This window comes from Arcticibacter eurypsychrophilus (genome assembly GCF_001730525.1).
GTDB lineage: Bacteria > Bacteroidota > Bacteroidia > Sphingobacteriales > Sphingobacteriaceae > Arcticibacter > Arcticibacter eurypsychrophilus.
This window is the reverse complement of the sequence record NZ_MDFN01000036.1, coordinates 1-50,739: the sequence shown is the minus strand read 5'-3', so window position 1 is coordinate 50,739 and position 50,739 is coordinate 1. Positions and strand designations below refer to the sequence as shown.

The following is a 50,739-nucleotide window of genomic DNA, read 5'->3' as shown; positions in this document are numbered from 1 at the left end:
GGACAGTATCTGATGAAATTGATTTAGAATCTCGAGCTAATATTAATAATTATATAAGTTTAAAAAGCTATAACTGTAGTGGAATTCATAATAAAATATGAAATCTGTTGATGATTTTGAATTATCAACTTATATTTACTACCAAAATAGAAATGGTTATTTAGTGTTAGGTAATATATCGTTTAGGAAATAGCGCTAAGTGTATAAATTGTCTAATCTGTTCTATCATAATATTTCAAAATAGTTAAGAATTAAAAAATTGCAAATGAGAAAAAAGGCTTTAGTAACAGGTATCACAGGTCAGGACGGTGCATATCTTGCCGAATTACTATTATCCAAAGGATATGAAGTACATGGTATAAAACGCAGAAGTTCCATGTTTAATACCGATCGTATTGATCATTTATACCAGGATCCGCATGACGAAGATGTTCGTTTCTTTTTACATTATGGCGATCTTTCCGATTCCACTAACCTGATCCGTATCATTCAGCAGGTACAACCTGATGAAATATATAACCTTGGGGCCATGAGCCATGTGAAGGTAAGTTTTGACACACCGGAATATACTGCAAATGCAGATGGTATTGGTACGCTTCGTTTGCTTGAGGCTATTCGTATTTTAGGCTTAACTAAAAAGACTAAAATCTATCAGGCATCCACATCCGAATTATATGGATTGGTACAAGCAGTTCCTCAATCAGAAACGACACCTTTTTATCCGCGCTCTCCTTATGCTGTGGCTAAAATGTATGCGTATTGGATCACGGTCAACTACCGTGAGGCCTACGGTATATTTGCATGTAACGGAATTCTGTTTAACCATGAAAGCCCGTTGCGCGGAGAAACATTCGTAACCCGTAAAATCACAAGAGGGGTATCTAAGATCGCCCTGGGAATGCAGAGTAGCTTATTCCTTGGAAACCTGGATGCCAAAAGAGATTGGGGCCATGCCAAGGATTACGTAGAAGCCATGTGGTTGATTCTGCAACAGGAAGTTCCTGAAGACTTTGTCATTGCTACAGGTGTTACTACTACCGTTCGTGATTTCATCCGGATGGCTTTTGGAGAAGTAGGTATCCATATTGAGTTCAAAGGAGAAGGAATTGAGGAAAAAGGGTTCGTTGTTTCCTGCGCTAATTCCGAATACCAGGTTGAAGCCGGCACTCAGGTTGTTGCCGTCGATCCCCGTTATTTCCGTCCAACAGAAGTTGAACTATTGATCGGTGATCCAACTAAATCCAACACCAAGCTGGGATGGATTCCTAAATATGATCTGCCAGCACTGGTAAAAGACATGATGACTTCAGATGTAGAGCTGTTCCGCAAAGAACGCACGCTTAAAGAACTGGGTTATGCTGTTAAAAATCAATTTGAATAATTTAATTCATTCGTTTAAACTAATGCGGCTTAGAGTTGTATACTCGTACTTCGCATTAGTTTTTATATAAAATAAACCTTTTGGAAAAGACGAGTAAAATTTATGTTGCCGGCCATAATGGAATGGTTGGCTCAGCAATAACACGAAAACTAAAGGCCGAAGGATTCACAAACCTTTTAACACGAGGTTCTAAAGAACTTGATCTTCGTGATCAGGCCGCTGTTACAGGGTTTTTTAAAACAGAAAAACCAGATTATGTTTTTCTTGCCGCAGCAAAAGTAGGAGGGATTGTCGCTAATAGTACTTACAGGGCCGATTTTTTGTACGAAAACCTATGTATACAGAATAATATTATCCATAATTCCTACCTTAATGGGGTTACGAAATTAATGTTTCTGGGCTCCTCCTGTATTTATCCTAAAATGGCACCTCAGCCCTTAAAAGAAGAGTACTTGTTAACAGGCCCCCTGGAATATACCAATGAGCCTTATGCTCTTGCGAAGATAGCAGGAATAAAGATGTGCGATGCCTACCGTGATCAATATGGATGTAATTACATATCTGTCATGCCTACCAATCTTTATGGTTTAAATGATAACTATCATCCACAAAATTCACATGTTTTACCTGCCATGATCAGGCGCTTTCATGAAGCAAAACAAAGCGGAGCTGAAGAAGTGGTGATATGGGGAACAGGAACGCCGATGAGGGAGTTCTTATATGCAGATGACCTTGCAGAAGCCTGTTATTATCTGATGCAGCACTACAATGAACCCGGTTTGGTCAACATAGGAACCGGTACAGATGTGACGATTAAAGAGTTGGCTGAATTGGTAAAAGATGTGATAGGCTTTGAAGGTCGTATTGAGTTTGATACCAGCAAGCCCGATGGCACTCCCCGGAAATTAATGGATGTTTCCAAACTCCATGGTTACGGTTGGGAACATACAATTGAGCTACCAGAAGGAATTCAATTAGCTTATCAAGATTTCTTAAGCAAACATCAGAACGTTCTCTTATAGAGGAGATAACTGAATTGTGATTGACCTCTAAAACTAATACGTATTACTACAAAGGGCAATCTTCCATAAGAAGATTGCCCTTTGTAGTAATACGTATTATGCCTTTTCAAAGATAGACTGGCAGCTTTGAGGAGTCTAAACAGATTTTAAATAAATCTTCTGTCCTATAATAAGGGAGGTTATACTATTACTCTAAAACCAGTTGAGCAAGTGCTTCTTTCGTAAATCCCTTTAAATCACTGGTATCCTTCTCTCTTATTTTTCTAACCCAATTTGGATCTGATAATAAAGGTCTGCCTACTGCTACAAGGTCAAAGTCGCCTCTATCCATACGGCGGATGAGTTCATCCAATGAACTTGGCTGAGAGCTCTCTCCTGCAAAAGCAGCCAGAAATTCACCTGTTAAACCTACAGAACCAACGGTAATAGTTGCTTTTCCTGTTAGTTTTTTAGCCCATCCAGCAAAGTTTAGGTCTGAACCATCAAACTCAGGTTCCCAAAACCGACGTTGTGAACAATGAAAGATATCCACCCCAGCATCAGCCATTGGATTAAGCCATGCTTCCATTTCCTGAGGTGTTTTGGCTAATTTGTATGAATAATCTGCAGGTTTCCATTGAGATAGCCGAATGATTATCGCAAAATCCTCTCCCACCTGTCTTCTTACTTCCTTAATCACTTCAATCGCAAACTTGCTTCGTTCCGGCAATGTTTTGCCGCCATAAACGTCTGTGCGTTTATTGGTTTCTTCCCAAAAAAACTGATCGATCAGGTAATCATGCGCACCATGAAGTTCAAGACAATCAAAGCCCAATCTTTTTGCATCAGCTGCAGCCTTACCAAAAGCAATAATGGTATCCGCAATATCGCTTTCAGTCATCGTTCTGCCATTACTAAAACCGGGTCTGTTTAAACCAGAAGGACCTTCAAATGGCTCAGAAGGCAACCATCCTGAATGATGATTATCCATTATTCCCATGTGCCATAATTGGGGACCCATCTCACCACCTGCCTGATGTACGCCATCAATCACATTCTTCCATCCTGCTAATGCCTGCTCGCCATGAAAATGAGGAACACTAGCGTCATTAGAAGAAGAAATACGGTCAATTACTGTTCCTTCTGAAAGGATTAATCCTACTTCACCTTCTGCCCTTTTACGGTAATATGCCGCAACATTTGCAGTAGGAACACCATCGGGTGAAAATGAACGCGTCATAGGCGCCATCACAATCCTGTTTTTAATATTTAATGATTTCAGCTGAAAAGGTCTGAACAAACTTTCATTATTCATATCGAATTTTTTTAATTATAGTTCTGATTGTATGATCTGGCTTAAAATAGAAAATGCTTCTTCGTTCCTTTTGTAATAGGTCCACTGACCTACACGGGTAGATTTAACCAAACCAGCACGCTGAAGAGTTGATAAATACTCAGATACGGTAGATTGGGTAAGTCCTGCTTTTTTTTGGATCTGACCTACGCAGACTCCTTCTTCAAAGCCATTATCCAGCTGTTCCGGAAAGTTAACTTCCGGTTCTTTAAGCCAATTTAAAATCTGTAATCTGGTTTTATTTGAAAGCGCTTTAAATATCTCTACCTGATTCATGATATAAAGATATATCGGATTTTCCCGATATCCCTATAAGCTGAAAAGAGATGACCCCATAATGATATTTCAGTCCTACACTTTGTAGCCAATTTTAACCATTGAACTCACTTCAACAGCATATACGCCAAAATCTTCCATGACTTTACCTGTCATCTTATAGAATCCATTCCCTAAAAAAGGAAACTTTACAATAGAGTTGGGCCAATGAACCGTATCCAGCCAGTTACCTTGCTCATCAAGAAAGGTCCCGAACATCATATGTTCATTTTTTTTTGTCCAGGAATCTTTAGTCGTAACCAGCCTTCCGGTCACTGTCACATCTTTCCCTACATGAGCCGAGAGTTCTGTAGCCAAAGTAATTCCTGCCCGATCGGTATCAGCCAAACTAAATAAATCACCCAGTGAGAACCCCAGGATCTCAATTTCATCAATAGCTTCTTCCAAGGGATTACTATACAGTTCCGGAAGTTGAAATTCTACTTCCTCCTCCTGAAATAAGACCGCTACTACAGCTTGATCCTTTGCTCTTTTTTGCATGAAATTAGCCCGCCATAACAAGTCTTTTTTGTTTATACCGGTAAAGCGTAAGGCATTAATCCGGATTAAAATATTAAGTAGCTCTAATCCAGGTTGCACCCGTTCAATAAAATCTTTCAAGCTTTGAAACAAACCATTGTGATGCCTTTCATAAAGAATCTTCTCTTTCAGACTATCATTTAACTTTTCAATATGAATCAAACCTACATAGACCTCATCGCCAATAATCGAAGTAAACAGCTCACTGTTATTCACACAGGGAGCATGTACTTTAGCCCCCGCACGCTTAAGCTCATGGAAATAAAATTCAGTTCTATAAAACCCTCCAAAGTTATTAATCACACCGACCATAAATTCCATCGGATAATACGTTTTCAGGTAGAGGCTCTGGTAACTTTCAATCGCAAAACTGGCAGAATGTGCTTTACTAAAGGAATATCCTGCAAAACTTGCAACCTGCCGCCATACTTCCAGACTGATCTTTTCCGGATACCCCCGTTCCTCACAATTGGCAAAGAACTTTTGTTGCAGCCGATCCATCTCTTTTGTGCCACGATACTTTCCCGACATAGCTCTCCGCAAAATATCTGATTCCGCCATGTTCAGACCCCCAAAATGATGGGCCACTTTAATCACATCCTCCTGATAAACCATTACCCCATAGGTCTCCTGAAGCAAATCTTCCATCTTCGGATGCAGATATTTAACCTGATTCGGATGATGGTAATTATGAATATAAGTCTTCATCATACCGGATTGCGACACACCGGGACGAATGATAGAACTGGCAGCAACCAGTGTCAGGTAATCATCGCATTTCAACTTTAATAGCAATTGACGCATAGCCGGACTTTCAATATAAAAGCAACCAATTGTATCTGCCTTTCTAATCTGTGCGGCGACTTTTTCATCCTGCATGAAATCGTCAACACGATTAATATCGATCGTAATGCCCTTGTTTTTTTTAACCAGACTGATCGTATCTTTTATATGCCCCAATCCACGCTGACTTAAAATATCAAGCTTAAACAAGCCGATTGTTTCTACCAGGATCATATCCATTTGCGAAGTAGCAAATCCCTTAGGCGGCATTTCCTGAGCCGAATAAGCATAGATAGGGTTTTCGGAGATCAGCATTCCCCCAGCATGAATACTATGATGATTAGGGAACTTCAGCAATAAACTGCCAAATTGCTCTATCTTGTGTTGCCAGCTATCTTCAGGCAACCGAACTTGCTGGTTTCTCACCAGTCTATCTATTTCCGCTTTTGGCAAACCCATTACTTTTCCTAATTCTCGGATAATTGCCCGCCGCTTAAACGTGCTGTACATACCCAGTAAAGCAACATGATTTTCACCATAGCGATTAAAAATATAGCCGATCACTGCATCCCGATCCTTATGGCTAAAGTCAATGTCAAAGTCTGGTGGCGACGTTCTAAACTCATTTAAGAAACGCTCAAAATAAAGGTCAAGCTTAATAGGATCAACATTCGTAATCTCCAACAAGTAGGCAACAATGGAATTAGCCCCACTACCACGACCCACATAGAAAAAATTTGATGCCTGAGCGAACTTAATCACATCCCATACCATGAGGTAATAGGCATTAAAGTTTAACTTGTCAATTACCTTCAGCTCTTTATTAATGCGATCTTCAATCTCCTGAGTAGCATTTTTATATCTCTTTTTAATCCCTTCTAAGGCAAGCTTTTTTAAAAGTTTGCGGTCTTCCTGCAAGGAACCGGTATAGCACTTTTTGTTTTTATCCGTCTTAAGTTCCGTTTCAATTCCACATTCTTCAACGAGTAAATTGGTTCTGTTAAGGATAGTAGGGTGTTCTTCAAAAGTGGAAATGATCTCCGATTCCAGTTTGAACGTTTCATCTTTTCCAGCTAAATCTTCCGGATTAAGTTTTGTATACAAGGTATTCAGATCTATCGCCCGCAAGAGACGATGTAAACTAAAGTAACGTGTATTCTGGAACGTAACAGGCTGTCTCACCACAAACTTGTCCGGATGCAGCGCTGCTGGTACCCTGTAAAGTTTATTCACCTCAGCAGGTTTAACACCTATTAATTCGTTGGTTCTAAGCGCTGCCGGATCAAACTTATTTAACGCATAAATTACATAAACGTCATCACCTAAGTCCGGACGATCGGGATATGCGGTTTTATCTCTTTTATGTTCAGATAAAAACCGATTAATATCCGTTAGGCCAATTTCATTTTTAGCCAGCAGGATATAACAAAACCGGTGGTCATTCCTTATTTCGCAGCCCACCAGAGGCTTGATATTCCCTTCTCTGCAGAGCTTCACAAACTCCCAAACATCAGGAGTGCCATTAATATTCGTCAGGGCCAAAGAACGGACCTGCTGACTCAAGGCCTGCTTAACCAGTTCTGCCGTACTATAAGTACCGTAGTGATAACTAAAATAAGTCTTGCAGTTTAAGTACATTTCGGATTTCTTAAATGCTTTGCAGTCCCCCTGAATATAGCATCTTCCCCAAACCGTGTACGGATATGATCCAGTGCCTGGTAAAGCCGGACACTTTCTTCTGTTTCCGTAAATAAATCAATCTGATGCTGCCCATAAACAAGGTCACTTAGTCGCACGCCAATTAGCCTCACCAGCATTCTTTTGTCATACAACCGCTTAAACAATTCCTTAGCCGTCTGCAGAATCACATCATCCGAAGCCGTATAAGAAATACTCGCCTGCCGGGTATACGTATCAAAATTTGAATAGCGAAGCTTAACCGTAACACATCCACAGAGCTTATGCTGTTGCCGAAGCTGGAAAGCAATGTTCTCAGTCATCCGAACCAGTTCACTGTGAAGAAACTGCATATCGATCGTATCATTCTCAAAAGTATCCTCTTTTCCAATGCTCTTTTGTTCCGAGAAAGGCACCACAGGCGAAAAATCAATGCCATTTGCTTTCCTGGACAGGTCAATCCCATTCTTTCCAAATCGGCTCTCCATCAATCTAAGTGGAATTTCACTAAGCGTCCGGATGGTATCAATCCCCATCTGCCGAAGTAATTTGGATGTTTTATCTCCAATTCCAGGCATTTTCTCAATCTTCAATGGTGCCAGGAAAGGTTTCTCCTGACCATAATCAATCTCAATCTGCCCATTAGGTTTCGCTTCATTGGTGGCTACTTTAGAAATTAGTTTATTAGAAGCAAGCGCATATGAAATGGGGAGGCCAGTCTCCTTCATGATCTTATGTTTCAGCTCCCCGGTAAACTTGCTGCAACCAAAAAACTTGTCCATCCCTGTTAAATCCAGATAAAACTCATCAATACTGGCTTTCTCCAAAACAGGAACTTCTTGTCTGATAATATCTGTTACAATACGGGAATAGTGACTGTAATTATCATGATCTCCCCGAACCACATTGGCGTCAGGACATAAGCGAAGTGCAAGTTTCATTGGCATGGCACTGTGCACGCCAAAAGCACGCGTTTCATAGCTACATGCCGCAACAACCCCTCTATCACTCAATCCACCTACAATGACAGGCTTGTTGACCAGTTTGCTGTTTTTGAGCCGTTCCACGCTGACAAAAAAAGTATCAAGATCAAAATGCGCTATGTTCCGATGATTAGAGATGATGGCCATATTTCCTGATAATAGAAATGCTAAAATACTAATAAATTTAGCAATCTAATTATAAATAGTAATAATTCGTAATCGGTTTAATTCCTCTCTTCATTCAGCATCAACATAAAATATTCGGTGCTGAAGTTAAAGCGATTTTAAACGAGTTGGTTAAAGAAACGCTTTTTTTTGCTGGGCAAATCTATATAGATGGCCCACACAGTGGTATCGTTTAACGCAATTTATTGTAAGTTTAAATCCGAAAGTAAATCCGTTCTTCCCCTTTTATAACCGCTAAACTTCCTGTTTACTTTACTACTTTTGCAGCAGAAAGCAAATGCAGTTTTCAAAACGATAATCCTTTTATGTCAGTTTTAAAATATAGAGATGCAGTCCAGGAAGACCTGAAAAAAGTAGTTGAGATCTACAATTCAACCGTAGCCTCCAGAATGGTCACTGCAGATACAGAACCTGTTTCCCTTGAAAGCAAACAAAAATGGTTCGAAGAACATACTCCCGATAATAGGCCTCTTTGGGTAGTAGAAGATTCCGATCACAATACCATTGGTTGGGTAAGCTTTCAATCCTTTTACGGCCGTCCCGCCTACCATGCCACTGTGGAAATTAGTATTTATCTGGATGCCACACATAGAGGTAAAGGGTTAGGCAAAGAAATTTTAAAGTACTGCATTGATACCACCCCTCAGTTTGGCATAAAAACCCTTCTTGGCTATATTTTTGCACATAACGAACCCAGTTTAAAGTTATTCAGGAACTTTGGATTCGAAGATTGGGCAACATTACCCAATATAGCAGTCCTTGATGGGCAGGAGAGGGGACTAAAAATTCTCGGAAAGCGTATCGCTTAAGGACAATATAGACAGGGTCAGAAACAAGAAATGAGATGTAGGAAAACCTGGAAAGGTTATACCCGATTATCTTCCATCCTATAATGAATCTATGAAAAGTCCATGTTGAGTCCGTGTTTCTGCACAAAAATACGGACTCAACATGGACTTTTCATAGACTATTTATAGATACATTAAGTAAAAGATAGGGTTTAGGTTAATCAAAACCCTTTATCCGATAGCCGGTTTCTTACTGTATTCGTCCCAAAGCTGATCCACTGTTTTTCCCGTATTCTTAACCCAAAAGTCCTCCGTATACTTTTTTGAGCGCATAGCATGATCTAACTTTTTAACGAGTCCTTTATCCTTGTTTTTTTCTAACCAGTATAAAAAGCGGGCAGTAACACGATAAGCATCGGTATAAGACTGTTTATCGGTATATTCAGGTACTTTCCAGTTTGCGCCTTTATTATCTACACCCATTGTCAAGCGTACATAATCCGCAATACCTTCTGTAATCCAACCAGGTCCGGCTCCACCTGGATAACTTTGCACAATGTGCATCACTTCATGGGTAACTACATCAACGTCTCCTGGGTTTTTCCTAAACCATTCCGGATTAAAGCGAACGATATCACCAGAAGTTGCAGCAACGCCATCATATCCTGGATCAATAATGAAGATCACTTTCCTGATTGAACTTTTGTTATAAGTTTTTACTTCTTTAGGGTAGACCTTGAAAAATACATCAATAAGGCGGTCTTTCACTTCAACGCTAAAGCTCTTTGACTGATTAATGAATACAAGGATGTTTTTACCCTTCTTTATGGTATCTGAAGATACAGTAGCAGCAGAGTCGATAGTTTCCCAGCTTTTCTGTGCAAAAGAGGTGTTACCTAAGGATACCAAGGCAATAAGAACACAGTTCTTTATTAAGTTAACTTTAAACATATGATTAAGATTGATTTTTATACAATAGCTCTTTATCTTCTTTCCTGGTAAACGCCAAATTCAGCAATAGCAGGGGGAGCTGTGAAATTTTTCATCTTCGGGCCAGTCATCCTCTATGTAGGTCGGGATATTGTAATGGATAAACATACCGAAAGCCAGATCAATAAATTGTTGTTGAAGTTTGGGCAGGAGTTTTTCAGGCTTTTCCTGCGCCATTAATTGCTTAACATCAGAGCTAATTAAAATTAAGCCAATCACCATGAAGGCTGTTCGGAGAAATTTAAATTTAATCATCGTTTTTATTATAGCAATGAAATTAATTGTTGGGCTATTGAGAGCACAAGTTAGTCAACCATTTTAATAAATGGCAATAAATAATTTTAATAATTTATTACGCTATACCTAATTAAAGCTTTATAAATCGTTGTAGCAGCAATTTATTTGAATAGTGATGATAGTTGTTTGAAAGCTTATTGCTGGTCTGATAATATTGTTTATTGCTTTGGGCAATTTCTTTTGATTGAATATTCTACAACCTCATATTTCAAAATTATAAATATTTTAATTCAACAGATAATTTACGTTTACCTGTTGAAAGTGGTATAAAAATTATCACGTTTGTGCAGTTTAATTTGATTTAAAAATGCATGGTCTGAACGGTTTAGTTATTTAATAAAAAACTTGTTTTAGGGTCTTTTTTACCCTGATTTATACCAAATGGGCATAATGTTCCGCTTTTTAACCTTTCTGTTTGCTCATATAGCCTTTATAATTTGTAAGATTTAACCTGTTTTTTCTAAATTTTAGTTCAATAATAGTCAATTCACCACAATAAATTTCCCACTATTGCACGCTACAATATCCACAAGTTAAAATGAGCATTTAGTGTTGGTTTTAGTCTTTACCTTTAAAAAACATTATTACAAGTGTTTACATAATAATCACTCTATTTAATAGTATCTAATAATTTTTATTCTCTAAGCTGAAAAATAGTTGCTGTAAGCGAAGTGGCGAAGCTTTTGGCAAGTATTTATGTGTATCAACTGATTAGCGAATAAATTTTAATAAAAACAGGATTAAATGGAGTTGAAATATATGAGGTAATGATAGAAATATTAATTAATTCAATCACATACATCCCGTAGTCCTATGAGTAAATTTTTCATTTTTCAAGCGTTTCTTTTAATAGTACTTTTGTCTTCTTGTAATTCATATAAAAAGATTCCCTACTTCCAGAATTTAAACCGATCGGGGACTTTACAGGAGAACGTTGAGAACTTTTCTCCGCTTACTATTCAGCCGGAGGATATTTTAGGTATAAATGTAACCAGCTTAAACCCTGGAGCATGGCAGGATTCCACTAATAAAGCGGAGTATCTGGTTAATCAGGATGGGGAAATTCAACTCCCGCTCATTGGTACGATAAAAGTATCCGGATTGACCGCTACGGTTGCTCAAAAGCAGATACAGGCTAAATTGTTAGCGTATTTAAAGATGCCAACAGTCAATGTCAGGATCATCAATTTTAAAGTATCTGTTCTAGGAGATGTGGCGCATCCAGACGTCTTTAAAGTATCAAACACCAGGATCACACTTTTAGAAGCATTAAGTTTAGCTGGCGACCTAAATATAACGGCCAAACGTACTGATGTTTTGCTTATTCGGGAAGTGAATGGCAAGCGTGCATATCTGAATATCGATCTAACTTCAGCAAGTACATTTAAGTCTTCCTCTTATTATCTTAAAAATAATGATGTAATCTATGTGCAACCTGATAAAACCAAGTATGCTTCGGTTGATAATAGCTACAGGACAGTTAGTATTTTACTGTCAGCACTTTCGGTAGTTGCAATTGTAATTACAAGCATTTTAAACTAATTATCTATGAAATACAAACAGCTTCCTTATACATCTTTTGGCGACAATAAAGAAGAGAACCCGAATAAAGTGGTCAGAGAGTTATTAAATAAATACTTGTACCATTGGCCGCTTTTCTTGTTGAGTATTTTGATTTGCGTGTCAGCAGCAGTTTTTTATATAAAAAATGATATCCCTGTATATAATATTCAGGCTAAGTTATCTATTAAAGACGACCAAAAATCATCGTCAACAGCCAAAGCTGCTCTTCAGGAACTTGATATCTTAAAGTCACCAAAAATCATAGAAAATGAGGTGGCTATTATTAAGTCACGACCACTAATGGAGCAAGTAGTGAATCAATTGCACCTTTGGGTCAATTACAAAACACGTATTAACTACTCGTACAAAGATTTATATGCGGAATCACCAGTTCAATTTGAATTATTAACAGATGAAAAAAGGATTAAGAGCAGAACCTTTGAAATCACAGTTAAAAATGCCAGCAATTTTATTTTAAAAAATGAAGATGGCAGTAGCCAAAGCTTTGCTTTTAATACACCTCTAAAGAATAAATTGGGAACCTGGGTGTTGAAATCAACGGAGAAAATTAATGAGTATGTTGGAAAAAATATACAGATTAATGTAGAAAGGCCTGAAAAAGTTGTTACAGACTATCAGCAGCTTATTACCGTTACCTTGGATAAATCAGCTCCTATAGTAGGATTGCAAGTAAGCGACGAAGTCCCTGAACGTGGTTTAGCCATACTGAATGCATTGATAGGGGCCTATCAGGTTTCGAATGTTAAGGACAAAAACAAGGAAACGCAAAGTACTTTAAAATTCATCGACAATCGTCTTGCATCTCTTACCGGAGAGTTAACCAATGTAGAGAAAGATGTTGAAAATTATAAAAGCAGTATCGGGTTAACTGATATATCATCTCAATCGCAGCTCTATTTAGATAATGTACAATCGAATGAGAGTAAATTAAACGAGGTTAATATTCAGCTAAATGTAATCAACGGCATTGAAAGGTATGTGAATTCTTCTAATTCCAGTACTGCACCTGCAACGCTGGGAATTGCAGATCCGGGATTAGTGAGTCTGGTTGAACAATTGACTCGTCTTCAGTTACAGCGAAATAGATTATTGGCAACCACTCCGGAGGAGAACCCCATATTTGCGCCTATCAATAGCCAGATACATAGCATAAAAGACGCGATTAAGAGTAAAGTTGATGGAATTAAATCGTCATACATAACGACCAGAAAACAATTGCAATCTTTTAATTCGGGTATTGAATCGTCAATTAAACATATACCGGGACAGGAAAGACAGTACGTGAGTATTAAAAGACAACAAGGTATCAAGGAAAACCTTTATGTGTATCTATTGCAAAAGAGAGAAGAAGTAGCACTTAGTTATGCTTCCACACTAACGGATGCCCGTACGGTAGAAGAGCCTTATTTTGATGAACCGAAATCGAATAAAAAGTATCCGATTGCATTGGCTTTATTGGGTGGATTGCTGCTTCCAATGGGATTGATTGCGGGAAGAAATACGATAAAGAATGTGGTACTTACTAAGAATGAGTTAGAAATGGCAACAGGTGTTCCTGTGATCTGTGAGTTAAGTCATTCAGAAAGCAAAGCTCCAATTGTAGTTTTAAACCGTGCTTCTTATGCAATTGGGGAACAAATGAGAGCATTGCGGACTAACCTATTACAAGTAAACAACAGAAAAGGGAAAGCTAAAGTAACCTTATTTACTTCGAGTATAGCAGGTGAAGGCAAAAGCTTTGTTACCAGCAACATTGGAGCTTCATTAGCCGCTTCAGGTAAGAAAACAATTATTTTGGAACTGGATTTACGTAAACCTAAAATTACCAAAATATTTAATCTGGATAATGAACAGCCAGGTTTAAGTGACTTGCTGAATGGTGAGGCAACAAAAGAAGAGGTTATTCAGCCATCGGGTGTTCATCCTAATCTTTTTGTGATGAAGTCGGGACCTATTCCATTCAATCCTTCGGAATTATTGGAAAGTACAGAGATGGAAGTATTGATTAACGAGCTGCGTTTTGAGTTTGATAATATTTTGATTGACAGCCCACCATTACGTCTGGTAACAGATGCCTTGGTATTGGCACCGTTATGCGATATCTGCTTGTATATGGTGCGTCATAATTATACTTCCAAGTCGGAATTAGGTTTTATTCAAGAGGTATACCAGGCAAAGAAATTGCCAAATATGCATTTAGTATTTAATGGGGTACACATGGACCAGCGTTATGGCTATGCTGTTGATTATGGATATTTAGCTGATAGCGCTAAACCGTCAATTATTTCTAGTTTATTTAAGAATTTTGGTACGCGGTTTTAACCTGATTTTATAGTTTTTATGATTGAAAAAGCTAAAATTATTGTCCTTACTCCTGTTAAAAATGAAGATTGGATTTTGGAGCAGTTTCTTGAAGTTACGAGTCTGTTTGCTGATTGTATCATTATTGCTGATCAGCAATCAACGGATAACAGTAGGGTTATTTGCTCAAAATTTCCTAAAGTTCATTTAATAAATAACAATAATGATGGTTTTTGCGAAGACGCGAGGCAGGTCTTATTAATTGAAACGGCCAGAAAGATATTTCCACAAGAAAAGAGAATTCTACTTGGTTTAGATTCCGACGAATTGATTTCTGCCGATAGTCTGCTTTTTAAACAAACCTGGGATACGATAAGGGAATTGGAACCAGGGACTTCTTTGTATTTTGAAAGGTCAGATCTATTAAATGATAAAAAAAAATGCATAAGAGGCAATAGTCACGAATCGTATTATCCTATTGGTTACGTAGATGATGGCAATAGTCATAAGCCTACAATGATACATTCCAGACGTGTGCCTCATAACCCTGCTGGCAAGGATATGTATATTGATGATATTAAAATTGTCCATTTTATATTTTCCCGAATGAAGGTGAGTTATTCGAAAATGAGATATTACGCGGTGCTGGAAAACGTAAAAAAGACTAGTGGCTTTTATATCAGGAGATATGCCTATAACCCAACTAAGTTGAATTTTAATATGAATCGTATTGAAAATACTCCACAAGAATGGTTAGCAGGCTGGGAAAACAGAAATATTAATTTGAAAGTATTTAAGGAGCCTAAATTTTCATATCAGGATTTTGAAGTACTTAAGTATTTTAAGGAGTATGGGTATAGTAAATTTCATGTAGACAATATATGGGATTTTGATTGGGAGGCTTGTTGGTATGCAGCTCATAAAAGTGGAAGAGAAGTGCCTGAATGGCCTATTAAGAAACCAAATAAAGTAGTTTCCACTATGCTAAGGGTAATTGATAACCTGTATGTATTAAGCAGAAGACTTCGGTTTATCCAAAGCAATTAATAATAATTTATGTCTGTATCATCAAGATTAATATCGGGGACTGTTGCTGCATGGGTGCAAATAGGTATAAACTTGTTGACACAATTAGCTCTTGTACCCATATATCTTACATATTGGAGGGTTGAAACGTATGGCTTATGGCTCGCTATTTTATCTTTTGCTGCTATCCTTAACTCACTCGATCTTGGCTTTCAAGAATATTTAGGGTATGAGTTTTTGAAAATTGGAAGGGAAGATCTTTCAAAAATAAGTGAATATTTATGTTCAAGTATCTTTATTGGTGTGGTGTTAGGCATCATTCAGATTGTTATAATGATAGGGGCAGTTTTTTGGGGAATATTGCCTCACCTTTTAGGAGAAAGGTTAACCAGAATAAATAATACTAATACCATATACGACGCAGGCATTGTTTTGCTATTGCAAGGTGCGGCATGGCTTATCTGTGGCAGTATTGGTGGTTTATTAAATCGTGTATTATCTGTCTTTGGCTACTATCCGAGAATGGCTTGGTGGGGTATTTTTGCATCGGTACTGATGAATCTTACACCTGCTATCGCAGTGATGAATGGAGCAGGATTGTTATATACCGGTATAATCTTGGCCATTGTCAGGGTGTTATCCGATGTCCCAATATATGTGGATATGATCCGCTTACTTCGCAAAGAGGGGGTTAAAATTGTGTTCCCTTCTTTAATGCTGGGATGGCAGATTTTTGTTCGTTCATCAGTTATATCGGTAACCAATCTGTTCGAAAACTTTCGTCAGCAGGGTGCAAGATTATTTTTAACTCCATTTGTAGGAGCTATTGGTCTGGCGGCTTTTGCTACTATGCGAACTGGTGCAAACGTCGCCATGCAGGGATTGCATACGATTACTAACCCACTTATGCCTGATCTGATGCGTTTTTTACACCAGAGGGATCAAGTTCGTAGTAATATAGCTTTCAGTACAGTATGGGTAGTTGCTATAGCTCTTATGGCTCCTGCGTTAATAGTTTTACAAGCTGTTTTTGAACCTCTTTATAGGGCATGGACGCGTGGTCAAATTCCTTTTAATCACTGGCTTTTCGCTCTTCTCTCTCTTGGTGTGTTGGTATATGCGATATCGCAACCTGCAATATCAGTTGTAAGAGGTAATAATTTACTCAAACAGCAAATTACTATTTCGTCATTAACAGCAGGGGTAGTCATTTTAGGTATAGTTATTTTAGTGCCTTTGTTCGGAATCATGGGAGCAGGAATGGCCATATTGCTCGCCGAAATTATTGCTTGTGTTGCATACAGTATGGTTGCAAAACAATGGCTATCACAACATGAACTTATATGGCCTCAACGATCTTTTAACAGAGCACTTATTTCAGTATGGATTGCGGCAATTTCCATGAGTGGTATGATCTGGCTGCCACAGTACAAATGGATTATTATATGCATTTCTATGCTGGCTTTGTTTTGGAATTTCTGGAGGTACTGGCATACCTTGCCTGTGTTAGCTACCCAACATGCAATGCGTTTAGTGATTAATTTGCCAGGAGTTAAGTTTCTTTTTTCTAATAGTTAAGGCGTCATGTCCTTAAATTTTACCTGATAAATAGTTAAAAATATGAATAATGTGATAGATCGCTTTGGCGCACGTACATTAAAGTTAAGAAAGAGAAGGGCTAAAATAGAGGTTGAGGATAATGGAATATTCGTCACAAAGCTGGTGAAATGGTCGTGGGTAATCCTTCTGATTGCCGCTTTTTTACAAGCGCTTATTTTTTCAACTAATGAGAATTTTATAGCTATTGGGTGTATATTAATTGCCTGGACGATTACTTCTAAAGTTTTTTTACAGCGTGATGTGTTAAATAGTTATCCTTTGTCTGCTTTCTTAGTAATCGGTTTTGCATCCACACAGTTATATTTTCCAATACTTTTTACTCTTTTAGAAGGCAAGCCTGTTGTATATAATCTGGAACTCCCTTTACAAGTATTTTTTCATTCCACAGCAGCGCTTTTTGTATTAGTAATTGCTCATTATGTTTATCGTTTACTACCAATAAACACCTATAGAGGAAGTAATTCGCTATTAAGCAGGGCGGGCTTTTTCGAGCCACCAAGCGAATTGCAGTTATGGAGTATGGGCGCGATAGGATTAGCGGCAAATATTTACGTATTTTTCTTTTCACCAACGATAGCTACTGAGGTAGCGGGCAATGTATCTGAAAAAGCAATCTTTGCCCTACTACCGTTTGGCTACGCACCTTATTTTATACCATTCACCTCTTTATATGGTAGTGAGAAAAGTATCACAAGAAGAACCATTTCTTTTTTAATTGCTTTTACAATCCTGCTTTTCATTATCAGTATGGCCCGTAATAGCAGGGGGGCATTTATGATAGGATTTACATCAGTTGGATTTTCTTATTTACTGGGTTTGCTTGTTGGGGTATTCAAGTCACCTTCAATTTCATTTAAAACGTTAATTTTTTCGGTAGTTGGGTTTTGGTTAATTACTGGCCCTATGGCTGATTTGGGTACGGCAATGGTTATAGTTAGATCGCAGCGGGAGGACATCTCCAAGTCGGAATTAATTGACTTGACACTAGATGCTTTTAGCAATAAGAAAGCAATTTCGTTGCGTCGGTTGAATGATAATGAGGCGCAGGGTGATTGGGATGAAAGGTATCTGGACAATATTTTTACAGCCCGATTTGCTAATTTAAAGTTCAATGATGCCAGTCTGGTACAGGCTGCTAAAATTGGTGATAACAATCCTTCCTTGCAAAAATTTTCTATAGATTATGTATGGGGAGCTCTTCCTACACCAATTTTAAAGGTACTTCATCCCTCTGTTGACAAGGAAATGGTTTATTCAGTTTCATTTGGTGATTACATTTACAGTTTGGCTGGTGCCGGAAAGTCGGCATATGGAGGATTCAGGACAGGTCATTTTGCGGGTACTGGCATGGGTGCTTTTGGGCTTTGGTACTTATTAATACTCGGTATAGGTATTATACCGATATATCTGTTATTTGATAAATTGGTTTTTATAAAAAAACAATATGGTCTTTCCATATCAGGTATTCGGCCTCAATTATGTTTCAGCGTTTGCGGGTTATTAGCACTTACTTCTATATTCCAGTTTCTGCCTACTGAAAGTGTGGCTGGACTAGGTACCTTTCTCTTAAGAGGCTGGTTTCAAATGATTTTACTTTATTTTTTTATGTATCAGTTTACACGTGTGGCCTGTAAATATATTCCGGCACTGTTCTCTAACTCTAACCTAAATAAAAACGTTTATGGCTAATATCATTTATATTGGAGATAGTAATTTAAATTCAACAGCGGCACACAGGGCTAAGTCACTTGAACGGCTAGGGCATGTGATCATACAAAAAGATCCATATGAGATATTCACCAGCCGGAGGTTTGAATTTATACATTTTCGCACTGGTTATTTTTTTATGCAGAACCGAATTAATCAATGGGCAAAGGATATTATTCATACCGTACAAAAACCTGATCTTATTTGGGTTGATGGTGGGGAATTATTAGGACCTCAGTGTTTGAAAATTTTAAAAACTTTCAACATCCCAATTGTGCTGTACAATATTGACGACCCTACAGGTAAGCGAGATGGTCGTAAATTTGATTCGCTTATTAAGGCATTACCTTATTATGATCAGGTAGTAGTAGTTAGAGAAGAAACTGAAAGGGAATGTATCAAGCTGGGTGCAAAACGCGTGCTGCGTGTTCTGAGAAGTTATGATGAAGTTTCCCATCAACCCTATATTCAAGTAGCCGATATCCCTGCAAGATTTAAGTCGGAAGTTGTTTTTATTGGTACATGGATGCGTCATGAAAAGAGGGATGAGTTCTTTTTGGAATTGATGAAGTACAATATTCCCATTCGTATTTGGGGAGACCGATGGCAAAAGTCGCCTTATTGGAATAGCTTAAAATTCGTGTATGGTGGTGGTAGTTTGAGTGGTAGGGACTATGTGGCAGCAATGCAGGGTGCGAAAATATGTTTAGGCCTCCTTTCTAAAGGTAATAGGGATTTACATACCACCAGATCCTTAGAAATTCCGTATGCTGGAGGACTGTTATGTGCTGAACGCACTACAGAGCATTTGGAGATGTACACAGAAGGTGTGGAAGCTGTTTTTTGGGCTGATGCGAAAGAATGTGCAGCAGTTTGCAGTGAACTTTTGTCTAATGATGCAAGGCGCGAAAGTATTCGTCAGGCTGGTATGCAAAGGGTAAGATCGAATTCTGTTGGCAATGAGGATATCTGCCAAAGCATTCTGGATGAAATGAATAAGTTAACCGAGTTAATTACTAGCTGATCTCACATGAATATTGTTGTATTTTCAAATCCTGATTTTTTTGGTGATCAGATTAGGCCAAAGTTCTCGAGTATGCCTCGATTTACAAAGATGATGGCCGATGGAATGGAGGAGCGTGGTCATCATGTTGAAATATGGGCTCCTAAGTCCAGTTTTTTTAATCTTCCATTGAAAGGAAGTATGAAAAAATGGATGGGCTATATCGATCAATATATTGTGTTTCCTGCCCGCGTTCATGAATTGCTAAAAGAATGTTCTGCGGATACTCTTTTTGTTTTTACAGATCAGGCACAAGGGCCTTGGGTTCCTTTGGTGGCAAACCGACATCATGTTGTCCATTGTCATGATTTTTTGGCTCAAGCTTCAGCATCTGGTAAAATAACTGATATTAAGATAAGTTGGACCGGAAGACAATATCAAAACTTAATCCGGAAAGGGCTTACTAAAGGAAAACACTTTATCTCTGGTTCTAAAAAGACACAAGATGAATTGCTTAAATTTTTTCCTGAATACCCTTTATCTACTGATGTGGTTTATAATGGTATAGTTAAAACATTTGCTCCTTTTGATTTATTTGAAGCAAGAGTTATACTGGGGAAGAAAGTTGGTCTGGATTTAAGACCAGGTTACATTTTGCACGTTGGTAATAACCAATGGTATAAAAATCGTTCGGGAGTTATAGAAATTTACAATGCATGGCGAACTAAAAGCAAGGTTAAATTGCCGCTGTTACTTGTAGGCGAGGGTCTTTCTCCTCAATTAGCCAAGACACTTGAGCAATCTCCTTTCAAAAATGATATTCATATCATCTGCAAGTTAGTGGATCAGGATGTACGTTTAGCATATGCGGGTGCTTCTGTGTTTGTATTTCCATCGCTGGCAGAAGGATTTGGATGGCCTATTGCTGAAGCAATGGTTTGCGGCTGTTTGGTTATTACCACCGATGAAGCTCCAATGTCTGAAGTGGCTGGTGATGCAGGATTTCTTATTCCTCTCCGTCCGGATCATGGGCCCGCAATTCAGGAATGGGCTGTTGAAGCAGCAAAAGTAGTAAGCAAGGTTATTGATCTATCAGATGAAGAACGCCATATTGTCGTAGAAGCCGCTATTAATAATGCAAAAAGATTTGATCATGATCTTGCTATGAACAGCATTGAGGTTATTTATCAAAAAATTGTTAACCGTCATACCATCCGTGTTTAATTGAATTTATTTTTTGGTCATACATATATACTCTATTCATGATAACATTAATCACATCCAGAATTCGAAATAATAGTCCTGATTTGGTTTTGTTAGGAGATTTTGAACAATACTGTGCTCAAAACAGTCATTGGAACATCAAAAAAGGGATTGTGCTTTTTGCACCTAGCAAAATTTCTACCCGTCTATATACATGGATGAACAGGTTTTTAAGCCCTGTATTAAAGGAGTTTAAAATACCTGGTGCTGTAATAAGTTTAGGTCTTCCTTATGCTTATTATTTACACTCAAAGTCATTTCCTTATTATAGCTACGATTGCGATTTGCGGGTATTATGGACATATGATGTTTGGGAGCCTCGATTTAAAGAAGTTGAGCAGCTGGTACGCAAAAGTAAGATCCAATTGCTTTTATTATCCAGTTACCAGGCAACTGAACATTTTAGAAAACTTCATATACCTAATTGTGCAGTGCAGTGGGTACCGGAAACTATCAATCCTGATAATTTTAAATTTAAACCCTGGGACCAGCGCAGTATTCATATTCTTTCTTTTGGCCGCTCTTATATGAAATATCATAATGTTATAGAAGAAGGCTGTAAGCAAAACCAAATTCGTTATGTGTATCAGGAAAGAAATGATAAAACGGATGTTGCAGTGCAAGGGCTGAAGCAGAATTTACAATTCCCTACTCAGGAAAGCTTTATTGATGGTTTAGCAGATGCGCAAATATGTATTTGTTTTCCCCGCTCGCTTACTCATCCTGATCTTGCCGGTAATGTATCTACTTTAACTATTCGGTATTTGCAAGCTATGGCTTCAAAGAGTTTGATAATTGGTTCTGCCCCTCTAGAAGTGCAATACCTTTTGGATTATAATCCTGTGATTGAGGTTGATTGGAACAACCCGGTTGATCAAATTAAAAATATACTTAGAAATCCTTCTGATTACAAGGGACTGATTGAAAAAAACTATGCTGCTGTATGTACTCTGTTTCATAATAAAAAGGCGATAAAAACAATAGACAAATTGGTTACCAAGCAATTGAAGGAATTAAAGGGATCAAATAGAGTTACTGCTTTTAGTGAATTAAGATAATAAGAAATTAATTTTTAATATAAGTCGTTTAAACGATTCAGTTCATTTTTATATACTACACCATTATGACAAAAGTTGGTATTTATTGCCCTTCCTGGATTTTAGGGTTCTATAACACGGATCAGCGAGTCGTGCAATCATTTGCACGAATACAAGATTTTACTGATTTGGAAACTAATTTCATTGCGAATTCTGGTTATACATTAAGTTTTAATATTAATCGGGTTGTTGAGCGCATAACGGGGAAGTCTATTTCAATGTATCACGGGTTAAAAAACAGCAAACAGGATAATGATGTAATTTACCTTTATGGCGCACCTTTAAGCAAAGACATTTTTTTTAAATCAGTAGGTGCGACCCCAGTTTTTGTAACCGCTGGATTTATGACTGATCATTACGTAAAGGATCTATTTGGGGTACTCACAGATCGTCAGAAAGAAGCAGATGATTTAGCGAGAAGAGTAGATAAAGCTTCTTTGATTCATTTTCATACGGAAGGCGGTCGACAACGATTTCTGAGCTATCGCCCAGAGTTTGAAAAGAAAACGGTTGCTATACCATTTTTCCTGCCTGGGATATCACTTCCGAATAGTAGAGTAGAGAATAATGAATCGAATAAGAAGGGCATTCATGTGCTATTTATTGGACGTGAAGGAAAACGTAAAGGTTTGCATGAACTGGTAGAAGCTCTTGATTCACTAGGGTCTGATTTCCTGAAATTGCACCAAGTATGTGTTACAATTGTGTCGAAAGATAAGCCACAACCAAAGTCTGATATTCACATCACTTGGCACGCTGAACTTCCACACCGTGAGGTTATTCAACTAATGCAGGAAGCCTCTATCTTTGTTTTAGTCCCAAGACAGGAATCTTATGGCTTGGTATTGATAGAGGCGATGATGTGTAAATGTGCCATTATAACGGATGATGACGAAACACGCAAAGAAATATTGGACAATACAGCTATTTATGTGCCATTTGGATCTTCAAAACATATTGCAAATGCGTTACTTCGATTGATTGAAGATAATATATATATGATGCATTTAGGTGAAATGGCGAAGAAACGCGCTGAGCGTTTATTTCATCCGAATATAGTAGCCACGCAGTATGAAAAATGTTTTCAAAGTATCGCGGTTTATGCGAATAGTATTTAATTAATATAGAATGTATATGATAGAAAAACCAATAATTTCTATTCTTACTCCTGTATGGAATGGACTCCCTTATATAAAGGAATGTATTGAATCTGTATTGATACAAGATTTTAAGGATTGGGAGCTCTTGGTCAGCGATAATGGATCAACTGATGGAACAAGAGAATATCTGGATAGCCTGAATGATTCACGAATAAAGATCTTTAAACAGGAGAAAAATCTGGGTATTATGGGGAATATTAATTTCCTATTTACACAAGCGAACGCTACAATAAGTCAGATTTTATGTGCAGATGATTATTTTACAGGGTCATCATCTCTTTATACTATTGTTAAGTATTGGGAAAAAGCTTCGCCTGATATAGGCTTTGTAAGATTTAATCATAATGAAACAGACGCATCAATTAGACGTATTGTTGATCTTCAAAATAGGATTATGCCTGAAATTCTTAGTCGGAATGAAGCGACTCTTTGGCTTTTTATTTTTGGAAATATTCCGGGTAATCTCTCTAATGTAAGTTTGCGTACTCAGCTTGTTGCTGATATTGGCTACTTCAATCAAAATTTACCTGCTGCAGGTGATTTTGAATTCTGGAGTCGTGCGGTAAGTAAAGTTTCTATGGGAATACAAAATGAATCAACTGTTTATATTAGGCGGCATGATAACGTAGCTTCTAATTATCTTAGTCAAAAAGGAGAATTCTATCTTCAGCATATTATGATTTACGAATATCTCATAAAGGAGTTAGATTCGCATTATGACCGAAAAAAACTTATCGCATACTTTAATTATGAGATTTGTTCTTATCATTATAGGAATGCATTTAAATCAGCTTTAAATGGTCGTTTCGGGTACTTCAAAACGCTGTTGAAAACGAACTCCTCTATTACTTGGTCAAAGGGGTTGCAAGTTGCTGCTTGTTTACCATTTGCACTTTTTAACAGTCATCAAAAGTTTACTATTCATATGGCTAAAATGTTAATCAATCTTAAACAGAAGCAATCTTGAGTGTTGGAGCATTAGCGTTGTAATCTATACTGCAAAAAGAATTATTTTAATACATAACACCACTTTAATTAAGTAAGCAGAATTCTATATATGTATTGCTACCATTAGGAACACCTGCAGTTATTGTATTGTCATGCCTGCTTTTTCTGTTGTGTGAACGTCCTTTTCTGATGCTTAAAAAAAAGCAAGAAGGTGTTAAATAATGAAATTGTTTCTAATCCATCAATTATTGCAACTTAGCAACAAACTAATTTACCAATCAGCTGTACTCCAATTAAAATCTACTAATGAATTTCTCAAAAAAAAATATTTTAGTCGTTGGTGGTAGTTCAGGAATAGGATTGGCTCTGGTCAAATTACTATCAACAAGTGGAGCTACTGTTTATAATGTGTCCCGATCAACATCAGATGATTGGCCTGAGGGTGTGCAGCATCTGTCTTTAGATGTTTTGGAGGACGTCAGCTCGCTAGTAACGTATCTTCCAGAACAGGTACATGGCTTAGTCTACTCTGTTGGAAGTATTAATCTGAAACCGTTCAGCCGTTTAACTGAAGAGGACTTTATAAATGATTACCGGTTGAATGTTGTGGGTGCTGTAAAAGTTATTCAGCAGGGATTAAAATCATTGAAGAATGCCAAGGGTGCTTCCATTGTTTTAATAAGTACAGTTGCTTCAAAAATAGGCATGGGTTTTCATACCAGTATAGCGGCCGCAAAAAGTGGAGTGGAAGGCTTGGCTATATCACTAGCGGCCGAACTGGCTAATCAAAATATACGTGTAAATGTAATTGCTCCTTCGCTTACGGATACTCCTTTAGCTCAACATTTGTTGAATACACCAGAAAAAAGGAATGCCTCTGCTGTAAGACATCCACTAGGTAAAATCGGAGAACCTGATGATATAGCAAAAGCAATTGGCTTTCTGTTATCAACAGATAGTGCATGGATGACAGGTCAGGTTATAGGTGTTAATGGGGGATTAGGAAGTATTATTTAGAATTTAAAATGTCTTTGGGGTATTACGGAGGGAACAAAGATTTAGATAGTTATTTGTCTGATTGCAGATTTTGTAAACTATTTTACCTGATCTTTAATTAATAGTAGAGCTTAGATAAAATAATAAACAGAAAATGAATTGGTACGAGGATGAAGTGAAAGAATTGGAAAAAGTTCATTTGACTATTGAATATGAGCCTGAAACGCTTTTTTATGGCAGCTCGTCTATACGTCTTTGGACTAGCCTATATGATGATTTTAAATATATTAAACCAGTTAACTTAGGATTCGGGGGCTCTACTCTAGCAGCCTGCGTTTGGTTTTTTGATCGAATAATGCTTTCTTATCAACCTAAAAGACTAGTGCTGTATGCTGGCGATAATGATCTTGGGGATGGTAGGAATCCCGAAGAGGTGCTTATTTTTTTTCAGCAACTGGTAGCAAAAACGGCCCTGCATTTTGGCAACATTCCTTGTTATTTTGTGTCCTTAAAGCCTAGCCCTAGTCGATGGCATATAGTTAATCAATTTAAGAGTGCTAATACTTTAATTAAAAATGAAATTGTAAATAGTGCCCATACCTGGAAGTTTGTAGATGTTTTTAACGAAATGCTGGATGTTTCAGGCCATCCTCAAAAAAAATATTATTCCAGTGATGGACTTCACTTAAGTGATAAGGGATATGAATTATGGAAGGAAGTAATTAGCAATCATATTACACACAATTATTAATCATTTTTTTTTATTTAGGTAACATGCAGTAGATATATTTCCATCTCTTGATCAGGAAAGAATGAACCGAGAATATCATAAGTGGTACAGCCCCAGTCTGCAACGGAATATGGAGCTTTTAGTTTTTGGCCACAGAGGCAGGGCTGTATTATTCTTTCCTACCCGAATGGCCCGGTTTTACGATTATGAAAATTGGCGAATTATAGATGCCTTGAAAGATCGCATTGAAAATGGAGAACTTCAGCTGTTTTGTGTGGATAGTGTTGATGTTGAAAGTTTTTATAATCAATATGTACATCCATCGGAACGTATCAACCGCCATTTGCAGTACGAGCAATATATTTTACATGAGGTTATTCCATTAATGCACAGTAAAAATAATGGAAATCATCTTGAAGTGGCCGGATGTAGCATGGGGGCTTACCATGCAATTAATTTGGCTTTGAAATATCCTTATCTGTTTTATAAAGTAATAGGCATGAGTGGCAGATATGATCTTAGTCAAAATATCCAATATTTTAAAGACCTTTTTGATGGTTACCATAATGAAAACATTTATTTTAATACACCTGTGCAGTTCATTGCTAATATGCACGATGAGCATATTTTAAATAACATTCGAAAGATGGAGATTATTATGGCCATCGGGCAAACAGATTCTTTTTTATCCGGTAATCAGGAATTCAGTCGCGTGCTGTGGACAAAAGGCATACCGCATCATCTGTACGTTTGGGATAAAGATGCTCACCGACCTCGTTACTGGAGACGTATGGTACAGCTTTATTTATAAAAATGATCAACTCGAACCTTAAGTTTGAACCCATTTAGTGCTTAAATTTCTTATTTGCCGCCGTAATATCGTTTAACGTAATACGGCGGCTTTTTTATTTACTTTAATGGTTGATATATTTCAATGATTTATTTCTGTTTCGTATTATTCTTATTACATTTATATAAGTAGCTATAAATCTGCTATGTAGCTCTCATAATTAATCACAACATATTTTTATCACTATGAATGCTCAAGCCCTCGTTCAAACTGAGTTCCAGGAAACATTCGAAGCACAGCTTCTCTCCCTCGGTAAAAATGTTGCAAAGAACTTATTCCGGATTGAGGATATTGGCGATTATATTCCTGGCAGTGTGATGGTGCAGGATTTGGGCGCAATGAAAAATACATATATGAACAAATATGGATGTGATTATTTAAGACATAGTAGTGAAGAATTGCAAAAGATGGGTGTGGAATATTTTGATCGTTTCTTTCCAATAGAAGAAATATCGATACTTAAACCTGAGTTAATAAAATTTGTAATGCAAGGGGATGAAAACAAGGTGTATTCCTTTTTTCAGCGCGTTAGGGCGGATGCAAATAGTGACTATAAATGGTATTTTACTACCTCAAAGTTGTACCCTGCTGATGTTCCTGGTAATCCATTGAAATTAGTTCATATAGCCGTTCCTGCTGATATGTGTAATTTAGTGGGTAAGAAATTTACAGATCTGATTGAAGATGATGCTTTTATGCGTAAAAACTACCATCATTTTAATCTTTTAAGTGTTCGCGAAAAGGAGATTATTCACCTGATTGTGGAAGGTAAAAGTAGTTTTGAGATAGCAAATCAACTTTTCTTATCTATTCATACGATAAACAATCATAGAAAAAATATTTTACGTAAGCTGGAGATTAACTGTCTCTCGCAGCTGATCAAGTTTGCTTATGCTTTTAATATTGTTTAGTTCTGTGTAATTCTACCTTTCACCGGTAAATCCTGTTGCTCTATTTTTTAGGGAGGCACCGTCGATAAATTTGCTGGTATAATTTGCTTCTCCCAGTGGTAAAATTAAATTTGCTGTTTCTGTCACTGAGCCACTGATTAAAACATTTGAAAAAAATAAACCGTCAATACTAGTGTCGTCATCTCTGCAAGCTGCTAATATTTGCTTCATGTCAAGTCTATAAATTTATATGAATGGGACTGAATACCAATAGCTAGCACTAGCTATTGGTATTCAGAAATTGGTTCCTTCTCAAGGTACATTTGGTTCAAGAAAACAATAGTATAAGGCCTGATAAATTCTTTAATTTCCTGAAACAAATGCATTAGGCAGAGGTTATTATGAGATTAAATTTATCTATTAATTATCTTCTTATGGGAACTATTGAAAATACCGTTGAGGTTTTAAATGACCTATTACAAATCAACAATGATCGTATTACAGGTTACGAACATGCCATTGATGAATCTAAAGTCGAAGACCTGGATTTAAAGGCAATTTTTGAAACGTTAATTGCACAAAGTAAACTTTATAAAAGCAGTCTGGAGCAACAAGTGATTGCTTTAGGTGGCAGTCCTGATAAAGGCACAACAAACAGTGGCAAGATTTACAGAGTTTGGATGGATGTGAAAGCAACATTCACAGGACATGACCGTAAGTCAGTATTAGAAAACTGTGAGTTTGGAGAAGATGCTGCTCAGAAAGCATATAAAGAAGCATTATCTACAGATAATGATCTTCCACAGGATATCAGGTCTATGATTGTAGATCAGCAGATTGAGCTTAAGGTAGCACATGATAAGATCAAAGGTCTTCGTGATGCACAAAGTTAATTAGTTTTTCACGTGAATTAAAAAGGGCTTGCAATTTATTTTGCAGGCCCTTTTTAATATTACCTTTTTATCCTTCTGTTCTACCATCAAAGCCAACCCCACAATTAGAAACGCTAATAAGGCGATATAAATAGTCCTGCTAACCTAAAAATTATATCTGCAAACCAAACTTCAAAAAGCAATTCCTTCCGTTATTATCACTATATTGTATGAGCTAATCGCGAAAATTATATTCTTACAAATGAGAAATTTGTCTGGGTTTTATATACTAACTCTTTTAACATGTCTTTTCAAAACTACCTCCGCTTTTGAAATAAAAGTGCCTGAATATTTCTATTATCAACGGTTTGATAATCGGAATGGATTGTCCAACAGCGCCGTGAACATCGTTTTTCAAGACAAGGATCAACTGGTTTGGATAGGAACATGGGATGGATTAAATATGTATGATGGTACTGATTTCAGGGTTTTTAATTACACCAGTGAAAATCAGTCAGGCAGTATAGGCAATAATGTTATTCAAGATATTAAGGAAGATAAGAATGGCAATATCTGGATCAGCACAATTGGTGGAATTACCCGGTTTGAGAAATCAAGCGGTAAGTTTTATACTTATTTTTATAATCTGGCTACCAAAAAAAGCATAGCAGAAAAAGAGTATGAGTTAGCAATTGTTGCTGATGAAACCGTCTTCTGCAATAGTAAAACATTTGGATTAAGTCGCTTTGACCCGAATACCAATACTTTTAAAAGGATCCTTCCGCTTTCCGGTAAAGGGGAAACAGTAAAAATGGAAAGCAGCAGGAAAGGACTGCTATGGTTTTTACAAAGTGATAGAACTTTGATAGCATGTAAGGTCACATCAACAGGACTCAACCGTATTAGAACCCTCGAACTTAAAGGCCAGATCAGTAACTTTTTCTTAGCAAATAATCAAATCTTCCTCACGGACAATACGAATAATTTGTTCGCTTTAGACCCTGAATTTAAAGTGAAAAAGATAGCTCATTTCTCCAGTGGAATCAAGTTGATTAGTTTTTATCAATCCAATTATGTGATAGCTTGGGATTCACAGGGAATATCCACCTTTAACACGAATTTTGAGCCAAGTGCTTTTATGAAGGAGGAGGTGAAACAACTCGTAAATAGCAAGGTGACTTCCATAACCTCAGCAAAAGACCATGTGTTATGGGTTGGAACAGATGGCAATGGATTGATCAAAATTTACCCTAAAATAAACCACTTTGGCTTGGTAAACAGAAATACGGCCAATGACTTAAATAAACCAGTTCGCGCCTTTGAGGAGGTTGATGGTAACCTGTGGGTTGGGACAAAAGGCAAAGGCATTGTAATCTTAAACGATTTCTGGACAAAATCAAAGCTGCTCCATTCCGGAAAAGATTTAACTACTGCTAATGGTCTGGAGAATAACTCGGTTTACGCTATAAAAAAGGGCGTCTACCCTTACGTTTATATTGGTACAGATGGCAATGGAATTGGCGTTTATGATTTAAAACGAAAACGAAGTATTCGATGGTCTGAAATTTTAGGCAGAGCAAAATTGCCGGCTTTTGGTTCTGTTTATGCGATCCTGCAGGATCGGGACCAATCATTATGGTTGGGAACCAGTGGCAGTGGGCTGATCCATTTGGATTTTATAGTGAACCCCAACGGGTCATTGAGTTTAAAGTACATGAAGCAGTATCTTTCCAATAGCGGCAATGGACCTGCTAACGACATTATTTATGCATTAAGTGATGGAGGTGATGGCCGTTTATGGATAGCATGTCGGTATGGAGGGTTAAGCGTTTTAAATAAAAAAACCGAACGATTCAAAACTTTTAAAGCCTTTAGCTACCCAAACAGTTTATCAAATAACGATGTGCTCTCCTTATATCAGGATCAGCAGAAAAGGTTATGGATTGGTACCAGCTATGGGTTGAACATGCTGAACCATAAAGAGTCTCTAAAAGACAAACCGATATTTAAGAAATTTACGATGAATGAAGGCCTTCCAAATAATACGATTCATGCCATTGAAGGGGCGCGTTCGGGAAGTATTTGGGTAAGCACGAATAAAGGATTAGCCAGCGTCAATCCCATAAATGGTGCTATTGCTAATTTTAGAGAGAGTGATGGACTGCAAAGTAATGAATTCAGTGATGGTGCAGTGTGGAAATCTCCAGTTGGTTCCCTATATTTTGGTGGAATTTATGGGTTCAACTATTTCCTTCCTGAAAATATTATTAGCAATAAAGTTCAGCCTAATTTACTGGTTTCCGCTCTTCAAATGGGCGGAAAGAATCGGGAAGAAAATATAGTGCAGGTTTTGAAAAAAGCACAGGGAAATATTCCTGAATATACCCTGGAACGCAAAAATAACTTCTTTCAAATCAAGTTGAAGTCAATGAGCTTTTTAAACGAGGCCAAGAATGAATTCGCTTATAAATTGGAAGGTCTGGATAAAAACTGGATCTACTCAGGCTCCGTTGGGAATATTGCCTATAATAACATTCCGCCCGGTAAGTATTCACTTAGTGTCAGATGGAGCAACGGGGAAGGGGTCTGGACGAATGGAGTGCAAGTGTTTACGTTTCGTGTCGAACAATATATATGGTTAACCTATCCTGCTCTGTTTTTATATCTTCTATTAATCATAGCTGCCGGATATTCCTTTCATCTCTATCGAAAAAATAAACTAGATATGAAATATCGCTTGCAGATGGAACATCTTTTAAGAGAAAAAGATGAAGAGGAACATCAGCAACGTTTAAAGTTTTTTACCAACATCGCACATGAAATTCAAACCCCATTAACGATGATCATGGGTTCGGTAGAACATTTTTTACAAACCAAGGGTACCGATTATTTTATATCCATGGTGCATCAGCATACGGCCCGACTCACCTATCTGGTGCAGCAACTGATGGAATTCAGAAAAGCAGAAGCAGGGTACCTGACTAAAAATAATGACTATTTGGATATCAGTAAAATGCTCGATAGTCTTTCCCTTTTATTTATTCCTGTCGGCGAACGAAATAACCAGACCTTTATCAGAACGGTACAAGGAGATGTAGCTGGTTTTATAGACAAAGATAAACTTGAAAAAATTCTCTTTAATTTGCTGTCCAATGCCTTTAAGCACTCCGGAAAAGGCGAAACGATTCTATTTAAATCGGTATTCTATCTGGAAGAAAATATATTAAAGGTGAGCGTATCCAATTCAGGTTGCAAGTTAAGTCCAGAAAACCTGCAACAGATTTTCAATAAGTTTTATGTCAGTAGCGAACATCAGGAATTCAGCACAGGGATAGGATTAGCATTTGCCAAAGAACTGGTATCACTGATGGGAGGTGATATAAAAGTCAATTTAGTAAATGAATGGATCGAATTTACAGTTACCCTCCAACTTGAACTGGTAACCGTTGATGGTAAGGAAGCAAAGGTCATCACTTCAGCACCTTCATCTTTGTATGAATCCCTGGTGAAAGTATATGAGCATCCTGATTTGGGATCTTCAGAAGAAGAGAATAAAAATAGCTTAATTGATACCCTGCAACAAAAGAAGAGGTCCAGTATTCTGTTAGTAGAAGACGATCCCGAACTTCGTTATCTGCTACGCAATATCTTAAAAGCACAGTATATTATCTACGAAGCGAAGAATGGTCGTGATGCATTAAATTTTCTTTACAAAACGATACCAAGCCTGATTATAAGTGATGTCATGATGCCAGATATGGATGGTCTTGAATTGTGTAAAGCGGTAAAACAAACGCCTGCTTTGGCCCAAATCCCTTTTATTATCCTATCTGCAAGAGGATCGGAAGATAATAAAGCCGAAGGTTATGAGCTGGGCGCTGATGCCTATATTCCAAAACCTTTTCAAATTAGCTACCTCCATGTAAGGATCAGAAAGCTACTCGACTACCAGGAACGGATGAAAAGCCTGATCAAGGATCAAAATATTACGAATCAGTTTATGGATGCTGATATTGCAGATACAGATAAGAAATTTCTTGAAGCCTTGTTGAAGGTTATTGATACCAATCTAAACGAGCCTGATTTGAATGCAGCCATCCTTGAAGATGCACTTTCGATCAGTAAAATGCAATTGTACCGAAAGTTAAAATCACTTGCCGGGATGACTCCTGCCGAATTCATAAAAAGGATTCGTTTAAAACATGCTGCTGATATGCTGCTAACCTCACAGTACACTGTATCGGAAATTTTTTACCGTACCGGGTTTAATAACAAATCTTATTTCTTCCGCGAATTCAAAAAGATCTACCATTGTGCACCAAATGAGTACCGCCAGCAACAATACGAGGAAAATTTAACCTCATTGTAACTATAGTGAACTAGAATGCAACTATAGTGTACCACCATAGGTGCATTGCCAGTCTATATTTGCTTCAATCAAAAACTAATTGAATGAAGCTCAACCTTTCCTATCGGTCTTATCCGCCGAACTTTGTAACTGTATTTTTTAGTATTATTTTAAGTGTTACTAGTCTCTTTGCACAAAATATTCAACTTAAAGTTTTGGGCGATACCACTAGTGGATTTCGGGTAGGTTTATATGATGGCAATAAGATGCTGTTAAATAATACGGAAGAGCTCTCCCTATTAATAACAAATGCAGACTTAAGTGAAAAGGCGTTATTGCCCAACTGGAAAGGGGCAAAATGGGAAGGTAATGATAGTATAGTTACATTAAGCAGGGAAAGTTACATACCAGAGTTTGATGTAAATCTTTCCATAACCGTGATTTACAAGATCATTAATAGTCATGTTGTAAAGAAGACTATAAGTCTATTTCAGCCTGGTATGCCATCTATGTTTTATACATTAAGGGAAAAGTTTATTCCGGCTGAAAAACCAAAGAAATATATAAGCTTTGAACACGATAATTTTCCTGGTGGCTTTGTTCATGAAATGTATCCTGCAGTGGGCTTCGTAAACAAAGAAAATCAGGTAATTGGTTTTTTAATGGAAGCCGGTTACAAAAATCAATATACGCGAACTACCCGTCGTAGATTCAATGGACGAGGTGGCGGATTTGTCGGGATGCGTAAACTTCCTGACCCCGAATTGCTTTCTGTAGCCACACTAGCTGAACAATCTGCCAACCAGGATTACATAAAGCAAACCTTCGGCGAATTATTTAATCTTGATGCAGGGACAAACAAAGCGGTAAAGCTTCCTGATGTGTATCAAAAAATAGGGAACCTCAAGGTAACCAAAGTAGGACCGCTAATTACCATGGATTGCAAGCCTTCCCCTCAGGCAGGTATAGAAATGATCGCTCCATTTAAGGATCAACGATATTACACACTATCTTTTCTTTGCAAGGGAAGTGCTTCCGTAGCATTGAAGCTTTTTAGAATTAAAAATGGTAACAAGACGGTAGAATTAGAAAATGGAGTAAAATATATTGACAATTTTAAGACTAATGAACAAAAATGGACCTTGTTCAAAGGCAGTATTATGGTTCCCTATATTGAAAATGATAGTGTCTCGCTATTCATCGGGACGCAAGCTAATAAAACAGGCCAGTTACAAATAAAGGACTTACAGGTCACCGAACATCAGCCACAAAGGGAATCCTACAACATTCTTCCAATGGGAGAAAAAGTAGAAAAAACGAGCTATATTTTTGTGGAACCATGGAAAGATCATCGGGAATTCGTGCTGTCTGCCCAAACAAGGCTTGCAGAAGGAAAGGGATTTAAAGGGTCACAAATAGAGAAAATGTTGTATGCGAATCTTAATATGCTGACCTGGATTACAGCTATAAATGATTTTAAACCATTTAATGTGCCTAACATGAATTACTCGCCAGATATGTATAACCGCGATTCATTCTTTTCCATAGTAGCTACCTACAATAAGGAATTAAACCTCAGTATTTGGGATCAGTGGTCTAAAACTCAAACTCCGAAAGGAGGTATCGGAACGATAATTACACCCTACATGGGTTCGGTAGAAGCTAAAGATAATGAGGCAACAATAGAATGGCTGATCTGGGCAATGATGAACAAAAGGCGCTTTAATGTTACACTGCCGGCTGATAAAATTAAAAAGGCCGTAGACTATGTTCTTAATGAATTTGATGCGGGCAAAGATGGGAAATGCAGATCTCATTTTTCTATGAGTCAGGTTGATATTGTAGATTATCAGCCCAAAACGGATCGCCTAGCTGTGAATCAAGGGATGCTCGCTATCGCATTGAGAACAATTAAGGAACTAGGTTTCCCAATAGAAGAAGCTTACATTCAGAAAGCAGAGCAGGAATACAGAAAGTTCTATGACCCTCAAAGAAAACATCTGCTTTTTGATCGTAATTATCCAGATATTATAACCCTAACCGATTTGGAACCGGAGTTCTTTTCTCTTTGGTTATTCAACCGACCCTTGCTAACAGACGAAATGGTCATTAATCATCTGGAGCAAATCCCGATGCTCAATAAAGTTGCTAATTCACCACATCCACAATATGGCACCACTGCTCCAATATGTGTAAGAGTAACCTCGGATCAAAAAGGATTTGCCTATTTAAGTGCTGACTATCAACCATTCGCAGAATTTGGAGCCAGTAACTATGCAAATGGTCAAAGCGATGGCTTCTATTATAATGGAGGGAGCTGGTTGAGAGCTGAATACTGTGCATATGTCACAGGATTAAAACATGGATGGAAAAAAGCTCCAGCGTTAATGGAAAACCGTGTTTGGGCCGAAATAAACCTGAATCCTGAATGGCCTTACAGCAAAGAGTTTATACCTACCAAATGGACAACAACTGATTCCTGGTGGCCATCGACTAGAGGGTTATGCTGGAATGTTTTTATTTTAATGGCCAATGAAGTGGCAGGATTACGCAGCCCTGATATGGATCCTGATTATGTGAAACATCAATAATTCAACCCAATGAAGAAATCTAACCAAAATAATCAAATGAAAGCAACAATTAATCATGCATGGCTTATAATGTTAATTATAGCCTTAGCAGACCAAAGTCTCTTTGCCCAGATTAAAATATCTGGAACAGTTCGGGACATAAAGGGTGAGCAATTACCAGGTGTCAATGTAATTCAAAAAAATACTACTAATGGCAATGTTACTGATCTGCAAGGAAGATACACCCTTGTTTTGAGGAATGATGCCCCTCAATCGATCGTGTTTAATTATATTGGCTTTGAAACACAAGATATTCTGGTTAACGGAAAAGTTAGTATTAATGTGATTCTCAAAGAAAAAAGAGAATCATTAAATGAAGTAGTTGTGCTTGGTTATACTTCACAAAAAAGATCAAATATAACAGGAGCTGTAAGTTCCGTACGGATGGCAGAAGTTGAACCCCGGCGAGTGGCTGATGTTGCCCAGGTATTACAGGGACAGGTAGCAGGGGTGCAGATCACACAGTCGACAGGTGCTCCAGGTGAAGGTATTAATATTCGTATTCGCGGTGAAGGTACATTCGGAGATAACAGTCCGCTGTTTATCGTAGATGGTACTCCCACACGGGATATTTCTTTCTTGAATCCATCCGATATGCAATCAGTTACTGTGCTTAAAGATGCATCTGCAGCAGCAATTTATGGAGCCAGAGCATCAGCGGGAGTAATTGTCATCACCACTAAAATGGGAACTACAGGAAAATCGGTGGTAGACATCAACTATTTCAATGGTATTCAGCGAGTAAGCAACCTTCCAACCATGTTAAATAAAACGCAATACATGGATAAAGTGGAGGAAGCATGGAATAACTCTGGGTATCCAGGCACTAATCCTTACACAGGCGATAAAAGCAGAACAGATCTTTCTAATACGAATTGGTTGAATGAATTATTTGAAACCGGACATTCTCAAAACTTGCAACTCAGTGCAAATGGAGGAAGCGAAAAAATAAAATATCTATTATCTGGTGCATATTATAGCCAAGATGGGATTGTAGTCTATAAGAATGATCAGTATCAGCGCTTGAATTTCAGATCCAATGTTGTCGCTAACCTGAATGATCGTTTAACAGTTGGTTCAAACGTGCAGTTTACTTACGGAAAGCAGGATAAACTTTCTTCTAAAGGCGATGATCCCGGTATTATTCGTCATGCCTTCATCCGGCCTCCAGTTCTTTCCGTATTCAAAAGTGTAGATGACCCTACCTATTCAACTGCTAATCCTTTTACAGATCTCCCTTTTTATAAAGGAGATGGTACTTACGAAAGTAATAAATATGAATTTAGCAGCAATCCTATTGCTCTGGCTTATTTTACTAATGATAAAAGATCTAATTTCAAAACCTTTGGAAATATTTATGGAGAATACGCATTACTAAAAAATAAAGACTTAAAATTCAGGACTAATGTTGGTGTTGATTTAAATTTTAGTCACAATAAAGCCTTTAATCAGAATTTTGGAGATGATGATGGCGGGGGAGCTACTGAAGATAAAGGATTAGGACGAAAAAACCGCCCCAACTCATTAAATGAAGATCGAGGACAGGAAAGTACCATTACTTGGAACAACACTTTAAATTACAACAAATCAATTCAAAAACATGTGTTTAGTGCATTGGTAGGTAGTGAATACATTACCAACCATTCATCTTCAATCGGAGGAACAAGAAACCGGTTTGAATATACTCAGCAAGAATTTCAATATCTTGATTATGGGAACTCCTTAACCAATGTATGGAGTTCAGGCTCTGGATCTGAATGGACCTTATTCTCTCTGTTTGGATCTGCAAATTACGCTTACGATTCTAAGTATTTCATCACAGGAAACATAAGAGGAGATGCGTCTTCCCGTTTTGGACCAAACAATCAATGGGGCTATTTCCCTTCTGTATCAATAGGATGGAAAGTTTCAGGAGAAAATTTTATGAAATCGGTAAACTGGATATCTGACCTTAAGTTGAGAGCAAGTACCGGAAAATTGGGAAATCAAGAAATTGGTAATTATACCTATTTAACCCTGTTCACAAAAACCGGAGAAGAAGTCAAACTACTGAGATATGGTAATCCTGATCTGAAATGGGAAAGTACCACTCAAAATAACATAGGTCTTGATTTAGGGATGCTAAAGAATAAAGTCTATTTTACTGTTGATTACTTTAAAAAGAAGACTACGGGGATTTTGTTACCACTATCTCTTCCCCGAATCGTTGGCGATGTAGAGGCAACCATTGTAAATGCCGGAGAAGTAAGCAATTCAGGGATTGAAGTAGATTTAAGCTACCGTAATAGTGATAGGGCTTTTAAATACAGCGTCAGCGGTAATATAGGTACATTAACAAACCGCGTCGATAAGTTGCATCCTAATTTGCCAAATATTATAGGCCAGGTTACTAAAACTGAAGTTGGTCATCCCCTTAATTCCTTGTATGGTTTTAAAATGGATGGTATTTATCAAAATCAAGCAGAAATTGATAATTACCTTTTTGGAACTTTAAATCCTTCGGAATTACCTGGAGATATTAAATTTAAAGATTTTAATGGGGATGGAATTATTAATGATCAGGATAGAGCTTATATAGGAAACCCTAATCCTAAATTCTCTTACGGTATAAACTTGTCTGCAAGTTATAAAGGATTCGATTTTTCAGCTTTACTTCAAGGTGTAGGAGGAGTAGATAAATACAATGACCTAAAGAAGATTATAGATTATGATTCTCGTCCATTCAATCACTCCATACGGGTATTGGATAGCTGGCATGGGGAAGGAACAAGTAATACAATACCACGTTCCACTTTCAATGACAATGGAAGCAGTAAAACATCCAGTATTTTCGTTGAGGATGCTTCTTACATGCGGTTAAAGAATATTGAACTTGGTTATTCATTCAGGTCCTTACTTGCTAAATCTAAAATGAATCTTCAAAATATTCGCTTATATGTATCAGGACAGAACCTGTTTACAGTTACCAACTACACAGGTTTAGATCCAGAGTCGACCGATATTTTGGATAAGGGTACTTACCCGCAGTCAAGAGCAATTCTGTTTGGTGTAAATGTTAAGTTTTAACTCAATCAATTAAAATTACAAATATGAAAGTCATTTATATAATAGCAATTGTGGCAATTGTAGCTGTTGCCGGTTGTAAAAAGGAATTAAATAAAGAACCTATTGGGTTAATAACATCCAATCAAGATGAAACAGACCCTAAGTTGGGTACCGTAGTATCCTCAGTGACATCATCCTATAAAATGTTGGCAAGTACCCTTAATATTATTGGACAATGGGGATGGGACGACGGGACAGTTCTTCGGAATGATTTTATTTTGCAGGATATCGCATCAGGGGATATGCAAAAGAAATGGAACCCAGACGGAGATCAAGCCTGGATGGATGAATTTTCAAAATTTAACTTTACAGCATCTAACGGCGGCTTTAACGGTGTGTGGAGTTACGATTTTGAAGGAGTTTCCCGATGTAATAGAGCCATTGCGTATTTAACAGATGCAACTGTTATAGCGAAAGTAGGAATAGATGAAGCTTCGAAAAACAAGCTCTTGGCGCAAAGTTATTTTTTAAGAGCATTTTATTATTTTGATCTCGTAAATAGCTTTGGAGATGTTCCCTTAATAACCAAGCCACTTAAAAATTTCGCAGAAGCCTATGACGTAGCCACCCGTGTTCCCCAAGCTCAGATTTGGGAGCAGATAAGTGCAGATCTAGCTTTAGCTAAACCATTATTGCCTTCTTCAAAGTATAGCGATAACACAGAAAAATGGCGGGTATCTAAGGGTGCAGTAATTGCTTTACAGGCAAAAGTGGCACTTTATAATAAAAAATGGCAGGAAGTGATTGCAGATATCAACGAACTTGAAGCATTAGGCTTCTATAGCCTAAATACAAATTACTTCGATAATTTTAGTGTGGCAAAAGAGTTTAATGATAACGAGGTGATTTTTGCTTACGATCATCAATCCGCAAAAACACCTGCTATGGGAAACGGGCTTTGTGCCCTTGCAGGCTGGGGTTTTATTGCACCAACAACCAATTTTATTGTTTCATTTGAAGCTAACGATCCAAGATTAGGATACACTGTAGACGTTCAGACACAGAATGCATACAAGATATTTGGTGAATTAAATAGCAGCAATAAAGGCAATGAAGATTCTCCAAGTAATAAAATATTTATCCGTTGGGCAGACGTGATTTTATGGAAAGCTGAAGCGTTACTTGAAACTGGAGATTATCCTGCCGCTATAACAATAATTAATAGCATAAGGACTCGGGCAAGAAACACTGTAACTGCAGATGGAACCATAACTCCAGCCGGTACACTTCCAAACAGGAATGTTTCCTCAACTGACAAAACTCAAATCAAAGATTGGTTAGTTAAGGAAAGGAGAGCAGAATTAGGTTTTGAATCTCAAAGGTTTAATGACTTGAAGAGATGGGGATTAGCAAAAGATTTTTTAAAGTCTTTGGGTATAAATTTCCAGGACCGCAACTATATATATCCTATTCCTCAGGGTGAGATTGATAAATCCGGGGGAACCATAGCACAAAATCCAAACTATTAAACTTAACTATTGAATTATTTGCAGTTCAATAAATTTATCTCCAAGATAATGACAGATATTGCTAAACGATTTTCTCAAAATCCACTTATATCACCTAAAGATTTGGTTCCAAGCAGACCCGGATTGGAAATCACTTGTTTATTGAATCCAGGCGTATTTACTTTCCAGGATAAAACCTGGCTACTTGTTCGTGTGGCAGAGCGACCACACCAGCAAGAAGGCATAATTTCCTTTCCAGTGCTCCAGGAGAAGGGGATAGAAATTATAGAGATCGCAGCAAATGATCCTGACCTGAACAAAGATGATCCCAGGGTTATCAAATATAAAGGGGTTGATTTTTTAACCACATTGTCTCATCTACGCCTGTTATGCAGTGATGATGGCATCAGCTTTTATGAACCCGAAGGCTATCCCATTTTACAGGGGGAGACAGATCAGGAAGCCTTTGGGGTAGAAGATTGCCGGGTGATCAACCTGGAAGGTACCTATTACCTAACCTACACCGCAGTTTCCGGACAAGGAGTAGGTGTAGGTTTACGTAAAACCCAGGATTGGAAGACCTTTACATCAGAAGGCATGATCCTTCCTCCACATAATAAGGACTGCGCTATTTTTGAGGAAAAGATAAATGGCAATTTTTATGCACTGCATCGGCCCAGCAGTGTAGACATTGGCGGCAATTATATCTGGATTGCCGAATCGCCTGATGGAATCCATTGGGGAAAACACAAGTGTATCATCCGTACAAGGAAAGATAGCTGGGACAGCGCAAGAGTGGGAGCAGGAGCTGCACCAATTAAAACGCCTCAGGGATGGCTCGAAATTTACCATGGAGCAAATAGCAGTCACCAATATTGTTTAGGCGCTTTTTTACTCGATCTGAATGATCCCTCCATTGTATTGGCAAGAACAGAAGACCCAATTATGGTGCCTACCGAAACTTATGAGTTAAGCGGCTTTTTCGGGTACGTCGTGTTCAGCAACGGACATGTGGTGCAAGGTGACGAATTAACCATTTATTATGGTGCTGCGGATGAACATGTTTGCGGAGCTAAATTTTCTATAACCGAAATATTAACCGCCTTAACTTATGCGTCATGATGAATAAATTAAATTCTGAATTAGCACATTTCAAGGCACAATCGCATAACTTTAAAATCCTCACTTTAACCAACTTAATATACAGTATTGTCTTGCCTGTGATCGATATTTTCGTAGCCGCCTATGTCATGCGAAGTTCTAATGATCCGGTCAAAGTGGTGGTCTACCAGCTCACCATATATACAGGAATTCCTTTGACCTTTTTAATCAATGGCTGGCTGCTCAATCACTTTCCAATTAAGGTGCTTTACTCCTTAGGAATGGTGTTGAGTGGAATCTCAATGATGATTATGATGTCATTAAAGACGCTGGATATTACAGGGATAGGTGTCGCCGGTATCGTAATGGGCATGTCTTTCGGTTTCTACTGGGCCAATAGGGATTTCCTTGCTTTAGCCACCACTAACGATAGCAACCGAAATTATTATTATGGATTGGAAACCTTCTTCTATACCATAATAGCAGTAATTATACCTGTTCTGATTGGTTGGTTCATTGAACTTTGGGCAGGATCAGGTGATGCGAAACTAGCCTATATCATGGTTACAGGAATTGTATTTGTGGTCACTATAGGCGCTTCGGTGATGTGTTTTAAAGGCGAGTTTATCAATCCCACGAATAAAAAGTTTATCTATTTCAAATTTCACCCCTATTGGTACAGGCTAATGTTCCTGGCGGTATTAAAAGGATTGGTACAGGGGTTTCTGGTTACGGCTCCAGCTATGCTGATCATGTTGCTGCTCGGGAAAGAAGGGGCATTAGGAACAGCGCAATCCGTAGGGGCTGTTTTTGCTGCTGTACTGATGTACATTATTGGTCGCAATACCACACCGGAGCATCGGATCTATGTATTTGGTACTGGTTTAGTTTTATTTACGATTGCCGCATTGATTAATGGCATCTTATTTAACGCAACAGGGGTGATTTTATTTATGCTCTTTCTTCTGTTAGCCAAGCCCTTATTGGATCTTGCTTATTTTCCTATCCAGTTCAGTGTCATTGACATCCTCACAAAAAAAGAAAAAAGGAGTGAGTTTGCTTATATCCTGAATCATGAAGCAGGCTTATATGTAGGCCGCCTAACCGGGGCAGGAACATTCCTTATACTAGCCTATTATTTTTCGAATGAAATTGCTTTACGGTATGCCATTATAATTGTTGCGGTGCTTCAGTTAAGTTCTTTTTGGGTGGCTAAAGGAATTATTAAAAACGGAAAAATAATGAATGAGGAACTGGAATTGGAAAATAGTAGCTTAGCTAAAACCATCACACCTAATCATTCTATTCTTTAAACGAATCTACTTTTGAATCAGCATAATTTAAACCAATATGATTAAACTTAAACGGAGTACCGGACTCACCATTATATCGCTCTTTATTTCTTTTTTCTCTTTTGCGCAGGTACAACAAATTCGGGTCAGCCGAGTGGATAGCATGGCAAACAAGCCACAGCCACTCCAGATCATTGATTGGAAAGATATGGCGCTAAATTTTGACCGCACTATTTATGATTTTAATGCCACAGGAAAATATTGGCCAATGGTGTGGATGGATAGCACGGGCAAGAATTTTGGTCAACCCATAATGGGTATGTATACCGCGGTAGGTGATGTGCGACAAGGTAAACTGCATAATAAAGGGATGTTTCATGAAGCATTGGCCAATATGGGTTCTGTGTTGGGTGCAACTCTTGTAGGACTGGATAAAAGCAAACAGAACGGGCTGAATTATGTCGGCATGCTCAAGAATTATTTTAATAAGGATACTGGCTGGGATATCATGATGAACAACACCGCACCCGAAGTCGCCTTACTTGGTGGGGGTTATGGTCGCGATTGGTGGTACGATGTATACCCTAATCTATTGTTTTATGCCATTTATGATCAGTATCCCCATGAGCCTGATTTTGACTTCATAGGCAAAAGTATTGCGGAAAAATTTTTTAAAGCAGATTCTATCCTGAATGGAAATTACAATTATTCCTACTTCGATTATGGGCAAATGAAACCTTTTAGAACACAGATCTGTGCACAACCAGATGCTGCTGCCGGACATGCTTATGTATTATATGCAGCGCATAAGAAGTATGGCGATCTGCGTTACCTTAAAGGCGCAATTAGTGCGATGAAGGCACTTGAAAGTCAGCAGATTAATCCTACCTATGAATTGCTGATGCCTTTTGGCGCATATATGGCTGCCCGGATGAATGCCGAGCAGGGAACCAATTTTGATGTGCAGAAAATGCTAAACTGGACATTTGACGGTACTGCTGTTTGTCGGGAAGGCTGGGGTTTCCTCGTTGGCAATTGGAATGGTATAGATATCTCCGGAACCGTTGGGAGCACAGTTGATCATGGAGGGTATGCTTTTTTGATGAATACTTTTGATGCCGCATGGCCATTGGTGCCTTTAGTGAGGTACCAACAGGGATATGCGCATGCCATCGGTAAATGGATGTTGAATGCTGTAAATGCCTCCCGTTTATTTTATCCTCAATATATGCCCAAGGATCATCAAACGATTCCAGAGCATGCTTCTGTAACCAAAGGAGTGATCGCGTATGAAGGTTTTGCCAAGAGCTCAACTTTTGATTCTTTATATCAGTCATTGAAAGCGCCTGTTGCTCAAGGGGATGGCCCTAAGTGGGTGCCCGGACAGAATCCCGAAGTTTCACAGTTTAGTGTTTATGGAAGTGCACACGCCGGGATCTTTGGCAGTATGGTGAAAAATACGGAAGTGAATGGAATTTTGAGGTTGGATCTTCTTGCTACTGATTTTTACCGACAGGAAGCTTATCCCACTTTCTTGTATTATAACCCTTATCGCACAGCTAAAAGTATCTTTTTCAAGATACCTGCCGGTAAAGTAAAAAAGGGAAGAACAGACATTTATGATTTAGTCTCCCAAAAGTTTATCGTCCGCAATTTAGCTTCGGGATCTAAGGTTAAAATTCCTGCATTAGAATCTGTTGTACTGGTTTGTGTCCCTACCGGTGCCGTTAAAATTGTTCAGGATAATAAACTATTGTTTGGAGGTGTAGTCGTGGATTATAATTACGGAAAGAATTGAAGTTTCAATACGTGCGATGCGGCAGGAATTTATTTTTTACCGACCGAAAACCACCATTTACCGAAAATTCCTATACGTACACCTAATAGCACTTGTTTGAATATCCACAGTCATATATTTTTGGGTCAACATCGAATCAGAAATTATGAATGCAATAAAAAATTTAGCCTTAATCCTTCTTGTAACAGTAACAGGCACGCTTAAGGCACAAAGCAAAAATCCACAAAATCAAATAGATGGCAGCATCAAAGATGAAAACCAACGCCCACTGGATTATGCAACTGTATCTTTAATCCGTGCCCAGGATTCCGCTGTATTCCTTACGGCATTAACCGACGAACAGGGCCAGTTTGCTTTTAAAAGTGTCCCTGAGTCTAGCTACAAATTAGTCGTTACACAAATCGGTCATCAAAAACATACCAGTGCGTCGATCAAAATTGACAAACAACAATCCGTAGTTCATTTAGAACCTGTTATACTAAAAACGGATAGTAAACAATTAAAAGAAGTAACCGTCACTGTTCAAAAGCCTCTTATTGAACGTCGTGGCGACAAATTAATCATCAATGTAGAAAATAGCAGTGTATCTGCAGGATCAACAGCGCTCGAAGTTTTACAAAAAGCACCAGGTATTACACTTGATAAAGACGATAACGTTAACTTAAAAGGCAAAGGAGGCGTATTAATTATGATAGATGGAAAGCCAACTTATCTCAGCAGTGCTGATTTGGCGTCTATGCTCCGCAATATGCAAAGCAATGAAATTGAAGCTATTGAAATTATCAGCAATCCATCCGCACGTTATGAAGCAGAAGGAAAATCAGGGATTATCAATATCCGCTTAAAAAAGAATAAAAATTATGGTACAAATGGAACCCTGACAGCAGGAGGAGGATATAGTACTAAGCGAAAAGCGAATGCAGGAATCTCGTTGAACAACAGGAACAAAAAATTAAATCTATTTGGAAATTACAATTACAACAATAATAAAGGAGAACAAGTATTAGATATTGACCGTGTGAATTCGGGCGCTGAAGTTCAGACTCTCTTTAGTCAGAAAGGGAATAGCGACCGTTACTGGTATAACAATAACTTTAAGGCTGGAGCGGATTTCTTTATCAACAAAAACAATACGATTGGCGCAATGGTAAACGGATATTTCAATGAGTGGAATGATGACTTTAACAATGCCACACAAATCAGATCCATGCAGGGAACTCTTGATTCCACTGTACTCTCAAAGAATGTAACCCGTTCCAATTATCGTAACCTAAGTTATAATCTGAACTTTAAGTCAGTTCTGGACACCTCTGGAAAGGAGTTAAGCGTGGATCTCGATTATGCCGATAATTATGGAAATGACAAAACCATGTACGATAATAGCTACACCTATACCGCTTTAAATCAGACAGTAAATGAATTAATAAAAAACCGTACACCATCTAATATTGATATCTATTCAGCAAAATTAGATTATACTCATCCGTTTTCTAAAAGTATCAAAATGGAAACTGGTTTTAAAGTAAGCTGGGTGAAGACAGATAACGACTTCCAATTCAATCGTTTTGAAAACGACCAGTGGGACAATGACCCATTAAGAAGCAACCGCTTTATTTATGACGAAAACGTAAATGCAGGTTATATCAACCTGAGAAAAGAATATAAGAATACAAATATTCAGGTTGGGTTGCGTGTAGAGCAAACCAACTCTAAAGGCAATCTGGTTACTACAGGCCAAGTTGTTAAAAGAGATTACCTGGACTTTTTCCCAAGTGCTGCGCTAAATCATAATTTCAACGAAAATAATTCTGTAGGATTGACCTATAGCAGGCGGATTACCCGTCCCAGTTATAATGCACTGAACCCTTTCGAAAATTACCTTGACCGATACACTTACAGCCAGGGAAATCCGTTTCTTAAACCGGAATATACCAATACGTATGAGTTGTCATACACACTTTTAAAAAAATACACAGCTTCTATTGGGTATACCAAAACCACTGATGTAATTACGCAAGTTATACTTCCTGACCCTGAAAGAAGCGCATTATTTCAGACGGATAGGAACCTGGCTGAGCAGCTTTCTTACTCATTCAACCTGAGCATCCCTTTTACTTTTGCAAAATGGTGGAATAGCAATACGAACTTCACTGCCTTTAACAACCAGTTTAAATCGCCTGATTTGAATGGACAGGTGTTGGATAATAATCAATCTGCATTCCAGGTATATCACAGTGAGACCTTTACAATCAATAATACCATGTCGTTTGAAGCAAGTGGAAATTATCAATCTGAAATCATCTGGGGTACGCTTAAGATTCAACCGCAATATGCGATGGATTTAGGCATAAACAAGTCTTTTTACAAAAAGAAGATCAATGTGAAAGTCGCTGTAAACGATGTATTCAATACCCGGAATGGTAAAATCAGCAGTGCCTTCCCAGGGTTGGATTATAAGTTATATCAAAAGAATGATACGCGTACAGCCCGCTTAACGTTATCCTATAAATTCGGGAATAATGAACTGAAGCCAAGTCGTAAACGCGAAACCGGACTAGATTCAGAAGCAGGAAGAGTTAAAAATTAAGAAGTCTGACTTAACACTTCCAGGTAAATAATATTTAGTTTTTGTAAGAAATAATCAATCCATATGTCATTTGGGTATTGAAGAAGAGAATTAATAGAATCTTCAACATTTATTAACACAGTTCTGTATTAACTTTAAATAACAATTAAAATTTAATTAAATATGGCCTTACACACTATTCTGGGAGCAAATGGTACAATTGCCAATGCGCTAATCCCTATTTTGCAAGCAAATCAGGAAAATATAAGATTGGTATCCCGTACCCCTAAACCGGTTGCCGGTGCAGAAGTTAGGGCTGCCGACGTATTAAATTACGATCAGGTTTTACATGCATTGGAAGGCTCAACAATCGTATACCTGCTGATAGGCGTCACCTATAATGCAAAGATCTGGCAGCAAGAGTGGCCAATTATTATGGATAATGTGATCAGGGCATGTAAGGCAACGGGTGCTAAACTTATCTTTTTTGACAATGTTTATATGTACGGCAAGGTGGATGGCGTAATGACAGAAGAAACGCCCTATAAGCCAAGCAGCAAAAAAGGAAAGGTAAGGGCTGAAATTGCTTCTATGTTGCTTAAAGAAATGAAGGCTGGCACTATTAAAGCAGCTATCGCTCGTGCAGTAGACTTTTATGGGCCAGGTGTAACAGATAAAAGTGCAGCAAGTATCTTAGTGTTTACCAACATGGAAAAGGGTAAGAAGGCGCAATGGTTTATCAATGCGGACTTACCACGTGCTTATACTTATGTCCCTGATTGCGCACAGGCCGTATATATTTTAGCAACACATGAAGAGGCAATTGGTGAGGTATGGCATTTACCATCTATCAATCCCCCATTAACTGGCCGGCAGTTTGTTGCCTTAGCTGCTAAGTATATGAATGCATCAGATAAGGTTCAGGTTTTGCCTAAGTTTGTGTTGAAAATATTAGGCTGGTTTATGCCCTTTATGAAGGAACTGTATGAAATGAATTATCAGGATGAGTTTCCTTTCCGGTTTGATTCATCCAAGTTTGAGAAGGCTTTTGATGTTAAACCTACTTCTTATGAAGAGGGGGTTAAAGCTACTGCGGAATGGTTTAATGAAAATAAGGTGTAGGGATTTGTTTGATTACTTACTATTTAACTAGGGAGAATGAAGGAATATTTAAGGGATTGACACTAACCTGAATGCTATTCTTAGCAGAATTAAAGTGGTATGTTTCCAACAAAAGTCCGACTTAAAGTAGTGTAGGTTGGACTTATGTGGGAATCATATTGCATTCATATTGGAATTTTTAATAATTAGGTTACTGTTAGACTAGATGCCGCGTACGAAAAATATGTTACCAAAAGACAGCTGCTAAATTGCTTAATCTTTATAAGATATTGTTAAATTAGTAAACATTGTTCATCTCGGTTGTTAATCATTAATTATGCTCAAGTATTTAACAAATTCCAAAAAAGGTTTGAGACGTGACCGAAATCAAGATCGTGTTTTGATTGCAGAACAACCTGGTTATTACTTGTTTTTAATTTTTGACGGGGTGAGTTCACATCCACGTAGTTATGCTTTTATAAATCAATATAAAAAGATATTAAGATCAAAGTTAAGTGGAGTATTATCCGATGGGAATAATTTGGAAGAGCTGTTGTTCGAGTCCCATAAAGAGGTGTTAGCATCTGGTTGCTATGGGATGAGTACTGTTTCAGGTCTTTTTTATAGCAAAATAGAGGGTTTAGCCAAATTTGTAAACATTGGAGATTCAAGGGTTTATATATTTTCTAATCAATTTATCGAAAAAATAACCAGTGATGATTCAATGGAGAATAGACCAAATATTCTTACAAAATGTCTGGGAAGTTCCGAATTGTCTTTAGAGGATTTTAAACTCAAAGAGGTTAATACAGATTATAACTTTCTAATATGTACAGATGGGTTTTATAGTTTAATGAGTAGTAACCTAAAAGAGTATTTTAGTACCTACAATTTTAAAAAATTAAAAAATATAGAAAAGAAATTGTCATATTTACAACGCCGTAAAAATAATGATGACTCCTCATACATCTTGATTAAACATGAAATTCCAAGCTGAAAGTGACCTTGTTGAAGCGTTGAAGGAATATCTTATAGCAACATATAGGAGATCACATATTAAAATATTTCAAGAAGTATCTCTAGGGTACGGAATAGCAGATATAGTAGTTAGTGAACTTAAAAGCCAATCTTCAAAGGATATCTGTCTTGATAATCTCTTAAATATTAGTGATATAAATATTTATACGGTGGTAAAGAGCACTCCTGAAGTAAGTCTTGAGGGCTTAATTGATATTACTCGCTGTTCAAAGGTGTCAATTGTACAATCAGTAAAAAAGCTTCTTTCACGTGAATATCTAATTGAGATAGACGACACTTACCAAGTTATTGATCATTATAATCTAAACTTTGTAAGCAATTTTGCTGTCGAAGCAAAGTTAAAAGATTGGAGAAGGGCTTTGAAGCAAGCATATAGATATAAATGGTTTGCAGAGTATTCATTTGTAGTATTGGACGCATACTATTCTAAACCTGCACTAAAAAATCTTAATTTATTTGAAAAGTATAATGTTGGTCTTGCTTCTGTTAGTGTCGATGGTAAACTACAGCGGCATTTTAATCCAAAGAGAGAAGTTCCAATTGATTTAAAAATGCAAATGCTTTTTTCAGAGAAGGTTAAAAGTTATGAACTAGCCAAATAGCTTTTCCATACGTTTAAATGATAATTACAGCTTTCGTCATTAAGATAAATATGGCTTGCTTCAAGTGAATTATACGTTTGAATTGCACTATTAATAAGTGTTAATGCATAATTCTTCCTTTCATTCAAATTGCTAATGGCGGCAATTTCATTCAAAAGTCGATAAATAGCTAATAAATAGTTCTTGTTAACATCGGGTTTATGGATATTCCAAGCATACCCTGGGTCCAGTATTAGGTCTGAAAATATATTTTTTTCGTTTCTAATTAAATTTAGTTGCCCCATATCTCGTATAATTGTTAAATCATTAGCCTTAACCATATTTAATAGTTTTTCTGAAAAGTAAAATCCTTTAGAACCTCCTCCACTTTGATCTTCTGTAAATCTTGCTATATCGAATTTCCGTAAATTCTCATAAGTGCCAATCGTGACATAATCAATATCTGTTTGTGCTAACATAATTATGGCATCCCAGTTTGCATAGGCATATATTGTTTCAAATTCTTGCTGTTTAAGTGTTTTAAATACTTTTGAAAGGTTTCTTAGGATCTTTATGTCGGTTGTTAATTTCTTTTTAGCTTCAGGCTTATTTTCACAGGTTATAAAAAACCCATCAAAGTGTATATCCATGTCAGTACAACAAAATAGAATTTCTTCAACTTTCGATCGATCAATAATTACATGGTGAGCAAATGCTAAGGTCATGAAATACTTATGTCCTTCTACTCGAGATTTTATAATGTATTGATTAATGCTTTTAATTGTGCTGACGATGTCACTAACTTCTTCATTTTCATAAAAATGCGGTATGATAATGTTTTTAAAACCCTTTTCTATTTGGAATTTGATAGATCTTTTTAAACAAGTATCAAAATAAACATTAGTTACTTCACTGTCAGTGCAATTCGCTGGGTGAAATGGGAACTCCGAAAGCTTACCTTTGGAAATGTCACCACTTGATTTTTTGCCATAAAATTGCAAATCAATCATGGATTCACTTAAGATGCCTTTTATGGTCTTTTTTTTATCATAGTCTATACCATGTGTAAAAGCTGTGATAAGAAAATAGTCTCCTATATCATGGTTTAAATAACTATCAACATTCCAATTTGAATTATGCCCAAGTACATGTGTAACTTTCATTTTTTAGTTAAATTTAAAAAGGTTTCTATTTTTCTGGGCCTAGCGGATGGGCTAATATGAAAATTTGCAATGCAGAATGTATTAATTGCTAAACTGCCAGAATCAACAGGTAACAGTGGCTTTGAGAATGTATTTGAAATTTCTTCTTTTGTCGCTCCGAAAGGTAAATGTCCAGTATATAATTTATACGCTAGTATGTATCCGTCCTATGAACTACATATTTGAT

Annotated in this window: 37 protein-coding genes; 29 read left to right on the top strand and 8 right to left on the bottom strand. The window is 37.5% G+C overall.

The annotated features are described in order from the left end of the window. The first annotated feature begins 265 nt into the window (after nucleotides 1-265). Together gmd and fcl are read left to right on the top strand one after the other, a co-directional pair. Nucleotides 266-1,381: a GDP-mannose 4,6-dehydratase gene (gene gmd, locus BFL47_RS16930; RefSeq protein WP_069660981.1), complete on the top strand. Its 1,116-nt coding sequence runs from the start codon at nucleotides 266-268 to the stop codon at nucleotides 1,379-1,381. Between the two features lie 80 nt (nucleotides 1,382-1,461). Further along, nucleotides 1,462-2,403 (top strand): GDP-L-fucose synthase, encoded by a 942-nt coding sequence (gene fcl / locus BFL47_RS16925; RefSeq protein WP_069660980.1) that lies wholly within the window; start codon nucleotides 1,462-1,464, stop codon nucleotides 2,401-2,403. A 187-nt stretch (nucleotides 2,404-2,590) separates the two neighbouring features. Here fcl and BFL47_RS16920 read toward each other — a convergent pair whose 3' ends face one another. The 4 genes from BFL47_RS16920 to dinB all read right to left on the bottom strand — a co-directional run bounded on the left by BFL47_RS16920 (nucleotide 2,591) and on the right by dinB (nucleotide 8,181). Beyond that, a complete protein-coding gene (locus BFL47_RS16920; RefSeq protein ID WP_069660979.1) occupies nucleotides 2,591-3,697 on the bottom strand; it encodes an NADH:flavin oxidoreductase in 1,107 nt (368 codons plus the stop codon). Between the two features lie 15 nt (nucleotides 3,698-3,712). Further along, entirely contained in the window at nucleotides 3,713-4,012 is a 300-nt protein-coding gene (locus BFL47_RS16915; RefSeq protein WP_069660978.1) for an ArsR/SmtB family transcription factor, read from the bottom strand. Between the two features lie 75 nt (nucleotides 4,013-4,087). Further along, entirely contained in the window at nucleotides 4,088-7,012 is a 2,925-nt protein-coding gene (locus tag BFL47_RS16910) for a DNA polymerase III subunit alpha (RefSeq protein WP_069660977.1), read from the bottom strand. Then, the gene (gene dinB / locus BFL47_RS16905; RefSeq protein ID WP_069660976.1) at nucleotides 7,003-8,181 is read right to left on the bottom strand and encodes a DNA polymerase IV; all 1,179 of its coding nucleotides are present in this window, start codon (nucleotides 8,179-8,181) and stop codon (nucleotides 7,003-7,005) included. The genes BFL47_RS16910 and dinB overlap by 10 nt, the downstream gene beginning before the upstream one ends. A gap of 344 nt (nucleotides 8,182-8,525) precedes the next feature. Here dinB and BFL47_RS16900 point away from each other — a divergent pair, with 344 nt between their 5' ends. Beyond that, nucleotides 8,526-9,029, top strand: coding sequence for a GNAT family N-acetyltransferase (locus tag BFL47_RS16900; RefSeq protein ID WP_069660975.1), 504 nt, complete (start codon nucleotides 8,526-8,528; stop codon nucleotides 9,027-9,029). Between the two features lie 210 nt (nucleotides 9,030-9,239). On the opposite strand, the gene BFL47_RS16895 is transcribed toward BFL47_RS16900, so the two are convergent. Both BFL47_RS16895 and BFL47_RS16890 read right to left on the bottom strand, forming a co-directional pair. Continuing rightward, entirely contained in the window at nucleotides 9,240-9,959 is a 720-nt protein-coding gene (locus BFL47_RS16895; protein WP_069660974.1) for a basic secretory protein-like protein, read from the bottom strand. Nucleotides 9,960-10,019: 60 nt separating this feature from the next. Next, complete coding sequence (locus BFL47_RS16890) at nucleotides 10,020-10,253, bottom strand: hypothetical protein (protein ID WP_069660973.1); 234 nt, start codon at nucleotides 10,251-10,253, stop codon at nucleotides 10,020-10,022. Between the two features lie 855 nt (nucleotides 10,254-11,108). On the opposite strand from BFL47_RS16890, the gene BFL47_RS16885 reads away from it, so the two are divergent. The 14 genes from BFL47_RS16885 (at nucleotide 11,109) to BFL47_RS16820 (ending at nucleotide 27,491) form a co-directional block, all read left to right on the top strand. Continuing rightward, entirely contained in the window at nucleotides 11,109-11,837 is a 729-nt protein-coding gene (locus BFL47_RS16885; RefSeq protein ID WP_069660972.1) for a polysaccharide biosynthesis/export family protein, read from the top strand. 6 nt (nucleotides 11,838-11,843) lie between these two features. Continuing rightward, nucleotides 11,844-14,201, top strand: a complete 2,358-nt coding sequence (locus tag BFL47_RS16880) for a GumC family protein (RefSeq protein ID WP_069660971.1) — start codon at nucleotides 11,844-11,846, stop codon at nucleotides 14,199-14,201. 18 nt (nucleotides 14,202-14,219) lie between these two features. After that, entirely contained in the window at nucleotides 14,220-15,227 is a 1,008-nt protein-coding gene (locus BFL47_RS16875) for a glycosyltransferase family 2 protein (RefSeq protein ID WP_069660970.1), read from the top strand. 9 nt (nucleotides 15,228-15,236) lie between these two features. Beyond that, on the top strand, nucleotides 15,237-16,784 hold the full coding sequence (locus tag BFL47_RS20590) for a lipopolysaccharide biosynthesis protein (protein WP_069660969.1): 1,548 nt from the start codon (nucleotides 15,237-15,239) through the stop codon (nucleotides 16,782-16,784). Between the two features lie 42 nt (nucleotides 16,785-16,826). Then, nucleotides 16,827-18,515, top strand: coding sequence for a hypothetical protein (locus BFL47_RS16865; RefSeq protein ID WP_069660968.1), 1,689 nt, complete (start codon nucleotides 16,827-16,829; stop codon nucleotides 18,513-18,515). Beyond that, nucleotides 18,508-19,557 (top strand): CgeB family protein, encoded by a 1,050-nt coding sequence (locus BFL47_RS16860; protein WP_069660967.1) that lies wholly within the window; start codon nucleotides 18,508-18,510, stop codon nucleotides 19,555-19,557. The genes BFL47_RS16865 and BFL47_RS16860 overlap by 8 nt, the downstream gene beginning before the upstream one ends. Before the next feature lie 6 nt (nucleotides 19,558-19,563). Further along, entirely contained in the window at nucleotides 19,564-20,760 is a 1,197-nt protein-coding gene (locus tag BFL47_RS16855) for a glycosyltransferase (RefSeq protein ID WP_069660966.1), read from the top strand. 38 nt (nucleotides 20,761-20,798) lie between these two features. Then, nucleotides 20,799-21,857 (top strand): hypothetical protein, encoded by a 1,059-nt coding sequence (locus BFL47_RS16850; protein ID WP_069660965.1) that lies wholly within the window; start codon nucleotides 20,799-20,801, stop codon nucleotides 21,855-21,857. 65 nt (nucleotides 21,858-21,922) lie between these two features. Then, a complete protein-coding gene (locus BFL47_RS16845; protein ID WP_069660964.1) occupies nucleotides 21,923-23,014 on the top strand; it encodes a glycosyltransferase family 4 protein in 1,092 nt (363 codons plus the stop codon). Nucleotides 23,015-23,030: 16 nt separating this feature from the next. Further along, nucleotides 23,031-24,023 carry a glycosyltransferase family 2 protein gene (locus BFL47_RS16840; RefSeq protein ID WP_170827344.1) on the top strand — a complete coding sequence of 331 codons (993 nt, stop codon included), beginning with the start codon at nucleotides 23,031-23,033 and terminating at the stop codon, nucleotides 24,021-24,023. Nucleotides 24,024-24,310: 287 nt separating this feature from the next. Then, entirely contained in the window at nucleotides 24,311-25,021 is a 711-nt protein-coding gene (locus BFL47_RS16835) for an SDR family NAD(P)-dependent oxidoreductase (protein ID WP_069660962.1), read from the top strand. 133 nt (nucleotides 25,022-25,154) lie between these two features. Then, nucleotides 25,155-25,751 carry a GDSL-type esterase/lipase family protein gene (locus tag BFL47_RS16830; RefSeq protein WP_069660961.1) on the top strand — a complete coding sequence of 199 codons (597 nt, stop codon included), beginning with the start codon at nucleotides 25,155-25,157 and terminating at the stop codon, nucleotides 25,749-25,751. Between the two features lie 61 nt (nucleotides 25,752-25,812). Continuing rightward, nucleotides 25,813-26,541 carry an esterase family protein gene (locus BFL47_RS16825; protein ID WP_069660960.1) on the top strand — a complete coding sequence of 243 codons (729 nt, stop codon included), beginning with the start codon at nucleotides 25,813-25,815 and terminating at the stop codon, nucleotides 26,539-26,541. 224 nt (nucleotides 26,542-26,765) lie between these two features. Then, nucleotides 26,766-27,491 (top strand): response regulator transcription factor, encoded by a 726-nt coding sequence (locus tag BFL47_RS16820; RefSeq protein ID WP_069660959.1) that lies wholly within the window; start codon nucleotides 26,766-26,768, stop codon nucleotides 27,489-27,491. 12 nt (nucleotides 27,492-27,503) lie between these two features. Here the strand turns inward: BFL47_RS16820 and BFL47_RS16815 are convergent, their stop codons facing one another. Further along, nucleotides 27,504-27,701, bottom strand: a complete 198-nt coding sequence (locus BFL47_RS16815) for a hypothetical protein (RefSeq protein ID WP_069660958.1) — start codon at nucleotides 27,699-27,701, stop codon at nucleotides 27,504-27,506. 203 nt (nucleotides 27,702-27,904) lie between these two features. Between BFL47_RS16815 and BFL47_RS16810 the strand changes: the two genes are divergently transcribed. The 12 genes from BFL47_RS16810 to BFL47_RS16755 all read left to right on the top strand — a co-directional run bounded on the left by BFL47_RS16810 (nucleotide 27,905) and on the right by BFL47_RS16755 (nucleotide 49,371). Next, nucleotides 27,905-28,363: a ferritin-like domain-containing protein gene (locus BFL47_RS16810; RefSeq protein WP_069660984.1), complete on the top strand. Its 459-nt coding sequence runs from the start codon at nucleotides 27,905-27,907 to the stop codon at nucleotides 28,361-28,363. A 241-nt stretch (nucleotides 28,364-28,604) separates the two neighbouring features. Beyond that, nucleotides 28,605-32,711 (top strand): two-component regulator propeller domain-containing protein, encoded by a 4,107-nt coding sequence (locus BFL47_RS16805; protein WP_245681397.1) that lies wholly within the window; start codon nucleotides 28,605-28,607, stop codon nucleotides 32,709-32,711. 83 nt (nucleotides 32,712-32,794) lie between these two features. Continuing rightward, the gene (locus BFL47_RS16800) at nucleotides 32,795-35,281 is read left to right on the top strand and encodes a hypothetical protein (protein ID WP_069660957.1); all 2,487 of its coding nucleotides are present in this window, start codon (nucleotides 32,795-32,797) and stop codon (nucleotides 35,279-35,281) included. A 9-nt stretch (nucleotides 35,282-35,290) separates the two neighbouring features. Continuing rightward, nucleotides 35,291-38,386 carry a SusC/RagA family TonB-linked outer membrane protein gene (locus BFL47_RS16795; protein WP_245681396.1) on the top strand — a complete coding sequence of 1,032 codons (3,096 nt, stop codon included), beginning with the start codon at nucleotides 35,291-35,293 and terminating at the stop codon, nucleotides 38,384-38,386. 23 nt (nucleotides 38,387-38,409) lie between these two features. Further along, nucleotides 38,410-39,894, top strand: a complete 1,485-nt coding sequence (locus BFL47_RS16790) for a RagB/SusD family nutrient uptake outer membrane protein (RefSeq protein WP_069660956.1) — start codon at nucleotides 38,410-38,412, stop codon at nucleotides 39,892-39,894. Nucleotides 39,895-39,942: 48 nt separating this feature from the next. Continuing rightward, nucleotides 39,943-40,995 carry a glycoside hydrolase family 130 protein gene (locus tag BFL47_RS16785; RefSeq protein WP_069660955.1) on the top strand — a complete coding sequence of 351 codons (1,053 nt, stop codon included), beginning with the start codon at nucleotides 39,943-39,945 and terminating at the stop codon, nucleotides 40,993-40,995. Then, nucleotides 40,992-42,287: an MFS transporter gene (locus BFL47_RS16780; protein ID WP_069660954.1), complete on the top strand. Its 1,296-nt coding sequence runs from the start codon at nucleotides 40,992-40,994 to the stop codon at nucleotides 42,285-42,287. The genes BFL47_RS16785 and BFL47_RS16780 overlap by 4 nt, the downstream gene beginning before the upstream one ends. A gap of 37 nt (nucleotides 42,288-42,324) precedes the next feature. After that, entirely contained in the window at nucleotides 42,325-44,064 is a 1,740-nt protein-coding gene (locus BFL47_RS16775; protein WP_069660953.1) for a hypothetical protein, read from the top strand. A gap of 145 nt (nucleotides 44,065-44,209) precedes the next feature. Then, the gene (locus BFL47_RS16770) at nucleotides 44,210-46,651 is read left to right on the top strand and encodes an outer membrane beta-barrel family protein (protein WP_069660952.1); all 2,442 of its coding nucleotides are present in this window, start codon (nucleotides 44,210-44,212) and stop codon (nucleotides 46,649-46,651) included. Nucleotides 46,652-46,813: 162 nt separating this feature from the next. After that, nucleotides 46,814-47,752 (top strand): NAD-dependent epimerase/dehydratase family protein, encoded by a 939-nt coding sequence (locus tag BFL47_RS16765; RefSeq protein ID WP_069660951.1) that lies wholly within the window; start codon nucleotides 46,814-46,816, stop codon nucleotides 47,750-47,752. Between the two features lie 316 nt (nucleotides 47,753-48,068). Then, a complete protein-coding gene (locus BFL47_RS16760; RefSeq protein WP_069660950.1) occupies nucleotides 48,069-48,728 on the top strand; it encodes a PP2C family protein-serine/threonine phosphatase in 660 nt (219 codons plus the stop codon). Continuing rightward, nucleotides 48,712-49,371: a hypothetical protein gene (locus tag BFL47_RS16755; RefSeq protein ID WP_069660949.1), complete on the top strand. Its 660-nt coding sequence runs from the start codon at nucleotides 48,712-48,714 to the stop codon at nucleotides 49,369-49,371. The genes BFL47_RS16760 and BFL47_RS16755 overlap by 17 nt, the downstream gene beginning before the upstream one ends. Here BFL47_RS16755 and BFL47_RS16750 read toward each other — a convergent pair. Continuing rightward, the gene (locus BFL47_RS16750; protein WP_069660948.1) at nucleotides 49,353-50,513 is read right to left on the bottom strand and encodes a hypothetical protein; all 1,161 of its coding nucleotides are present in this window, start codon (nucleotides 50,511-50,513) and stop codon (nucleotides 49,353-49,355) included. The genes BFL47_RS16755 and BFL47_RS16750 overlap by 19 nt on opposite strands. Between the last annotated feature and the right edge of the window lie 226 nt (nucleotides 50,514-50,739).

Bases quoted from the DNA above. Each gene is read 5' to 3' on its own strand.
- BFL47_RS16825 (WP_069660960.1), top strand. From the start codon at position 25,813: ATGAACCGAGAATATCATAAGTGGTACAGCCCCAGTCTGCAACGGAAT.
- BFL47_RS16895 (WP_069660974.1), bottom strand. From the start codon at position 9,959: ATGTTTAAAGTTAACTTAATAAAGAACTGTGTTCTTATTGCCTTGGTA.
- BFL47_RS16855 (WP_069660966.1), top strand. From the start codon at position 19,564: ATGAATATTGTTGTATTTTCAAATCCTGATTTTTTTGGTGATCAGATT.
- BFL47_RS16890 (WP_069660973.1), bottom strand. From the start codon at position 10,253: ATGATTAAATTTAAATTTCTCCGAACAGCCTTCATGGTGATTGGCTTA.
- BFL47_RS16900 (WP_069660975.1), top strand. From the start codon at position 8,526: ATGTCAGTTTTAAAATATAGAGATGCAGTCCAGGAAGACCTGAAAAAA.
- BFL47_RS16810 (WP_069660984.1), top strand. From the start codon at position 27,905: ATGGGAACTATTGAAAATACCGTTGAGGTTTTAAATGACCTATTACAA.
- BFL47_RS16775 (WP_069660953.1), top strand. From the start codon at position 42,325: ATGATTAAACTTAAACGGAGTACCGGACTCACCATTATATCGCTCTTT.
- gmd (WP_069660981.1), top strand. From the start codon at position 266: ATGAGAAAAAAGGCTTTAGTAACAGGTATCACAGGTCAGGACGGTGCA.
- BFL47_RS16920 (WP_069660979.1), bottom strand. From the start codon at position 3,697: ATGAATAATGAAAGTTTGTTCAGACCTTTTCAGCTGAAATCATTAAAT.
- BFL47_RS16755 (WP_069660949.1), top strand. From the start codon at position 48,712: ATGAAATTCCAAGCTGAAAGTGACCTTGTTGAAGCGTTGAAGGAATAT.
- BFL47_RS20590 (WP_069660969.1), top strand. From the start codon at position 15,237: ATGTCTGTATCATCAAGATTAATATCGGGGACTGTTGCTGCATGGGTG.
- BFL47_RS16795 (WP_245681396.1), top strand. From the start codon at position 35,291: ATGAAGAAATCTAACCAAAATAATCAAATGAAAGCAACAATTAATCAT.
- BFL47_RS16780 (WP_069660954.1), top strand. From the start codon at position 40,992: ATGATGAATAAATTAAATTCTGAATTAGCACATTTCAAGGCACAATCG.
- BFL47_RS16915 (WP_069660978.1), bottom strand. From the start codon at position 4,012: ATGAATCAGGTAGAGATATTTAAAGCGCTTTCAAATAAAACCAGATTA.
- dinB (WP_069660976.1), bottom strand. From the start codon at position 8,181: ATGGCCATCATCTCTAATCATCGGAACATAGCGCATTTTGATCTTGAT.
- BFL47_RS16840 (WP_170827344.1), top strand. From the start codon at position 23,031: ATGATAGAAAAACCAATAATTTCTATTCTTACTCCTGTATGGAATGGA.
- BFL47_RS16875 (WP_069660970.1), top strand. From the start codon at position 14,220: ATGATTGAAAAAGCTAAAATTATTGTCCTTACTCCTGTTAAAAATGAA.
- BFL47_RS16815 (WP_069660958.1), bottom strand. From the start codon at position 27,701: ATGAAGCAAATATTAGCAGCTTGCAGAGATGACGACACTAGTATTGAC.
- BFL47_RS16820 (WP_069660959.1), top strand. From the start codon at position 26,766: ATGAATGCTCAAGCCCTCGTTCAAACTGAGTTCCAGGAAACATTCGAA.
- BFL47_RS16910 (WP_069660977.1), bottom strand. From the start codon at position 7,012: ATGTACTTAAACTGCAAGACTTATTTTAGTTATCACTACGGTACTTAT.
- BFL47_RS16835 (WP_069660962.1), top strand. From the start codon at position 24,311: ATGAATTTCTCAAAAAAAAATATTTTAGTCGTTGGTGGTAGTTCAGGA.
- BFL47_RS16885 (WP_069660972.1), top strand. From the start codon at position 11,109: ATGAGTAAATTTTTCATTTTTCAAGCGTTTCTTTTAATAGTACTTTTG.
- BFL47_RS16830 (WP_069660961.1), top strand. From the start codon at position 25,155: ATGAATTGGTACGAGGATGAAGTGAAAGAATTGGAAAAAGTTCATTTG.
- BFL47_RS16785 (WP_069660955.1), top strand. From the start codon at position 39,943: ATGACAGATATTGCTAAACGATTTTCTCAAAATCCACTTATATCACCT.
- BFL47_RS16880 (WP_069660971.1), top strand. From the start codon at position 11,844: ATGAAATACAAACAGCTTCCTTATACATCTTTTGGCGACAATAAAGAA.
- BFL47_RS16850 (WP_069660965.1), top strand. From the start codon at position 20,799: ATGATAACATTAATCACATCCAGAATTCGAAATAATAGTCCTGATTTG.
- BFL47_RS16860 (WP_069660967.1), top strand. From the start codon at position 18,508: ATGGCTAATATCATTTATATTGGAGATAGTAATTTAAATTCAACAGCG.
- BFL47_RS16765 (WP_069660951.1), top strand. From the start codon at position 46,814: ATGGCCTTACACACTATTCTGGGAGCAAATGGTACAATTGCCAATGCG.
- BFL47_RS16760 (WP_069660950.1), top strand. From the start codon at position 48,069: ATGCTCAAGTATTTAACAAATTCCAAAAAAGGTTTGAGACGTGACCGA.
- BFL47_RS16865 (WP_069660968.1), top strand. From the start codon at position 16,827: ATGAATAATGTGATAGATCGCTTTGGCGCACGTACATTAAAGTTAAGA.
- BFL47_RS16750 (WP_069660948.1), bottom strand. From the start codon at position 50,513: ATGAAAGTTACACATGTACTTGGGCATAATTCAAATTGGAATGTTGAT.
- BFL47_RS16805 (WP_245681397.1), top strand. From the start codon at position 28,605: ATGAGAAATTTGTCTGGGTTTTATATACTAACTCTTTTAACATGTCTT.
- BFL47_RS16770 (WP_069660952.1), top strand. From the start codon at position 44,210: ATGAATGCAATAAAAAATTTAGCCTTAATCCTTCTTGTAACAGTAACA.
- BFL47_RS16845 (WP_069660964.1), top strand. From the start codon at position 21,923: ATGACAAAAGTTGGTATTTATTGCCCTTCCTGGATTTTAGGGTTCTAT.
- BFL47_RS16790 (WP_069660956.1), top strand. From the start codon at position 38,410: ATGAAAGTCATTTATATAATAGCAATTGTGGCAATTGTAGCTGTTGCC.
- BFL47_RS16800 (WP_069660957.1), top strand. From the start codon at position 32,795: ATGAAGCTCAACCTTTCCTATCGGTCTTATCCGCCGAACTTTGTAACT.